This is a genomic window from Nocardia sp. NPDC051911 (genome assembly GCF_040681035.1).
GTDB lineage: Bacteria > Actinomycetota > Actinomycetes > Mycobacteriales > Mycobacteriaceae > Nocardia > Nocardia sichangensis.
In genome coordinates, this window is sequence record NZ_JBFAXY010000026.1 from 1 (window position 1) to 57671 (window position 57671).

Annotated in this window: 41 protein-coding genes and 1 pseudogene (1 of these 42 running past the window's edge); 21 read left to right on the forward strand and 21 right to left on the reverse strand. The window is 70.7% G+C overall.

Annotated features, from left to right (window positions below):
• From AB0L97_RS27420 to AB0L97_RS27440, 5 genes and pseudogenes are all read left to right on the forward strand, one after another.
• Nucleotides 1-667, forward strand: a pseudogene (locus AB0L97_RS27420) (lytic transglycosylase); the annotation flags it as partial.
• A gap of 526 nt (nucleotides 668-1193) precedes the next feature.
• Nucleotides 1194-2414 carry a hypothetical protein gene (locus AB0L97_RS27425; protein WP_364434872.1) on the forward strand — a complete coding sequence of 407 codons (1221 nt, stop codon included), beginning with the start codon at nucleotides 1194-1196 and terminating at the stop codon, nucleotides 2412-2414.
• A gap of 70 nt (nucleotides 2415-2484) precedes the next feature.
• Nucleotides 2485-3708 carry a serine hydrolase gene (locus AB0L97_RS27430; protein ID WP_364434875.1) on the forward strand — a complete coding sequence of 408 codons (1224 nt, stop codon included), beginning with the start codon at nucleotides 2485-2487 and terminating at the stop codon, nucleotides 3706-3708.
• 167 nt (nucleotides 3709-3875) lie between these two features.
• Entirely contained in the window at nucleotides 3876-5117 is a 1242-nt protein-coding gene (gene trpB / locus AB0L97_RS27435; protein ID WP_364434878.1) for a tryptophan synthase subunit beta, read from the forward strand.
• An 85-nt stretch (nucleotides 5118-5202) separates the two neighbouring features.
• On the forward strand, nucleotides 5203-6336 hold the full coding sequence (locus tag AB0L97_RS27440; protein ID WP_364435101.1) for a metallophosphoesterase: 1134 nt from the start codon (nucleotides 5203-5205) through the stop codon (nucleotides 6334-6336).
• 16 nt (nucleotides 6337-6352) lie between these two features.
• Here AB0L97_RS27440 and AB0L97_RS27445 read toward each other — a convergent pair whose 3' ends face one another.
• The gene (locus tag AB0L97_RS27445; RefSeq protein ID WP_364434881.1) at nucleotides 6353-8008 is read right to left on the reverse strand and encodes an alkaline phosphatase D family protein; all 1656 of its coding nucleotides are present in this window, start codon (nucleotides 8006-8008) and stop codon (nucleotides 6353-6355) included.
• Between the two features lie 57 nt (nucleotides 8009-8065).
• Nucleotides 8066-10678: a LuxR C-terminal-related transcriptional regulator gene (locus AB0L97_RS27450; RefSeq protein ID WP_364434884.1), complete on the reverse strand. Its 2613-nt coding sequence runs from the start codon at nucleotides 10676-10678 to the stop codon at nucleotides 8066-8068.
• A 221-nt stretch (nucleotides 10679-10899) separates the two neighbouring features.
• On the opposite strand from AB0L97_RS27450, the gene AB0L97_RS27455 reads away from it, so the two are divergent.
• Nucleotides 10900-11313 carry a hypothetical protein gene (locus AB0L97_RS27455; RefSeq protein ID WP_355080529.1) on the forward strand — a complete coding sequence of 138 codons (414 nt, stop codon included), beginning with the start codon at nucleotides 10900-10902 and terminating at the stop codon, nucleotides 11311-11313.
• 217 nt (nucleotides 11314-11530) lie between these two features.
• Nucleotides 11531-12310 carry an alpha/beta hydrolase gene (locus AB0L97_RS27460; RefSeq protein ID WP_364434887.1) on the forward strand — a complete coding sequence of 260 codons (780 nt, stop codon included), beginning with the start codon at nucleotides 11531-11533 and terminating at the stop codon, nucleotides 12308-12310.
• A 51-nt stretch (nucleotides 12311-12361) separates the two neighbouring features.
• Here the strand turns inward: AB0L97_RS27460 and AB0L97_RS27465 are convergent, their stop codons facing one another.
• Nucleotides 12362-14152 carry an FAD-dependent oxidoreductase gene (locus AB0L97_RS27465; protein WP_364434890.1) on the reverse strand — a complete coding sequence of 597 codons (1791 nt, stop codon included), beginning with the start codon at nucleotides 14150-14152 and terminating at the stop codon, nucleotides 12362-12364.
• Nucleotides 14145-15557 (reverse strand): FAD-dependent monooxygenase, encoded by a 1413-nt coding sequence (locus AB0L97_RS27470; RefSeq protein WP_364434893.1) that lies wholly within the window; start codon nucleotides 15555-15557, stop codon nucleotides 14145-14147. Before AB0L97_RS27470 ends, AB0L97_RS27465 begins: the two co-directional genes overlap by 8 nt.
• A gap of 169 nt (nucleotides 15558-15726) precedes the next feature.
• On the opposite strand from AB0L97_RS27470, the gene AB0L97_RS27475 reads away from it, so the two are divergent.
• Both AB0L97_RS27475 and AB0L97_RS27480 read left to right on the forward strand, forming a co-directional pair.
• Nucleotides 15727-16371 (forward strand): TetR/AcrR family transcriptional regulator, encoded by a 645-nt coding sequence (locus AB0L97_RS27475; protein ID WP_356965982.1) that lies wholly within the window; start codon nucleotides 15727-15729, stop codon nucleotides 16369-16371.
• A 46-nt stretch (nucleotides 16372-16417) separates the two neighbouring features.
• Nucleotides 16418-17416, forward strand: coding sequence for a Gfo/Idh/MocA family oxidoreductase (locus tag AB0L97_RS27480; protein ID WP_364434897.1), 999 nt, complete (start codon nucleotides 16418-16420; stop codon nucleotides 17414-17416).
• Here AB0L97_RS27480 and AB0L97_RS27485 read toward each other — a convergent pair.
• The 5 genes from AB0L97_RS27485 to AB0L97_RS27505 all read right to left on the reverse strand — a co-directional run bounded on the left by AB0L97_RS27485 (nucleotide 17399) and on the right by AB0L97_RS27505 (nucleotide 33356).
• Nucleotides 17399-18643 carry a glycosyltransferase gene (locus tag AB0L97_RS27485; RefSeq protein WP_364434900.1) on the reverse strand — a complete coding sequence of 415 codons (1245 nt, stop codon included), beginning with the start codon at nucleotides 18641-18643 and terminating at the stop codon, nucleotides 17399-17401. The genes AB0L97_RS27480 and AB0L97_RS27485 overlap by 18 nt on opposite strands.
• Nucleotides 18640-19731 carry an esterase gene (locus AB0L97_RS27490; RefSeq protein WP_364434903.1) on the reverse strand — a complete coding sequence of 364 codons (1092 nt, stop codon included), beginning with the start codon at nucleotides 19729-19731 and terminating at the stop codon, nucleotides 18640-18642. The genes AB0L97_RS27485 and AB0L97_RS27490 overlap by 4 nt, the downstream gene beginning before the upstream one ends.
• Nucleotides 19731-22007, reverse strand: coding sequence for a thioester reductase domain-containing protein (locus tag AB0L97_RS27495; protein ID WP_364434906.1), 2277 nt, complete (start codon nucleotides 22005-22007; stop codon nucleotides 19731-19733). Before AB0L97_RS27495 ends, AB0L97_RS27490 begins: the two co-directional genes overlap by 1 nt.
• Nucleotides 22004-31975 (reverse strand): HAD-IIIC family phosphatase, encoded by a 9972-nt coding sequence (locus AB0L97_RS27500; RefSeq protein ID WP_364434909.1) that lies wholly within the window; start codon nucleotides 31973-31975, stop codon nucleotides 22004-22006. The genes AB0L97_RS27495 and AB0L97_RS27500 overlap by 4 nt, the downstream gene beginning before the upstream one ends.
• 88 nt (nucleotides 31976-32063) lie before the next feature.
• Nucleotides 32064-33356: a glycosyltransferase gene (locus tag AB0L97_RS27505; protein ID WP_364434912.1), complete on the reverse strand. Its 1293-nt coding sequence runs from the start codon at nucleotides 33354-33356 to the stop codon at nucleotides 32064-32066.
• A gap of 407 nt (nucleotides 33357-33763) precedes the next feature.
• Between AB0L97_RS27505 and AB0L97_RS27510 the strand changes: the two genes are divergently transcribed.
• On the forward strand, nucleotides 33764-34504 hold the full coding sequence (locus tag AB0L97_RS27510) for a class I SAM-dependent methyltransferase (RefSeq protein ID WP_364434915.1): 741 nt from the start codon (nucleotides 33764-33766) through the stop codon (nucleotides 34502-34504).
• A gap of 94 nt (nucleotides 34505-34598) precedes the next feature.
• On the opposite strand, the gene AB0L97_RS27515 is transcribed toward AB0L97_RS27510, so the two are convergent.
• The 6 genes from AB0L97_RS27515 to AB0L97_RS27540 all read right to left on the reverse strand — a co-directional run bounded on the left by AB0L97_RS27515 (nucleotide 34599) and on the right by AB0L97_RS27540 (nucleotide 41306).
• Nucleotides 34599-36170 (reverse strand): copper resistance protein CopC, encoded by a 1572-nt coding sequence (locus AB0L97_RS27515; RefSeq protein ID WP_364434918.1) that lies wholly within the window; start codon nucleotides 36168-36170, stop codon nucleotides 34599-34601.
• A complete protein-coding gene (locus AB0L97_RS27520; protein WP_364434921.1) occupies nucleotides 36167-36868 on the reverse strand; it encodes a YcnI family protein in 702 nt (233 codons plus the stop codon). The genes AB0L97_RS27515 and AB0L97_RS27520 overlap by 4 nt, the downstream gene beginning before the upstream one ends.
• Nucleotides 36865-38289 (reverse strand): pyridoxal-phosphate dependent enzyme, encoded by a 1425-nt coding sequence (locus AB0L97_RS27525; protein WP_364434924.1) that lies wholly within the window; start codon nucleotides 38287-38289, stop codon nucleotides 36865-36867. Before AB0L97_RS27525 ends, AB0L97_RS27520 begins: the two co-directional genes overlap by 4 nt.
• Nucleotides 38286-39137 carry an ABC transporter ATP-binding protein gene (locus tag AB0L97_RS27530; RefSeq protein WP_355080558.1) on the reverse strand — a complete coding sequence of 284 codons (852 nt, stop codon included), beginning with the start codon at nucleotides 39135-39137 and terminating at the stop codon, nucleotides 38286-38288. Before AB0L97_RS27530 ends, AB0L97_RS27525 begins: the two co-directional genes overlap by 4 nt.
• Entirely contained in the window at nucleotides 39131-40084 is a 954-nt protein-coding gene (locus AB0L97_RS27535) for an ABC transporter permease subunit (protein WP_364434928.1), read from the reverse strand. The genes AB0L97_RS27530 and AB0L97_RS27535 overlap by 7 nt, the downstream gene beginning before the upstream one ends.
• Nucleotides 40085-40166: 82 nt before the next feature.
• Nucleotides 40167-41306, reverse strand: a complete 1140-nt coding sequence (locus AB0L97_RS27540; RefSeq protein WP_364434931.1) for an ABC transporter substrate-binding protein — start codon at nucleotides 41304-41306, stop codon at nucleotides 40167-40169.
• A 653-nt stretch (nucleotides 41307-41959) separates the two neighbouring features.
• Between AB0L97_RS27540 and AB0L97_RS27545 the strand changes: the two genes are divergently transcribed.
• The 4 genes from AB0L97_RS27545 (at nucleotide 41960) to AB0L97_RS27560 (ending at nucleotide 44297) form a co-directional block, all read left to right on the forward strand.
• Nucleotides 41960-42295, forward strand: coding sequence for an Lsr2 family protein (locus AB0L97_RS27545; RefSeq protein ID WP_355080564.1), 336 nt, complete (start codon nucleotides 41960-41962; stop codon nucleotides 42293-42295).
• 113 nt (nucleotides 42296-42408) lie between these two features.
• Nucleotides 42409-43425: an iron-containing redox enzyme family protein gene (locus AB0L97_RS27550; protein WP_364434935.1), complete on the forward strand. Its 1017-nt coding sequence runs from the start codon at nucleotides 42409-42411 to the stop codon at nucleotides 43423-43425.
• A 31-nt stretch (nucleotides 43426-43456) separates the two neighbouring features.
• Nucleotides 43457-44110 (forward strand): HemK2/MTQ2 family protein methyltransferase, encoded by a 654-nt coding sequence (locus tag AB0L97_RS27555; RefSeq protein WP_364434938.1) that lies wholly within the window; start codon nucleotides 43457-43459, stop codon nucleotides 44108-44110.
• A complete protein-coding gene (locus AB0L97_RS27560) occupies nucleotides 44088-44297 on the forward strand; it encodes a CDGSH iron-sulfur domain-containing protein (protein ID WP_355080570.1) in 210 nt (69 codons plus the stop codon). Before AB0L97_RS27555 ends, AB0L97_RS27560 begins: the two co-directional genes overlap by 23 nt.
• Before the next feature lie 7 nt (nucleotides 44298-44304).
• Here AB0L97_RS27560 and AB0L97_RS27565 read toward each other — a convergent pair whose 3' ends face one another.
• On the reverse strand, nucleotides 44305-44793 hold the full coding sequence (locus tag AB0L97_RS27565) for a CinA family protein (RefSeq protein ID WP_355080571.1): 489 nt from the start codon (nucleotides 44791-44793) through the stop codon (nucleotides 44305-44307).
• A 135-nt stretch (nucleotides 44794-44928) separates the two neighbouring features.
• On the opposite strand from AB0L97_RS27565, the gene AB0L97_RS27570 reads away from it, so the two are divergent.
• On the forward strand, nucleotides 44929-45429 hold the full coding sequence (locus tag AB0L97_RS27570) for a hemerythrin domain-containing protein (RefSeq protein WP_364434943.1): 501 nt from the start codon (nucleotides 44929-44931) through the stop codon (nucleotides 45427-45429).
• 53 nt (nucleotides 45430-45482) lie between these two features.
• Here AB0L97_RS27570 and AB0L97_RS27575 read toward each other — a convergent pair whose 3' ends face one another.
• Together AB0L97_RS27575 and AB0L97_RS27580 are read right to left on the reverse strand one after the other, a co-directional pair.
• Nucleotides 45483-46094, reverse strand: a complete 612-nt coding sequence (locus AB0L97_RS27575; RefSeq protein WP_355078052.1) for an NAD(P)H-dependent oxidoreductase — start codon at nucleotides 46092-46094, stop codon at nucleotides 45483-45485.
• A 12-nt stretch (nucleotides 46095-46106) separates the two neighbouring features.
• Nucleotides 46107-47582, reverse strand: coding sequence for an ornithine decarboxylase (locus tag AB0L97_RS27580; protein ID WP_364434947.1), 1476 nt, complete (start codon nucleotides 47580-47582; stop codon nucleotides 46107-46109).
• Nucleotides 47583-47751: 169 nt separating this feature from the next.
• Between AB0L97_RS27580 and AB0L97_RS27585 the strand changes: the two genes are divergently transcribed.
• The 4 genes from AB0L97_RS27585 to AB0L97_RS27600 all read left to right on the forward strand — a co-directional run bounded on the left by AB0L97_RS27585 (nucleotide 47752) and on the right by AB0L97_RS27600 (nucleotide 55244).
• Nucleotides 47752-48942, forward strand: a complete 1191-nt coding sequence (locus AB0L97_RS27585; protein ID WP_364434950.1) for an alcohol dehydrogenase catalytic domain-containing protein — start codon at nucleotides 47752-47754, stop codon at nucleotides 48940-48942.
• Between the two features lie 92 nt (nucleotides 48943-49034).
• On the forward strand, nucleotides 49035-53639 hold the full coding sequence (locus tag AB0L97_RS27590; RefSeq protein ID WP_364434953.1) for a cation-translocating P-type ATPase: 4605 nt from the start codon (nucleotides 49035-49037) through the stop codon (nucleotides 53637-53639).
• A gap of 166 nt (nucleotides 53640-53805) precedes the next feature.
• Nucleotides 53806-54366, forward strand: a complete 561-nt coding sequence (locus tag AB0L97_RS27595; RefSeq protein WP_355078048.1) for a hemerythrin domain-containing protein — start codon at nucleotides 53806-53808, stop codon at nucleotides 54364-54366.
• 38 nt (nucleotides 54367-54404) lie between these two features.
• Nucleotides 54405-55244 (forward strand): SDR family oxidoreductase, encoded by an 840-nt coding sequence (locus AB0L97_RS27600; protein WP_355078047.1) that lies wholly within the window; start codon nucleotides 54405-54407, stop codon nucleotides 55242-55244.
• A gap of 67 nt (nucleotides 55245-55311) precedes the next feature.
• On the opposite strand, the gene AB0L97_RS27605 is transcribed toward AB0L97_RS27600, so the two are convergent.
• Genes AB0L97_RS27605 through AB0L97_RS27615 form a run of 3 tightly spaced genes read right to left on the reverse strand, consistent with a single transcriptional unit; the run spans nucleotide 55312 to nucleotide 56098 of the window.
• On the reverse strand, nucleotides 55312-55542 hold the full coding sequence (locus AB0L97_RS27605) for a DUF6480 family protein (RefSeq protein WP_355078046.1): 231 nt from the start codon (nucleotides 55540-55542) through the stop codon (nucleotides 55312-55314).
• A gap of 9 nt (nucleotides 55543-55551) precedes the next feature.
• The gene (locus AB0L97_RS27610; RefSeq protein WP_355078045.1) at nucleotides 55552-55668 is read right to left on the reverse strand and encodes an LPXTG cell wall anchor domain-containing protein; all 117 of its coding nucleotides are present in this window, start codon (nucleotides 55666-55668) and stop codon (nucleotides 55552-55554) included.
• Nucleotides 55669-55717: 49 nt separating this feature from the next.
• Nucleotides 55718-56098, reverse strand: coding sequence for an inorganic diphosphatase (locus tag AB0L97_RS27615; RefSeq protein ID WP_364434960.1), 381 nt, complete (start codon nucleotides 56096-56098; stop codon nucleotides 55718-55720).
• 178 nt (nucleotides 56099-56276) lie between these two features.
• Between AB0L97_RS27615 and AB0L97_RS27620 the strand changes: the two genes are divergently transcribed.
• Together AB0L97_RS27620 and AB0L97_RS27625 are read left to right on the forward strand one after the other, a co-directional pair.
• On the forward strand, nucleotides 56277-57218 hold the full coding sequence (locus AB0L97_RS27620) for an alpha/beta fold hydrolase (RefSeq protein WP_364434963.1): 942 nt from the start codon (nucleotides 56277-56279) through the stop codon (nucleotides 57216-57218).
• Nucleotides 57215-57671, forward strand: the 5' portion of a protein-coding gene (locus AB0L97_RS27625) for a helix-turn-helix domain-containing protein (RefSeq protein WP_364434966.1). The gene runs 107 nt beyond the window's last position; 457 of the gene's 564 nt are visible here — the first part of the coding sequence; its start codon is at nucleotides 57215-57217; its stop codon lies off the right edge, out of view. The genes AB0L97_RS27620 and AB0L97_RS27625 overlap by 4 nt, the downstream gene beginning before the upstream one ends.

Below are 57671 nucleotides of genomic sequence, written 5' to 3' on the forward strand. Positions count from 1 at the left end.
GTATCGGTCGGGTGGTTCGCCGACGCAGGTGCGGGTGTCGCCGGATCTGGTGGCGCCGGGGTCGTTGCCGCCGGTGGGGCCGGGCACGGACATGAGCGCGGTCACCACGATGGTGCAGGCGCCGGAAGTGGCGCCGCAGACGTCGGCGCCGCCGCAGCGGCAGTACGCGCCGACGCAGGTGATGATCACGCTTCCCGGTTTGCCGCCGATCCCGTGCGGGATCTTCTGCCCGCCTCCGCCGCCGGTGAATCCCTGTGTCGCGCAACCGGTTCCTGCTCCGATGCCGCAACCGGGACAGCCCGGCACGGGGCGCATCCCTTTGGCGCCGGGGCAACGGTACGGCGCGGGCCCCGGGCAGCTCCCCGGCCCGGACGTGAACAGTGCCGAGGCCGAAGGCATTCCGCAAGCTGCCGGTGCCGAAGCTGTCGACTGCACGCAACCCGGAGCGGACACCGCCACGGGCCCCGCGCCCGACGCTCCGCGGCGGGACGGCGCACCACGCAACCCCGAACCTGCCATCACCACACCGCCCGCGCCGGAACCAGAACCCGAACCCGAACCGGTGCCCGACGCGGAGTCGACACCCACACCGCAGCCTGGGATCACCCTGCCCTTCGGCATCGTCATCCCACTGCCCGGGCCGCCCCCGCCGCCTCCGGCGGGCTGACCCCTTGCCCGACACACCGACCTGCTCGCATCCGGAGCCTGCCGCTATGCCGCCTGCGGGGTGTCACGGCGGTAGTTCTGAGGATGAACGGCGGCATCGGCCGCAGACCCATTGCGCTCGGCTTGCCCGCCGGCGGGATGCGCGAAATCCGATCCGAGTGTGGGCGCAGTCGCCGAGCGCCTGAAGGAGTTCTTCGAACATTGCGTCCGGCTGGGCCGGATCATGGTTCGCCCGGCGGCGGGAGCCTACTTCGGTAAGAGATCGCACGCACTCGAAGGCGGCCGCAAGCGCGAGAGTGCACGACGCTGCCGCAAAGGCGTATCCGGACTGCGTCGACCAACGTATTGTGGTCGGTAGCTATCGCGTGGCATCTACCAGCGGCGCCCAAGAGACCAGCGGTCTTCGCGGACGCCATTTCGTGCGGTGGGCGCTCGGCGAACGGGTGGTCCGGTGCACCGACCGGAGCCGATCGCCGGCGGCCGCGGTGACGAACCTTTACCGAGACCGGTCGAGCAGAGGTGATCTCATGAGGGCCACAGTCGGAATATCAGCGGAGCAGGCGGTGGTGCGCGGTGTGATGGTCTCGTCGACGGCGCGACGAGGCACTCGCCCGGCCGTGCTGCGCGAGATCGAACAGCCCGTCGAGCACTCCACCGCCGCCTCGGTGGCCGCCACGCTGGACGCGTTGACGTCCGCCGCGGGATCGCGCACCGAAATCGATGACGTCGCGGTCGCGTACCGCACCGTTGCCGAACGGCGGGCAATCGTCTCGCAACTTTCGTCGGCCGCGTGGCGATCGTCGTCGCTGGTGTCGACCAAGACAGCGCTGCTCGCGCTGCTCGAGGAGATGCCGGGCCTCGGCGAGTACGACACGTTGCTGGTATCGGAGGTCGTCGGATACCACACGTCGTATCTCGTGGCCGGGCCGAGTCGGGGCGAGATCCTGGTTTCCGGCACATGGTCGTCCGGTGTCGTCGACGCCGAGAGCGCGGATTCGGCGGTCGACCGGATCAGGCCCGCCCTGGAGGCGGCCGCGCTGCGGCCCGACGCCGTGGTGCTGTGCGGCGCGTCGGCGGGAGACCCGGACGTGGTCTCCGCGCTGCGGACCGGGCTCGACGCCCCGGTCATCGTGGTGCCCGACCATGCCAACGCCGCCGCTTACGGTGCGGCCTTGGTCGCCGCAGCTCCGTTCCGGCGCGCGGCGGAACCGGCAGTGGCCGATCGCAGGCATGGCGGCCGAGTCATCCTCGCCGGGGCCGCCGTCGCCGCACTGCTGGGCGGAGCCGCGATCGCGGTCGCGCAGGCGCGGGAGGACCGTCCGGCCGACGCCGCGATCGGCGGCCCCGCGGAGGCGTCCCTCACCGCCCCCCAGCCCGTCGACCCGAATCCAGCGCTCGCGACCCCGACGCCGGCGGCGGAGCGGGCGCCCGTGTCCATCGTTCCGGAGGCGGCGGTCACCCCGGAGCCGTATCCTGAGCCGCCGGCGCCGCGTCCCGCGAACGCGCAGGCTCAACTGCCTCTGCCGGTGCCCCCTGGCCCCGAACCGCCCCCGGCCGAGCAGCAACCGCCGCCGCACCCGCGCACCACGACGGAATACCCCGAACCGACGACCGCCGCCGCCCCCAACGACACCTTCCTGTTCCCGGGCGAGTCGCCACCGCCACCCTGGAACGCCGACCCGGCAGCGGTTCAGGCCTGGTGGGACAACCACGCGAAGCTGAAGGAGAGCTGGCTGAACGGCCGCTGACCCCGATCGGTGTGCCGCCGCCGTGATCGGCGGGGCGGCGGCACCCGCGGCCGGTCGATAAGCTGGCCGGGTGAGCGCACCAACGGCGGGATCGGTGGCGATCGTCGACGACCTGGAGGCCGTGACGACCCGAGGCCCTGAAGACGATCCCGCGGCGACCGGGATCGGCCGCGCCGACGTGGAGGCGCTGTGGGCGTCGGTGCAGGCGTGGTACCGCTTGGGCACCACTCCGGCGATCCAGGTCTGCCTGCGCCGCGAGGGCAGGATCGTCCTGAATCGCGCCATCGGGCACGGCTGGGGCAACGCGCCGGGCGACGGGCCGGACGCGGTCAAGATCCCGGCTACCCCGGACACGCCGTTCTGCGGCTTCTCGACCGCGAAGGGCGTTGCCGGAGCGCTGATGTTCATGCTCGTCGAGCAGGGGGCGTTCACCCTCGACGAGCCGGTGTCCGGCTACATTCCCGAGTTCGCGTCGAACGGCAAGGCCGCCATCACGATCGGTGACGTACTTTCGCACTCCGCCGGGATCCCCTTCGTCACACCGCCGTATCAAGGCGTCGATCTGGTACTCGACGAGGAACTGGCCGTGCGTGGGTTGGCCGACCTGGTCCCGAGTTGGAAGCCGGGACGGTTCCGCGTGTACCACGCGCTGACCATCGGGTTGATCCTGCGGCTGCTGGTGCAGCGCGCCACCGGCAAGCGGATGCGGGACCATCTCGCCGAGCAGGTGCTCGAGCCGTTCGATTTCCGCTGGACCAATTTCGGTGTGCGACCCGAGGACGTCGGCAAAGTCGTGCCGAGCGTGAAAACCGGTCCGGCTCCGTCGCGCACGGCGACCTTTCTGGCGAGCAAGGCCATCGGCGGACGAATGGACCGGGCGTCGCGCTCGGCGACCGACGCCTTCCTAACCGCCGAGCTGCCGTCGGGCAATCTGATCACCACCGCGTCGGAGTTGTCGCGGTTCTACGAGATCCTCACGCGCGGCGCACCGGACGGACGGCGCATCATCAGGCCGGAGACCTTGGCCGAGGCGGTGCGCCCGGCTCGCTGGATACCCGGTGTCGCCGGACGTGTCAGCGGGGCGGGGTTCGAACTCGGCGGGCGCAGGTCGAAATTCGGCCGCGACACCGGGTCGCACTTCGGGCGCAGCGGATTGACCACCCAGTACGGGTGGGCCGATCCGGCTCGTGGGCTGTCCGGGGCGATCCTCACCAGCGGCAAGGCCACCACCGACACCGAGCGTCCGTGGCAGCTGGTCGCTCAGATCTCCGCCACTGTGCCTGCCGACCGGTAGCCAAGCACCGGGAGCCCGCCCGCGCCGATCGCCTCCACCAGTGAGAAGCCTTAGCCATCCGAACGATTTAGTCTGTTAACTCGCTTGTTGCCAACCCGTCGGGTTGTGCTAGCGCTAGCGGAACAGACTGACCCGTCGGCTCTTTGGCGGTGAAAGCGTTGGTGTTGATGAGGATTGACCTTGACGTGGCGGTGAGCGCATCCCGGCACGAGAAGTTCCCCGACGAACGCGGGCGGTTCGGCGTGTTCGGCGGCAGATTCGTCCCCGAGGGCCTGATGGCCGCGCTGCTGGATCTGGAGGACGCCTATCGCCTCGCACGAGACGACCCCGGGTTCCTGGCCGAGTATCGAGAACTGTTGCGGGACCGGGTCGGTCGGCCCACGCTGCTGCATCAGGTACGGCGCTTCGGAGAGTTGCTGGGTGTGCCGGGCGCCCGCGTGTATCTCAAGCGAGAGGACATGGCCCACACGGGCGCCCACAAGATCAACAACGCCATCGGGCAGGCGTTGCTGGCCCGGCGGATGGGCAAGAAGCGGATCGTCGCCGAGACCGGCGCGGGGCAGCACGGCGTCGCGGTGGCGACGGTGTCGGCGATGCTCGGATTGACCTGTGTGGTCTACATGGGAACCGAGGACATGCGCCGTCAGGCTTCGAACGTGATGCGGATGCGGCTGCTCGGTGCCGAGGTGCGGCCGGTCGACATCGGTTCGCGCAGACTGAAGGAGGCGATCAGCGAGTCGGTCCGCGACTGGGTGTCCACCGTGGACACCACCCACTACCTGTTCGGCACCGCGGCGGGGCCCGCGCCGTACCCGCGGATCGTGCGGGATTTCCAAACGGTGATCGGCACGGAGACCAGGAACCAGATCGCGCGCGTCGAGGGCAGGCTCCCCGATTACGTCCTGGCCTGTGTCGGCGGCGGCAGCAATGCGATCGGGGTCTTCCATCCGTTCGCAGACGATCCACAGGTGCGGCTGATCGGCGTCGAAGCGGCCGGGCGGGGGGTGGACACCGGCGAGCACGCGGCGACCCTCTGCATGGGCAGTCCGGGTGAGATCGACGGCTCCTACAGCTATCTGCTGCAGGACGAGGACGGCCAGATCGCGCGGACGCACAGCATCGCGGCGGGACTGGACTATCCGGGTGTCGGTCCCGAGCTGAGTCATTTGAAGGACAGCGGACGGGTGACCTATCGGGCCGCCACCGACGCGGTGGCGCTGCGCGGCATGCAGGCACTCAGCCATACCGAAGGAATCCTCGCGGCATTGGAATCCGCCCACGCCGTGGGCTATCTGATGGAGATGGCCGACCGCGGTGAGATTCCCGCGGGCTCGCTGATCGTGCTGTGCCTGTCCGGCCGCGGGGACAAGGATCTCACCGTGGCCGCCGAGCGGCTCGGTGTGGCATGACCGCTGCTATGGTCGAAAGCGCCCATGGCGCCGGAGAGGGACCGCGCGCTACACCCGCGCACGAGGACGAGCCCTCTTGAAGTTTGTGCCCCGCCTGATCTTGTTCCTGGCGATTCCCGCTGTCTTGTTCCTGCTGCCCTGGTGGACGCTGGTTGCGGCGACCACCGACGAATCCGGCCCGCTGTTCTGGCTGGGTTCGGCACTGTTCCTGCTCGGGTTCGCGTGCCTGCCCGCGGCGATGTATCTCGGCCACGGGCCCGTGCAGTCGGACGCGGCCTCGATCGTCGGCGACACCTTGCTGGGCGTCATGTGGGTGCTGTTCAGCTGGTCGGTGCTGGGCAATCTGGCGCGCGCTGGATTGACCGTCGCGGGCGTAAACGACCCGGCTCGCTCGCGGATCGTCGCGGCGGGCGTGCTCGCGGCCGCGACGGTGCTGGTGGTGTGGGGTGTGATCGAGGCGCGCCGGGTGCCGCGGGTACGCACGGTGGATGTCGCGATTCCAGGTCTCGGCTCCGCGCTTGACGGACTGCGCGTGGTCGTCGTGACCGACACCCATTACGCCGCGCTGAACCGGCTGCGCTGGTCGGAACGCGTGGTCGAGGTGGTCAACGCGCAACGGCCCGACATCGCCTGCCACGCGGGCGACCTCGCGGACGGATCGGTGGCGAAGCGGCACGCGCAGGTCGATCCGCTCGGCAAGGTCGAGGCCGAACTCGGCCGGTTCTACATCACCGGCAATCACGAGTATTTCGGTGACGCGCAGGGCTGGATCGAGCACATGGCCGCACTCGGCTGGCAGCCGTTGCGCAATCAGCACGAGGTCGTGCGCCGCGGCGACGACCGCCTGGTGATCGCGGGCATCGACGACCCAACCGGCATCGGCTTGACCGGTCACGGCCCCGACCTGCCCGCCGCGCTCGCAGGGGCGGACCCGGACGTTCCGGTCGTCTTGCTCGCCCACCAGCCCAGGCAGGTCGCGGAGGCCGCGGCCGCGGGAGTGGCGTTGCAGATCTCCGGCCACACCCACGGCGGCCAGATCTGGCCGTTCCACTATCTGGTTCGCCTCGAGCAGCCCGTCGTGGCCGGGCTGAGCCGCCACGGCGAGCGCACTCAGCTCTACACCAGCCGGGGCACGGGATTCTGGGGTCCGCAGCTGCGGGTGTTCGCCCCGAGCGAGATCACCGTGCTGATCCTGCGTGCGGAGTCGGCGACCGGGTGAACCCCGGGGCGCCGGGTCAGCGGGGGCCGGGCTCGGCGTCGGCGCGGCTGACGGCATCGGGTGCCGACGGCGGCGCAGGGGAATCGCCGGAACTCCACGCCTCGGTGACACCCGGAATGCCGTCCTGGACGATGTAACTGGCGCGGGTACGGATCGGCGCGCCGGGATAGCGGACATAGGGCACGACACGAAAGTCGTTGCGCCACAACCGGTGATCGAGTTCCACCCGGACGTACCCACGCTGGGCGTTGAAGAACTTGACGTCCGGATTCGCCGCGAGCAGACCGCGGCCCTTGTCGCTCAGGTCCACTCCGTCGCCGTTGCTGGTGATCGAGGTACCGGTGAATTCCGCCGCCACAACCGGTGATCCGGGATCGGAGTAGTCGCGCCGCAGGTCGGCGGCCTGGTTCTCGTGCCGGTCGCCGGTGATCACCACCAAGTTTCCGGCGCCGCGCGCCGCGGCGGCGCCCAGCACCGCGTTGCGGTCGGCGACGTATCCGTCCCACGCGTCGGTGGAGACGGCGACCCGCGGACCGGGGTCGGAGTCGTTCTGGCTCATGCCCACCTGGTTACCGAGGACCTGCCAGCGAGCCGGGGAGTGGGTCAGACCATCGATCAGCCAATCGCGTTGTGCCGCACCGAGGATCGTGCGGTCAGGGGAGAAGCGCTCGGCGCAGCCGCTGACCACGGCGCCGCCGCAGGCCTGCGGGGTGCGGTACTGGCGGGTATCGAGCATGGTGATCTCCGCGAGGTCGCCGAACCGGAAACGGCGATGCAGCCGGATGCCCGCCGCGGACGGTGACTGCGCCAGGCGCAGCGGCTGGTGCTCGTACATGGCCTGGAAGGCGGCGGCGCGGCGCCCGCGGAACAGGGCGGGCACCCGCCAGATGTCGAGGCCGATGCCGGGCGCGTCACCGGCCCAGTTGTTGTCGACCTCGTGGTCGTCCATGGTGACCAGCCACGGGAACGCGGCGTGCGCGGCGCGCAGCGGTTGCTCGGATTTGTAGAGCGCGTAGCGCAGCCGGTAGCCGGGCAGGTCGACGGCTTCGTCGCGAAAGCGGGGACCCATCGTGACGCCCGCCCGCCCACGCAGCCAGGCCCGCTCGTAGATGTAGTCGCCCAGATGCACGACCAGATCCAGGTCTTCTCGGCTCATGTGCTCGTAGGCGGTGTAGTAGCCGGAACTCCAGGACTGGCAGGAGGCGAAAGCGAAGCGCAGCCGCGCCAGGGCCTGGCCGGGCGCCGGGGCGGTGCGGGTCCGTCCTACCGGCGACACGGCCGACCCCGCCCGGAACCGGTAGAAATACCAGCGATCCGGGGTCAGCCCGTGCACCTCCGGATGCACGCTGTGGCCGAGTGCGCGAGTGGCCACCGCCGATCCACGTGCCACCACGCGGCGGAAGTACTCGTCGTCGGCGACCTCGTAGTCGACCGTGACCGGGTGCAGCGGCATGCCGCCGAGGCCGTCGGGCGCCAGCGGGTCGGGGGCCAGCCGCGTCCACAGCACCACACCGTCGGGGGCGGGATCGCCGGACGCGACGCCGAGTGAGAACGGATCGCCGAGCCGGCGCGGGGCCGGAAAACGGGCACTACCCGCCGCTGCGGTGCCCGCCAGGACCGCGGCAGACCCCGCGGCGCCGAACCGGAACAGTTCCCGACGTGAGAGGGCCATACATCAGCGTAAAGCCGCGTACGGCGACGGGAAGGCGTCGCGCGAGCGGATGCGGCGTCAGAGCAGGCCGCCGCGGCGAGCGTGATGCAGCGCGTCAACGCGGGAATTGGTGCCCAGCTTGCCGTAGATGCCGCGCAGGTGGGTCTTCACGGTGTTGACCGAGACGCCGAGGTCCTCGGCGATCTGCTGGGCGGTGCGACCGGAGGGCAACTGCTTGAGCACGGTCATCTCGGTGTGGGTCAAGGCGGGGTAGGCAGGCCTGCGCCGCGCCGCGGGATGACGGCGGATCGACTCCGCGAAGCTCTCCGCCCGGCCGAGACGGCCCGCGTAGCTGTCCAGCAAGGGCATCGCGGCGGGCACGTCGAGGAACGGCCGCAGCAGCCGGTGCGGTGTCGCGGAACCCAACGCGTTCTCCAGCGCGGCGAGGGCTTTGGCCGGAGCGCGGGACTCGTGCTGTGCCGCGGAGTAGAGCAGCCACCCGGTGACCGCGCTGACCGGACGCAGCTCGCCCGCGCGGTCCAGCAGTGGTTCGAGCACCGCGCAGGTCGCCTTGCGACGATCGGCCGCGGCGTGCAGTGCCGCATCGGCCAACCGCACCTCGGGCAGTTCGCCGACGATACCGCGGGCGCGTTCGACCAGCAGTTGCGCCGTCCTGGCATCGTGCACGCGCAGCAGCGCCCACACCACCGGCAGGATCAGGCTGCCGGTCGCCGCGGGCACCGCCTTGTGCTCGAGCAGGACGAGCAGGCCGCGGCGCAGCGCGTCGACCGCGGCCGACTGCTCCTCGGCTCGCTCGAGTTCGAGCAGGCGGCCCACGACGTGCGCGCGCCATCCCGCGACCGGACCGTGGGATCCGTCGTGGTCGACCCGCTCGGTGAGCACCGACGCGATCTGCGCCGCGCCCGGCGTCTCGCCTTGCAGGTAGGCGCCGTAGGCGGCCACGGCGGTCGCCTGGACGGCGTCGGTGGTCTCCAGCAGCCCGTGTTCCTCCGCGATCGCCAGCGCGCGCGCCGCGCGGTCCCGCATCGCGGTGGCGGCGTCGACGGCGTCGGCGGCGAACGCCAGCCGGGTCAGCGCACGCAGCACCAGGCGAGGGCGCCCCGCGTGCTCGGCCAGCGCGAGCCCGGAGTGCAGCAACTGTTCTCCGCGCGTGACCGCGCCGCCCGCGACGAAGGCGGTGGCGATCTGGATCTCGGTGTAGGCGTCGAGATCGGGATCGCCGGTCGGCGCGACGTCCTCCGGAGACTCGGGCAGCACCGCCCCGGTGGTCGCCGCGACGTCGATGGTCGCGGCGAGGGTGAGCGCGTCCAGCCGCTTCGCGTCGGCGAAGGAGGCCTTGGCCGCGCGCCGCGCCGCCGCGGTGTCCAGGCACGCCACCGCGGCGGCCGCGCTGCCCGCGACGAGAGCGTCGACGACGCGCACCAGCCAGAGAAAGGGGTCGTCGAGCAACGCCGGCGCCGAACGGGCCAGATGATCGAACAGCGTCCGGCCCGTGCCGTCGAGCACCATGCGCAGCGCGCACGCCGACAAGAATTCGCACAGTTGCTCGTGGTCGGCGCCCGCGAGCTGATGCGGCAGCGCGGTCTCGGGCAGCCCCGCGGTCCGCAACCAGCGGGCCGACCGGCGATGCAGTTCCGCGCACACGCGCGGCCCGAGGCGGCGAGCTTCGGCGAGGAAATAGGCGCGCACCAGCGGATGACAGGAGAACCAGACGTCGCCGTCGCGCACGACCGAGTCGATCGGGAAGCCGATCAGGTCGAGTTCGTGCAGCGAGTGCCCCGCACCGCCGCCCACGAGTTCGTCGGCGAGCTGCTCGGTGAACGCGACGGGAATGCTGGTACAGGTGAGGAACCGGCGCAGCGTGGGCGGCAGTACCTCGACGAGTTCCCCGAGCAGGAAATCGGTGACCGCGCGCGCCGGGCGGGCGAGAACGGCGAGCGCCGCGGCGCGGTCGTCGGATCCGGCGGCCAGATGGATGGCGGCGATGCGCACGAGCGCGGCCCAGCCCCGGGTCAGGGCGCCGAGCGCATCGAGTTCGGCGCCGGTGAGTTCGCACCCGTGGTGGCGGCACAGCGCGTCGATCTCGTCCGCGGTGAAGGCGAGTTCGCCCGCGCCCCAGCGGGTCAGCCGCGCGTGCAGTTCCAGGACGTGCCAGCGGATCGGCGGAGCCGAGCGGGCGCACAGCATCGTCGTGACGGTGGGCGGCGCGTGGTGCAGGAAATATTCGATACCCGCGAGCAGGAGCGGATCGGTGAGCAGATGAGCGTCGTCGAGCACGAGGATCGTCGGCGTCGTGCGCGCGGCCAGTGTCTCGACGAGCGCCGCGGCGTACGCGGCAGGGGGGCAGGCGTCGGTCGTGGTCGCGATCTCGAACCGCTCGTGCAGCACCGTCCACAGCGACGTCGCGTCGTCGAGCTGCTCGGTGACGGTCAGCCAGGCGACATCGGATCCGCCCGCGGCGTGCCGGGCCGCCCAGTCGGCCGCCAGCACCGACTTCCCGGTCCCGGCGGGCGCGCGCAGCAGTAGTACGTGCCCGGTGCCGGACCTGCTGTCGGCGGCGGCGTACAGATCGGGCCGGGGAATCGGGGTGAACGGCAACGCCGGTATTTCGGCAGCGGACCGCGCCGCGGCGGGGATGCGGCGTAGAGCGGGGACGTGCGATGTGGTCACCGTGCCTCCCGGGCCGTGTGCTGGCAGATCACTACCGCGCCTCGGTAGCGGAACATACCCGGTGCGAAGTCCGCTCGATCAGATCGTGTGTCGTCGTTATGGAACTTTCATTTCGCGCGAACACGAAATATCGGAGTCATCCGAAACGGGTGAAGTGCTGGACGGGGCGACTGGTGGAGATTCGGAAGGCGTCCATTACTTCCCGAGAAAGGGGGCGACCGATGACGCACATGACCGAACCGGAGGCACACCCCGTTCGCCGTGGCATCGCGGCGGGCACGTCCATCGCGGCCGCGATCCTGCTGCTCACCGTCGGTGTGCTGTCGATCTTCGAGGGGATCTCCGCCGTCGCCGAGGACGAACTCATCGTCGTCGGCGCCGACTACGTCTACAAGTTCGACACTACGACGTGGGGCTGGATCCACATCGTGCTCGGCATCCTCCTGGTCATCGCGGCGCTGGGCTTGATGACCGGTGCGACTTGGGCGCGGGTGGTGGCGATCTGCCTGGCCGCGCTGTCGATCATCGCGAACTTCCTGTGGCTGCCGTACTACCCGGCGTGGTCGATCCTGGTGATCGCGCTGAACATCGTCGTGATCTGGGCGGTCGCCACCTGGCGTCCGGAAGCCGTCTGACCGGGCGAACATTGTGGCATGTCACTACACCGGCGTGCGGGAATCGTGGTCCGCCGGTGTGGGTGGGACGGGGGTGGCGGCGATACCGGCTCGGCGGGCAGCGTTGCGGAGAGCAAACTCCGGCGATCGCCCGGTGAAGTCGGGGTTTCCGCTGCCCCCATAGGTGAGGTTGTGGTATCCACCTTCGAGACCGCACTACGAATTCGAAGGGACGCCAATGCCCAGCAAGCCCCCGCTCGTTCTCCTGCACGGTGTCACGATGTCCGAACGGGTGTGGGATGACGTCACACCCTTGCTCGCCGCGCGGCACGAGGTGATCACGCCGACCGCGGTCGGGCATCGGGGCGGACCGCAGGCCCTGCGGCGTCCGGCGCGGGTCGAGCACTTGGTGGACGACATCGAACGGCGGCTGGACGGGCTCGGACTGCGCCGGGTACACCTCGCGGGTAATTCGCTGGGCGGCTGGATGGCCATCGAATTGGCCCGGCGCGGGCGAGCCGAGACCGTCTGCGCGCTCTCGCCAGCGGGCTTCTGGGAAGCCGGGGACCGAAGCCGTTCGGCCGCGACCCGCCGCATCGCCCGCGAGGTGAGCACCGGGCGGCTGCTCGCCTTCCTCGCCCCGGTGGGCCTGCGCAGCGCGGCGGTGCGGCGAACAGCGTTGCGCAACATCGCCGTCCACGGTGATCGCGCCTGCGCGGCGCAGGCCATGACGTTCCTCCGGGACCTGCTCGGCTGCACCGTCACCGCCGATCTGCTCGGCACCGACGAACAGATCGCCGCGCTGGACCCGTTGCCGTGCCCGATCACGGTGGCCTGGTCGGAGCACGATCGTGTGCTGCCCGCGCAGGTCCACTTACCGATCGCGCGGGCGCGGCTGCCCGAGGCCGCGTTCTCCGTTCTGCCGGACACCGGGCACGTTCCGATGATCGACGACCCCGAGCTGGTCGCACAGACGATCCTGACCACCACGAGCATGACCGCCGCCGAGGCATCCTAGGGCTGCCCTGATTCACGCGGCCGCGGCTCAGGCTCCATGGGAGCGGGCCGCTCACACGTCGAGCAGGTGCGGCAGTCCGGCGCGGTAGCGGTCGGCGTCGATGCGTTTCCACGGGTCGAAGACCGGCAGGGACACCAAGGGAAAGACCGGGACGCGGGGCGCGGGATCGTCGGCGGCATCGAGGATCGCGTTCGTGGCGGCGCGGCCGGATTCGTTGGCGCCCTCCATGGTGGCGAGGTCGATGTTGTTGCGCACGTGGTCGCCGCCGAAGAAGAGGTTCGGCACAGCGCAGCGGGCCTCCGGGCGATGGTCGTAGGAGCCGACGGTGTTGACCAGCAGTGGGGTTTCGTTGTGGATGCCGCTCGCGGTCCAGCTGACTCCGGGGTCCAGATGCCAGGAGCGGATGTCCTCGGGACGCAGCCAGCCCGTGCCGGTGTTGAGCCATTCGCTCAGCTGTGCCCACACCTCTTCGGCGATCTCGGCGGCGGTGCACTGTTTGGCCGTTCGGTGGAAGCGGATGCCGGGGGAGTCCCAGTCGGAGATGTCCACCGAAAGGCATTCCCGCACGGTGCCGTCGCCGTACCGGGCGGCGAAGTCGCCTACCCACATCGGCGCTTGACGCAAGGCGGTGAGCGCCCACGGCGAGCCGAGCGCGGCGATGTGGCCTTCCGGCAATTCGGTCGGGCGGGAGAGATAGTACTGGATGCCGACCATCCAATCGGTCCGGAGTTCGCGCATGCCCGCCAGATGCGGGTCGGCGTCGATGATCTCGTCGCTCAGCAGCGCGACCGCCTTGTCCACCGGCATCGCGCACAGATACCAGTCCGCGGTGACCGCGCTGGAGCGGCCGTTGGGATCGGTGACGATTGCCGAGGCGATCCGGCCGTCTCGCAGCTCCAACCGCCTCGCCCGCTGCCCCAGCGCGAATCGCACGCCCCGCGACCGCAGGTGCGTCACCCACGGATCGATCCAGGCTTCGTTGGTGGGGCGGTTGAGAATACGGTCGATACCGGCGGAGTATTGCGGGATCGCCCCGGTTCCCGCCAGGACCAGGGCCTCCCCGATGGTGCCGATCGTGCGGGCCGAACTCGACTGGGGTTTGGCCGCGACGGTGATGCGGGTGAGGGCGCTGACGAGATATTCGCGGTAGGCCGCCGACTTGCCCTCGGCGCGCAGGATCTGTTCCCACGTCACGTATTCCCATTGCCCGAACCGCCGTTCGGTGCACGAGGTGAACCAGACGGCCATCTGTTTGGCGAAGAACGCCAGTTCGGCCGGGGGCAGTTCGGGAATGAAGCCGAAGGCGCCGATCAGCGTGTTCTGTATGCGCTGTGGTGTGAGCTGGTCGATGCCCCCGAAATCGACCGGCGCGAACAGTGGCGGCCTGCCGCGGAATCCCGCGACCGTACCCTCGACGCGAACCAGGTTGCCCGCCACGCCATCGGCATTGCCGGAGAACGGAATTCGGCGCATGGTGTCCGGAAGATTCTGATAGCAGCCGGGGAAGAACCGGAAGCCGTGCTCGCCGGGCAGGTCCGCGCGGCCGTCGGCGCCGGTGCCCGGCACTCCCATACTGCGTGCCTTGCCGCCGAGGAACGCCGGTTCGTACACGGTGACCTCATAGCCGCGTTCGATCAGTTCGTGTGCCGCCGAGAGCCCGGCGACTCCGCCGCCCAGGACCGCGACCGACTTTCCGCCGGTGCGTAGTCCTGGCGTTCGGCGTACTCCCGGTGGTGCGGCGTGGGCGGGGGCGGCGGCGATGGATATTCCGGCCGCGAGCGCGCCGCGCAGCAGGTCGCGGCGGGTGAGGTCCAGGGTCGGCCGAGGGCGCGGGTCATGCATGTCGATCTCCTGAAGATGCCGCGAGACTGTCTTGCGGCGGCCGGGACGGGATGGCGTCGGCGGGCCCGGTGCTGGTGAAGGCCCGGGCTTCCCTTCGTTCGGAGACCGTGTCGCGGCATTCGCCGACCAGGTCGGCGAGGACGGGCCACGGTGCCCGCCACGAGTCGCGCAGCGCTCCCGCCGCGAACGCTGCGGCGCGTGCGGGAGTGAAGACGTCCTTCGGTTCGATGGTGCGGGAGAAGACTTCGGTGACCCGGTCGGCCAGCACGGGGTCGCCGGCGGCCTTGCGGTAGAGCTCGAACTCCAGCGGGCGCATCGCCGTGCCCCGGGCCAGGCGGTTGGTCCACTGGTAGACGCCTAGGCACTCGCGATCGCGCAGCTGTTCCCACGCCGTCAGGGCGGTGTCGAGATGCGCGGTGTCGTCGAGGGCGGGTGCGGCGAGTTCGCCGAGCAACCGGCCGTAGCGCAAGGCGTCGCGTATGCCCTGCGCGGTCACCGGGTCCTTGAAATGGCCCGCGTCACCCGGCAGCGCCCAGCCCGGCCCGGTCGAGCGCCGGAAGTAGGACGCCAGGCCGGTGGCCGCACGCACCCGCCCGACTCTGCGGCAGTCGCGCAGCCGCAGCCCAAGACCCGGTAGTCGGTCGATGGCCTCCTGATACCGGAGCTCGGCCCGACCGGCGCCCGGCTCGGGAGGCTGCGCGGGCGGTTGGACCAGGCTGAGCAGCAGACCGTCGTCGCAGGGGAACGCGGTGCCGAGGTCGGGACCGCAGCGCCATTGCGCGGCGACGTGCCGCTGGTCGGTTGCGCCGTCGTGCCAGTACGCGAAGTAGCAGTCCCGCCCGCTCGGTGCGGACAACCGGGGCCGGGCGGCGCCGACGAGCCGGGCCACCGTACTGCGGCGGCCGTCCGCCCCGACGATCAAGCGGGCGCGCACCTCGTGCACGCCACCGGCTTCGGTGTAGCGGACGCCGACGCAGCGACCGCCGGACCACACCAGGTCGGTGACCCGGACGCCCTCTCGGATCCGCGCTCCGGCCGCGACGGCGGTGGCCACCAGCGCGGCGTCCAATCCGGTGCGCCGCACGCACATCGCGTGGCCGATGCCGTCCACCGGTGTGAACGACGACCGGACCTGAAGGCCGTCACCATCGGCGAAGGCCGTGGTCAGCGGGGGCGCGCCGAGCCGAAGGACGCGCTCGAGAGCGCCCACGCGGCGCAGTTCGGCCAGGCCCGCGGGCCACAGCAGGTGTGTCGAAAGGGTGTCGGACGGAAAGCGCGCCGAGTCCAGCGCGACGACGTCCCGCCCTGCCGTGGCGAACGCGATGGCGGCCGCGGAGCCCGCGCAGCGCGCGCCGACCACCACCACGTCGGTGTACTCGATTGCCGGAGCGGAGGATCCGCGCATCCCCGAACACCTCGGTCGCATAGTCTCGGACACTGTGTCCGATCGATCGTGAGCCGTGGGTGCCCGAATGTCAATATCAGTGCCGTGTCGGCAGAATGGACGCCATGGTGGGACGCACCCGACCGGCACAGCCGAGTAAGGCGGCCGCCGCGCCGCAGAGAGGAGCCGGATGCCCTCGCTGACCCGAGTCCCCAGAAGCGCGCGGAAACCGGTCGACGACCGGCGCGCGGAATTCGAACGACGTGTCCTCGCCGCGGTGGAGGAGTTGCTCGCCGATGGCACGCCCTACACCGAGATCGCCGTCCACCGGATCGCCGCCGCGTCGCAGTCGGCACGGTCGACGTTCTACCGGTACTTCCCGGACAAGAGTCAGCTGCTGATCAGGATGGCGGAATTGGCCACGGCCGATCTGTTCGAGGCCGCCGAGCGCTGGTGGCTCGCCGAGCACAGCGGGCGGCAGGCCGGTGTGGTGGCGGCCGTGCGAACCATGATCGCGGGCTTCCGCGAGCACCGCTCCCTGCTGCTGGCGCTGAGCGAGGTGGCCGCCTATGACCGTGACGTCGGCGCGTATTGGCGCGGGCGGGTCGCGGAGTTCGTGCGAGTGGTGCGATCGCGATTGGAGACCGACCTGGCCGAGGGCCGGATCAGCCCGGCGATCGACCCGCAGGCCACCGCCATCGTGCTCACCTCGATGGTCGAGCGGGCGATCGCGGCGAGCTTCTCGTCCGGGTCGGGAGTCACCGACGACGCACTGGCGGAGGCGCTGGGCCGCGCCATCTGGTTGACCGTATACGGCGACGCACCGTCCTCCTGACGGATCACTCGGCGGCACAAGCGGTCCCATTGCTACAGTCGCGCCCATGACGCAACCCGGACCGCCCCTGCGGATCGGCATCCTGGGCGCCGCACGCATCGCGCCCGCGGCTCTCGTGCGGCCCGCCGCGGCGAGCCCGGACGTGGTGGTCGCCGCCGTGGCCGCCCGCGAGCCCGGACGCGGACGCGCGTTCGCCAGGAAGCACGGCATCGCGCGGGTCTTCGACAGCTACGCCGCACTGATCGCCGCACCCGACATCGACGCGGTCTACAACCCGCTGCCCAACGGTCTGCACGGCCGGTGGACCAAGGAGGCGCTCGCGGCGGGCAAGCATGTGCTGTGCGAGAAGCCGTTCACCGCCAACGCCGCCGAGGCGCGGGAGATCGCGGCGCTGGCCGCGACGTCGGACCGGGTGGTCATGGAGGCGTTCCACTACCGCTACCACCCGATGACCAGGCGGGCCGAGGAGATCATCGCCTCCGGCGAACTCGGCGAGCTGGTGCGGGTGGACACCGCGATGTGCTTTCCGCTGCCGCGGTTCTCGGATATCCGCTACGACTACACCCTCGCAGGCGGGGCGCTGATGGACGCGGGCTGCTACGCGGTCCACATGGCGCGGGTCTTCGGCGGCGAGAATCCGGATGTCGTCGCGGCGACGGCGAAATTACGTGGCCAGGACATCGACCGCGCGATGAGCGCCGAGCTGCGCTTTCCTTCCGGTCACACCGGACGGCTTCGTTGCTCGATGTGGTCGTCGGACGTGCTGCGCATCGGTGCGCGAGTGGTGGGCGAACGCGGTGAACTGCGGTTGCTCAATCCGGTGGCGCCGCAGCTGCCGCGCAGGCTGTCGGTGCGTTCGGAGCGCGGCAGTCGCACCGAGCAGGTCTCGCGCCGCAGCACCTACGCCTATCAGCTCGACGCCTTCGTCGCGGCGGTGCGGCACGGCGAGCCGGTACTCACCGCGGCGGACGACGCGGTGGCGACGATGACGGTCATCGACGCGATCTACGCGGCCGCGGGTTTGCCGCTACGGCAACCGGCCTGACGCGGCGATCGCCTCGTTGTAGACCGCGACCAGGCGTTCGGTGAACCGGGACTGCAGCGTCCGATCCGCGTGCCGCGCCAGCACCTCGCGCATGGAGTCGAGCCGGTCCCGCTGCTGCGCCAGCAGGCGCAACGCCTCGGCGAGCGCGTCCGTCGAGGCGTCGCGCGCACGGAATCCGCCGCCTTCGGGGACGGTTTCGGTGACATCGGGGTCGCAGTGCAGCACCGGAATCCCGGCCGCGACCGCTTCGAGCAGCACCATGCCCTGCGTGTCGCACCCGGCGGACGGGAACAGCAGCACGTCGTTGGCACGCATAGCCGTAAGGCACTCCGCCTGGCTCACTTCGCCGTGCAGCCGGACTCGCTCACGCAGGCCGGGCCGGTCGACGGCCGAGCGCAGGCGCGTTTCCAGCGCTCCCGCACCGTAGATGTCCAGGGTGCAGCCCTCGGCCAGGCGCACCGCCTCGACGGCGTCCAACGGTCGCTTCTCCGCGGAGAAGCGACCGCACCACAGCACCCGCAGCCGGTGACCCCGGTCGCGGGAACGCTCCGGGAGGGCGCGCACCAGATCGTCGTCGACTCCGTTGGACACCACGTGCAGCGGCCGATCCACCCCGTGAGCGGCCAACCGCTGCGCGAAATGCCGTGTCGGCACCACGACGTGGTCCGCGGCCTGTGCCTGCGCGACGAGCGGCCGCCAGGCGTGCCGCGCCGTTCGGCTTTCCGGCAGGCGCGGCAGCTCCTTGCGCAAGCCGACGAACCCGCCGTGCAGCACGCGCATGGTGAGGGCGGCGAGGTAGGGAAACGGCGAATTGCGCTCGATGAAGGAATCGTCGCGGCTGTGCATGGACTGGACGACGGGAAGTCCGTGCCTGCGCGCGGCGCGCAATCCGGCGATGCCCGCGCCGTAGGTGGTCTGCGCGTGCACGACGTCGAAACCGCGCTCGGCGAAGACCGTGTCGATGAGGCGCGCGTTCCTGCGGGTCGGCAGCGCCACCGGATACCCGTTCACGCTCATTCCGCCCGTGGTCGTGAGAACGACGATCCCGGAGTCCGGCGGTGTGGGCTCCGGCGGGGGAATGGTGAACACGGTGACGCGATGCCCGAGCCGCTCCAGCGCCGCGCGTTGTGCGCGCATCGACGTCTGGATGCCGCCGAGGGTGGCGGGGTGGAAATCCGCGAACATCGCGATGCGCAGCGAACGTCCGTCGCCCGGTGGCTCGCTCACGCCGTATCCCGCGTTCGGGGTGTGGAGCAGCCGTCGAGGAATTCGAGGATGTGCCCGTACACGTCGAGTGCGGAGCCGCGTCCGAGGAAGGTGTCGAGATGGCCGTAGGAAGGGATCTCGACGTAGCGGACATCCAGCCCGGGGTGCCGTGCGGTGAGCACGTCGTGGCACAGTTTGTTGGAGTCGAGCCAGACTTCGTTGCGGCTGCCCGACAACAGCAGGACCGGGCAATCGATCCGGTCGGCGTGGTCCAGCGCGTTCTCCGGTAGCACGCGGTAGCGGTCGTCGTTGTCGTTCCAGCGCTGCACGGCATGCGCCAGCTCCATCCGCCGCAACTGGGGCAGAACATGCACCGGGACCGGCCCGAACAGTTGCGCCAAGCGGTCGTGGGTGCGCGGATCGAGATGGTCGTGGACGAACAGCTCGGCACCCATGCCCCAGCCGCCGTGGACCATCCGGCAGGTGGGGTCTGTGCATTCCCCTTTCCGGGTGAGCAGCGCGTACAAAAGCGTTTTCCGCGACCACAGCCCGACTTTGCGGAAATCGGACTCGAGGTGATGGACGCGGGAGCCGAGCAGTTCGCCGCCGACGAGCACGCGCATCCGCACCGCGGCGCTCACTTTCGGAGTGAGGAACACGCCTTGGGCGACGACTCCGGCGAGGCCGGGCACCAGTCCCGCGGCCATGCTCATCGACAGCGCCAGGGCGCCGACGCAATGCGCGACCACGAACAACCGCCGGTCGCCGATGCGTCCGCGGATCTCCTCGACGGCTCCCGGCAGGTCGTAGAGCGCCACGTCGTCGAAGCTGAAACGCGGGCCTGCGGCGTTGTAGGGCAGCCGACAGCTGCCGCGCCAGTCCAGCAGCCACGGCTGGTATCCGGCGTCGACGAGAGCGTCGACGATCGTGCGGATCTCCGGCAGCAGGAACATCTCCGAGGACACGCCGTGGCCGTGGACCAACAGAACCGAGGGCCGCTCGGGATCGTCGACGACCACGCGCCGCAGGCCGAGCAGGGTCCCGTCGGCGGTGCGGAACGGGATCTCCTCCACGACCGGTGCGGCTCCGGGCCGGGTGGGGGTGAGCATCAGCGCGACTCCTTCGCGTTGCGGCGCAGATCCAGCAGTTCGGTGCCCACGCGCAGCGCCGGTTCCAGTAGGCCCTTGCCGAGCTGGGATCCGAACCAGCTCAGCCACAACAGTTTCGCGGTCCGCCGCTGGCGTTCGGACAGGCGTGGATCCACCTGGATGCCGTCGATTTGATCGTGCAGGTAGGTGTGCAGGGGGACCGCGACCTCGCCCGCGAGGCTCGCCGGTTGGTCCTCCCGGCCGAGTTCGACGGTCAACGTGCGTGCCTGCCGGATGATCGTGCGGCGCGCTTCGGCGTATTTGTAGCCCGACAGCCACCACGTCCCGCCATCGGCGTCGCGCAGCGACAGCCGGTAGTGCATCAGCGGGTGTTTCAGTCCGTGCCGCATCGGGATGCCGTCGTGCGGACGCACCGACGCCACACCGGATACCGTGAGCGGGCCGTCGTGCAGACGCGCGCACCGCAGCTCGCCCCCGACATCGACCGTGCGCCCGGCCACCAGCTGGTGGGTGCTCGCGATGGACAGCCGCAGGTTGAGCGTGCAGGAAGTGTCCGCCGCCGCGTCGACGGGCCCGATCGTGCCCACCAGGGTCTCCGCGAACCACAGATACGGTGGGTCCTCCGGCCGTGGCAGCCGTGCCAGGCCGGTGCCCGCGAGCATCTCCAGCGTTTTGTGTTGCGACCGGGCGCCGTAACGGACCGGTTGGGGCAGGTTGTGCGCGCGCAGGAAGGCGCGGGTGCGTTCGTCGGTCGCGGCCGGAACGGACGCCATCGTCTCCAGCGGATGACGCGCGGTAGGGCTGCCCAGCACCTGCGCCAGCGATTCCAGCTCCGGGACCGGCTCGGTGCGGATCCGCTCGACCACCTCGTCACACCAGGCGGCCCAGTGCCGCACCCGCATGTCCATGCCGATCGCCGCCGATTCACCCAGCATCTGCTCCAGCGTGGTCGGCGTGCCGGTGAGATGGTAGTTGTGGCCCCACGCCGTCGGCGCGCACACGATCGCCGCCGCGACCTTGCTCACCCAATCGACCGGGGCCACATGGAGATTGCGCAGCGCGGGGACGGTGCCGAACCGCGACAGCGCCGCGATGATGCCGCTGTTGAGGTCGCGCGGATTGTGCGCGCCGGTCTCGCGGTGCCCGCCGATTCCACCGGGGCGCAGCACCGTGACGACCAGTCCGTGTTCGCGGGCGCGCCGCAGGACGGCCTCGGCCGCCCATTTCGTCCGGTCGTAGCCGATCACGAGTTTGCCGATGTTCGCCACCGGATCGTCCTCGCCCATCGAGGCGATGCCGAGCTCGTTGAACACCGCGATGGAGGAGACGTGGTGCAACGGTTTCGGTCGTCCGGTTGCCGCCAGCCGGGCCAGGGTCAGCGGGCCGAGCACGTTGCCGCGGCGCAGCGACCGGTAGCCACGCAGGAAGTCGACCGCCGCGCCGACGTTGACGATCGCGTCGATCTCGTCCGCCAGCGCGGCCCACGCTTTCTCCGAGAGGCCGAGATTCGGTTCACGCAGGTCGCCCGGCAGCACTGTCACCCGCCTGCGCACCTCCGGCGACCACGGCAGCAGGAAACGCGTCAACGCCGCGGCCAGCCGGTCCACGGCGTCGGCGTCGTCGCGCGCGCGAACGAGGCAGACGACGTGGGCGTCACTGCCGCGCAACAGGTCCAGCAGCAGGTGGCTGCCGAGGAAGCCGGTGGCGCCGGTGAGCAGAACGCGGCGCGGCGCGACCCGCTCCGGCGGGTCCGTGAAGGGCAGCCGGTCGGCTCCGGCGACGTCGGCCATGAGCTGCGCGAGTTCGTCGTCCACGGTATCCGCCACCGGCGACGGCGTTTCGCGTTCGGTGGCTTCCGCTCGCGCGCCCAGCCAGCGCTGCGCCAGCCTGCGCGGCCGCGCGTCGGCGAACACGTCGTCCAACTCGAAGTGGACGTCGAGTTCCCTGGCGAGCGCCGCCACGAATCGCACCGCGGCGACGGATGTTCCGCCGCCGTCGAAGAAATCGGTGTCCGGCCCGAGAGGTTCGACGGTGAAGCGGTCGGCCACCTGGATGACCGCCGCCGTGAGCGAGTCGGTGTCCCACGCGCCGGGACGCGCGATCGCCGCCGTCGCGGTGGCCACGTCGCCGCCCGCGCGGGCCAGCAACGCGGACACGTCCAGACCGCCGCCGCGTTCGATCGCCTCGGCGAGGTCGCGCCGATCGGCTCGCTCGGCGGGCGGCGGGTACCCGCCGTTCGGACTGCGCACAGGAAACTCCTTGTCGGCCATGGTCATCGCGCCCAGGATCGGAACGTGCGCAGGCGATCCAGCGGCACGTCGACCTCGATTCGTTCGCTGTCGATGTCGCCGCCGCCGAGCGCGGCGGCCAACCGGCGGGCGGGCACGTTGCGCGCGGTGCGGTGCACGGTCATACGCACCGTCGCGCGGTCCAGCGCCGCCGCGCGGTCGGCCAGCCAGCCGAGCAGGCGTTCCTCGACGCCGCGGCCGAGGGCGCGGCAGCTGAGATGCCATCCGCGCACCCACAGCGCGGTCGCGTCGGTGTGCACCGCCAGCACGGCGATCGTCCCGTAGTCGCCGAACCGGTCGCGCGCCGCGGCGGTCCACACCTCGCCGTCCTCCCGCCAGCGGTCGACATCCTGGTCGGTGCTCGCGCCCAGCGCGAATTGGCTGGTGCGCCGGACCAGTTGGACCGCACGCGTCAAGCCGTGGTCCGACAGCGGCTCGACGGTCACCTCCAGATCCAGTTGGTCCAGGAACTGCGCGAAATCGACGTGCTCCCTGGCCAGGTCGCGTTCGCGCTCGTACCGGTAGAACTCCGCACGGCCGGCGTCCTCCGCGGTCACCGCCACCGGTGTCACCGGCCACAACCGGGTCAGGAACGCGGTCAGCTCCTCGATCGGGGGACAGGTCACCGCGAGCACTTCCGGCAGGCGGGAACGCATCTTCGCGATCTCCACCGGGTTGTCGTCCAGATAGACCACGTCCTCCAGCGCGAGGCCCAACGTTCGCGCCGCCGCCTCGAGCCGGTCGGTCTTGCTGTCCCACCCGGTGCAGACGAGGGTGAAATCGGTGGCGCGCAGCGGACTGTCCGGGCGGTCCAGCACCGCCTGGACGGAATCCTCGTCGTTGTTGCTGATCAGCACCAGCAGCGTGCCCGCGGCGCGCCATTGCCGCAACCGCCGCGCCAGCGAGCGCCGCGGCGGATCGAAAGTGACCGCCGCGGGGCCGATCTCACCCACCACGCCACTCCACAGTGTGTCGTCGCCGTCCACGGCGATGACCTTCGGCGCGGGCAACAGGGCCGTGCGGGCGACGGCGGCGAGCGTCAGCGCCACCGCCGCCTGGAACTCCTCGGTGAACGGCAGGTGTGCCAGCGCGTCGGTCTGCGCGTCGAAGCGATGCGCCACCCGGTGGTCGCGAGTCCAGTCGGTTTCGGTGAGAACCGCGACGCCGGGGATCTCCCGTAGCCGCTCGGCGGCCAGCCGGTCCCACCGCGTCAGTCGCCCATCGGGTTCGGGCGACGGGAGGACGCCGACGATGATCGGAACGCGAGCGCGTTCGGCCGCTTCCCGGACGGCGGCGGGATACCGTGCGGCGAGTTCATCGAGATCGTCGTCGGTGAGCGGTCCGAATCGCTCCAGGTCCGCCGCGCGCAACAGCACGATGCCCAGGGCGGTCGACGGTTGGGCGAAGACCCCGGACGGGTCGCGCAGCCCGGCCGGCACGTGGTGGTACGGCGCCTCGAACACGGTCGGACCGTCGATGCCGTGAGCGTGTGCCGCCGCGCGATACAGATCCGGCAGCTTGCCCAGCGCGAACGTGGCCGCGAACGCGACGCCGCGCGGCGCCTCCGGACGCGCGGGGCGCGCCGGCAGCCCGGGACGCTCCACCACCTCCTCGAGCAGCGCGAGGTAGTCGCGCCCGAGCCGGGTGCAGCTCGCGTCATCGATGATGTCGGCGTTGTAGGTGAACCAGATGCGGTCCGCTCCGGAGAGCACCGCCACCATGAGGTCGAGATCGGAGTATCCGGTGCCCACCGGAATCAGGTCGGCGCGGTGCACCGGCGCATCGGCCCGCAGATAGTTGAAGTACACCTCGACCAGCGGCGCGTTGTCCCGATACAGGCCCTCCGCGGCGAGCGTGGCGAGCACGTCGGAGAAACCCGCTCCCGGCACCAGCAGGCGCCGCAGCCGGTCGCCGGTCCTGCGCAGTAGGTCGTCGATCGACTCGCCGGGCTCGACGGCCGCCGGATACGGCACGGGCACACCGAAGTAGCCGACCGCGGTCGGCGCGTCGGCGTGGATGCGGGTGTCCACCGGCACGGCGAGCGCGAAACGATCGGTGTCCTGCCGCCGGGCGAGCAGCACTGTCAGCGTGCCGAGGAACAACGCCGCGGGCGTGATACCCAGCTCCCGAGCGCGTCGCGCCGCCCGCTCGCGCAGCCCCGCGGGCAGCTCCAGCAGCACCTCGCCCGCACGATGGGTGCGCTGGGCAGGCCTGGGCCGGGCGAGGGTGAGTTCGAGGCGGCGGCATCCGGCGAATTCCGCGCGCCACTCGGCGTCGGGCTCGGCCTGCGGCGCCTGGGCGGCGAGCAGATCGTGCATGTCCTTGTTGGACAGCGTGTCCGGGAATTGGGCGCCGGACAACTCGGCGCCGATCTCTCCGGCGACCAGCACCATCGACTGGACATCGCACATACCGTGGTGGGCTCCGAAGACGAGCTCCTGCTCGCCGGAATCGGAACTCAGCAGTTCGAACCGCCACAGCGGCCCCTCCGCCAAGTCGAACGGCTCGCGCATCAGCTCGCGGAACCGGACGCGCGTGACGGCGTGATCGAGCCGATCGACGGCCGACGAGCGCAACAGCGGCCCGCCCGGTCGGGACCGCACCTGCAACCGGGTGCCGTGCTCGTCGCTGGGCACGATCACCGTGCGCAACGCCGCGTGCCGCGCGGCGAGGCGATCGAGAATCGCGTCCAGTTCGGCGTGTTCCACCGTCCTGGGCAAGCGCATGGCCAGCCCGCCGGTCTGGGCGACGCTCGGAATGCCTTGCTGGGCCGTGCGCAGCAGCCGCATCAGATCGCGGGTGACGGGCAGCGTGACGACCTCGGGGACGTCCTGGTCGTCCGGGCGCGCGGCGGGCTCGCCCGTCTGCGTGCGCGCCGCCTCGCCGACGAGATATTCCGCCAGCGCGGCGGGACTGCGACCGGCGAAGATCTCGCTCAGCGGCACCAGGATGCCGGTGTCGTCGCGCAACCGGTTGCGCAGTTCCACCGCCATCAGCGAGTCCATGCCCAGCCCCTGGAACGACCGGTCCGCCGTAATGGCCTCCGCACCGGAGTGCCCGAGCACGTCGGCGGCCCGGCGCGCCACCACGTCGATCGCGATCGCGGTCGCCTCGCCGGGCGGCAATCCACGCAGCCGCTCGGCGAACCGGGACCGCACCGACGGGTCGGCGGCGTCGCGGTGCACGACCGTTCGGCGCGAGGGCGGACGGATCGCCCCGCGCAGCAGCAGCGGAACATACGGTGCGCGCCGCATCGCGTCGGCATCGATCCGCAGCGGCGCCAGCACCGGCTCGTTCCGTCGCAACGCCGCGTCGAAGGCGGCCAAGCCGTCACGCGCGCCGAGCGGGCGCACGCCGGAGCGTTCCATGCGCCGGATGTCGGCCGCCGCCATCACCTCGTGCATGTCCAGGCTCCACGGACCCCACGCCAGCGACTGCGCGGGCAGGCCTCGGGCGACGCGATGGGTGGCGAGGGCATCGAGGTAGGCGTTGGCGGCGGCGTAGTTCGCCTGCCCGGGATTGCCGAGAAGGCCCGCGACCGAGGAGAACAGCACGAAGCACGACAGGTCCATGCCCGAGGTCAGCTCGTGCAGGTGATACGCCGCGTCGACCTTCGGCCGCAGCACCGCTTCGAGACGTTCGGGCGTCAGCGAGCCCAGCGTGCCGTCGTCGAGCACCATCGCGGCATGCACGACGCCGCTGAGTGTGCGTCCGCGCAGCATTTCGGCCAGCGCGGCACGGTCGGCCACATCGCAGCGGGCGAAGACCACGTCAGCGCCGAGGCCGGTGAGCTCGGCGCGCAGGTCCTCCGCGCCGGGGCCGTCGGCGCCGCGGCGGCTGGCGAGCAACAGCTTCGTGACCCCGTGCGCCCGCACCAGATGCCGCGCCAGCAGCGAGCCGAGCCGCCCCGGCGCTCCGGTGACGAGTACGAAACCGTCGCCGAAATCGGGGGCGGCACCACCGGACACCGGAGGACGCGCCAGACGCGGCGCGAACAGGACGCCGTCACGCACCAGCGCCTGTGCCGCGCCGGAGGCGAGCACCGTCGCGACGTCGACCTCGGCGTCAGCACTGTCGACCAGCACGATGCGGTCGGGGTTCTCCGACTGCGCTGTGCGGGCCAGGCCCCAGACCGCCGCTCCCGCGGTGTTTTCGATGTCCTCGCCGGGCAGCGCCATCGCCCCGCGGGTGCGTACCACGATGGTCGCCGCCGCGAGTCGCGGATCGTCCAGTGCCGCCTGCAGGCCTGCGAGCGCGCGCCGCACCGCCGTGTGCACCGTATCGATCGAATCGCCTCGAGCGGCTTCGATGATCACCGCGTCCGGCGCGGGCTCGTGCGGACCGAGCCGCGACCAGGCGACGGCGGTGACCGGCCGCGGCGTCATCGGCGTCGGAAGCGCCGCCCACTCCGGCCGGAACAAGGTGCGGTGCGCGGTGGACAACGCGCTGTCGAGCAGCTGCGCCTCGGGTGCGGGCCGAAGGAGCAGCGACCGTATCGACACGACCGGTTGTCCGGTGTGATCGTCGGCCATGACCCGCACCCCGCCGGAGTCGTCGAGCGAGATCCGGACCCGCAACGCCGTCGCGCCGGAGGCATGCAAGCGCACGCCGGTCCAGGCGAACGGCAGCAGCGCCGAACCACTCTCGTCCGCGCCCAGCAGCAGCGCCGCGTGCAGCGCGGAGTCGAGCAACGCGGGATGGATCTCGAAGCGTGCGGCATCGCCGTGGGCGTGCTCCGGGAGCGCCACGTCGGCGAAGACGTCCCCGCCGCGCCGCCACGCCGCGCGCACCGACCGGAACAGCGGCCCGTAGCGATGCCCGCGATCGGACAGTCGCGCGTACATGTCCTCGACGTCGACGGCCGTCGCCCCGGCCGGAGGCCACCGGTCGGCATCGAGGCCGCCGGAATCGGTCTCGTCCGTCGCCGCCAGAATCCCGCGGGCGTGCAATGTCCACGAGGTGTTGAGATCGCGTTCGAGTCGCGAGTGGATCGAGACGGGTCGGCAACCGTCGGCGTCGGCGTCGGCGACCACCACCTGGATCTGCACCGCGGCCTCCTCGGTGAGCACCACCGGGGCGTGCAGCACGAGTTCGCGCACGTTTCCGGTGTCCACCTCGTCACCGGCGCGGATGGCGAGTTCGACCAGAGCGGTGCCGGGCAGGACGACCGCGGCGGGCGCGGCATGCTCGGCCAGCCACGGATGGGTCCGCAGGGAGATCCGGCCGGTCAGCGTCACACCGCCGGAATCCGGTTGCGGCACAACAGCGCCCACGAAAGGATGGCTCGCGGACCGCAAACCCAGCGCCGCGGCGTCCTCGGACACCGATTCGGTCCAGAACCGCCGCCGGTCGAAAGCATAGGTCGGCAGGTCGACGCGGCCGTGCGCGGGCGTGAGGCGGGTCCAGTCGAGGTCGTGGCCGGCCACCCACAGCGCGGCCAGGGCGCGGGCCAGACTGCGCGGACCGTCCTGGTCACGCACCAGCGAGCCGACCGCGACGACCTCGTGACCGGTGTCCTCCGCGACGGCTCGCACCGCCGTGGTCAGCAGTGGATGCACGCCGAGTTCGACGAAATACCGGTATCCGTCGCCGATCATCCGCTCGATCGTGCTCGCGAACCGGACCGGTTCCCGCGCATTGCGGTACCAGTAGTCGCTGTCGGCGGGGTCGGTCATCCGCCCGCCCAGCACCGTCGAGTACCAGGGAACGACCGGCGCGGCGGCGGCCGCCCCGGCGAGTTCGTCGAGCAGTTGCCGCCGGATGGGCTCCAGCAGAGCGGAATGCCCGGCCAGCGCGGGTCCCGCGGCCAGCATCCGCACGTCGACCTGTTCGTCCTCCAGTTCGCGCACGAGCGCCTCGACCGCCTCGCGCGCTCCCGCCACGACCGTGGAGCGGGGGATGTTGATCGCCGCGATCGATACCGCTGTGTCCGACGCCAGCCGTTCTTCGAGTCGCTGTGCGGGCAGGCCGATCATCGCCATCGCGCCCTGCTCGGTGATGCCGGCCATCAGGCGGCTGCGTGTCACGACGACGTGGGCGGCTTCGTCGAGGCTCAGCGCACCGGAGACGTAGGCCGCGGCGATCTCGCCCTGGCTGTGGCCGATCACGGCATCCGGTATGACGCCCGCGTCCCGCCAGGTGGCCGCCAGCGCCGCCATCGTGGCGAACAGCAGCGGTTGCACGAGGGTGAAGTCGCCCAGTTGCGCCGCGGTGAGACCGAACAGCGCGGTCGCCAGCGACCATCCGGTGCGGTGCCGGAACGCTTCATCGCAGCGCGCGAACTCGGCGCGGAACACTTCGGAGCGAGCCAGCATGTCACGTGCCATCCCGGCCCACTGCACGCCCTGCCCGGGGAAGACGAATGCCGTCTTGCCCGCGGTGAGCGCCGCGTCCGCGCCCACGACCACATCGGGCGCCGCTCGGTGCTCGACCAGATCGCCGAGTGCGGAGAGCATTTCGCCCCGCTCGCCCGCCACGACGACGGCCCGCCATTCGAACGGCGTGCGGTGCAGAGCCAGCGAGCGGGACACGGGTGCGGGATCGATTGTGGGATCTTCGGTGAGGTGATCGAGCAGGCGTCGGGCTTGACCGTGCAGCGAGACCCGGTTGCGTGCCGAGATCGGCAGCAGCGCGATCCCGCGACCGCCCGGCTCGTCGTCGAACGGGCCGGACTCGTCGTCTACGGCGGGCGCTTCTTCGAGAATGAGGTGGGCGTTGGTGCCGCTGAGCCCGAACGCGCTCACTCCGGCGCGGCGGGGCCGATCGCCTCTCGGCCACGGCGCCGAATCGGTCCGCACGGCCAAACCGCTGCCGTCCCAATCGATCTGCGGCGTCGGCGGCCCGTCATGGGCCATCCCCGGTATCCTCTCGTGTTGCAGCCCGAGTACCAGCTTGACGACGCCGCCGATGCCGGCCGCCGCTTGGGTATGGCCCACATTGGATTTCAGCGAACCCACGCCGAGCGGGCGTTCGGGCTCCCGGTCGGGACCGAAGACGCGCGCCAAGGCGCGTGCTTCGATCGGATCGCCGAGGGCGGTGCCGGTGCCGTGCGCCTCCACGTAGTCCAGGTCCGCGGGCCTCAGCCCGGCGGCGCGCAACGCCGCCTTGATGACCTGCTCCTGCGCGAATCCGTTGGGCGCGCTGATACCTTGGCTGCGCCCGTCCTGGTTGACCGCGGAGCCGCGGACCACGGCCAGCACCCGGTCGCCGTCGCGCCGGGCGTCGTCGAGCCGCTTCAGCAGCACCAGACCGGCGCCCTCGGCCCACACCGTGCCGTCCGCGCCCGCCGAGAACGGCGCGCACCGTCCCGACGGCGACAGCACACCGAGTTTGCACAGCTCCACGTGCGCGGTCGGTCCCATCAGCAGCGTCGCGCCGCCGGCCAGGGCCAGATCGCATTCGCCCGCGCGCAGCGCCTGCGCGGCCAGATGCATGGCGACGATCGATGAGGAACAGGCCGTGTCGAGGGTGACGGCGGGTCCGTGGAAACCCAGCGTGTACGCGACCCGCCCGGAGGCCACACTCGGGGAGAGCCCGGTGCCGACCTGCCCGTTCAACTGGCTCGGAGCGGGGTCGGCGAGATAACCGGTGCTGTACACCCCGAAGTACACCCCGGTCGTGCTGCCCTGCAGCTGTCTGGGGTCGCGGCCGGACCGTTCGATCGCCTCCCAGCTCAGCTCCAGCATGAGCCGCTGCTGCGGGTCCATCACCGCCGCCTCGCGCGGGCCGATGCCGAAGAACGCGGCGTCGAACTGGTCGACCTGGGTGAGGTAGCCGCCGCGGAAGGTGTAGGCCTTGCCTTCCGCCGCCGGATCCGGGTCGTAGAGCCCGTCGACGCTCCAGCGTCCTGGCGGCACCTCCGACAGACCGTCGCGTCCGTCGTCCAGCAGGCGCCACAGCGCTTCCGGATCGTCGGCGCCGCCGGGAAACCGGCAGGCCATCGCGATGATCGCGATGGCGTCGTCGCTGCGCTCCTGCTGCGGAACGGGCGCGTCCTCGGTTGCGGTATCGTGCAGCGCCGCCACGACTTGCGCGATGGTCGGGTGCTCGAAGAACAGGTTGGTGTCCAGACTCCGCCCGACCCGGTCGGAGAGCTCCACGACGAGTTCCACCAGATCCGCTGAGCCGAGACCGAATTCGACCAGCGGCCGATGCACGTCGATGCGCGCCGGATCGAGGTAGGCCAGCCGGGCGATGATCTCCACCAGCCAGCTCCGCATCTCCTCGGCGCCGAGCGCCTCGCCTCGCGGTGCGCCGACCTCGTCGAGTTCTCCGCGGACAGGCGACACCGGCGCGAACTCGTCGTCGAGATACGCCGCGCGGCAGGCTTGTCGCTGAACTTTGCCGCTGCTGGTCTTGAGGAGGGCGCCGGGCCGGATCAGGACCACCGATCGCAGCGTCAGCGCGTGTTCCGCGCCGATCGCCGCGCGGATCGCTGCTTCGGCGTCGGCGAGCTCGGCGGGATCCTCGGTGCGCACTTCGGCGACCACCACGGGCAGCTCTCCGTCGATGCCCCCGTCCACCGAGAACGCCGCGACGCACCCAGGGCGGACGGCCTCGTGCGCGGACTCGACCGTCGACTCCAAGTCCTGCGGGTAGTGGTTCTTGCCGTCGATGATCAGCACATCTTTGCGCCGGCCCGTGACGAACAGCTCACCGCCGGAGAAGAATCCGAGATCGCCGGTGCGCAGGAAAGCGCGATCGTCATCGTCCAACCCGGCATGGAAGGTCTCGGCGGTAGCCGTCTCGTTGCCCAGATACCCCGCGGCGACACTGGTTCCGGTCACCCAGATCTCGCCCTCGACGCCGTCGGCGCACGCGGTGTGCCGGTCGGGATCCACGATGACGATCGACAGCCCTTCGGCCGGGCGCCCCACACCGACCAGCTCGGACCGACCGGGCGGCAGGATCACCGTCGGCGGCGCGCCGAGCCGCGCGGCGCTGACGATGAGCGTGGCCTCGGCCAAGCCGTAGACCGGCTGGAACGACTCCGCCCGGAATCCCGTACTCGCGAAGGTGTCGGCGAACCGGCGCACCGTGGCCGGACGCACCGTCTCCGCACCGTTGAACGCCACTCTCCAGCAGCTCAAGTCGAGGCGGTCGATCTGTTCGGAAGTCATGCGGCGCAGGCACAGCTCGTAGCCGAAATTGGGGCCGCCGCTGGTGTGCGCGCCGAACGCGGAGACCGCTTGTGGCCAGCGCTCGGGGCGCTGCAGAAAATCCTTGGGCGACAACAGCACCGCGTTCGCGCCGACGAACATCGTCTGCAACACGGGGGCGATGAGCCCCATATCGTGATACATCGGCAGCCAGCTGACGAACAGCGCGTCGGTGAGCGAAGCCAGCAGATCCGGCGTATGGCCCAGTGCCGTGGCGATGGCGCGTTCGTTGTGCAGCAGGTTCGCGTGGGTGACCACGACGCCGCGCGGCGCGCTCGTCGAACCCGAGGTGTACTGCAGGAAGGCGACCGAGTCCGGCCCGACGGCGGGCCTGCGCCACGAGGCCGCCGCGTCGTCGGGGATCTCGTCGGTCGCCAGCCAGGACGGCTCGCCCAGTTCGGGCAGGTGCTCGATCGGCGCGGTGGCGTCGGCGCGGACCTGGGCGGTGGTGAGCACCGCGTCCACGCCGGCATCGGCGACAAGGTGCCGCAACCGCCGCAGGGAGCGGGAGTCCAACTGCGGCAGCGGGGCGGGCACGGCGACGACGTTCGCGGCCAGACAGCCGAAAAAGCTTGTGATGAAATCCAATCCGGACGGGTACAGCAGCAGAGCCCGGCGGATGCCGCGATCCTGCAACGCGGCGGCGATCGCCCGCGCCCGGGCAGACACCCCGGCATAGGTGATGTCGTCGATGGGGCCGTCGGCGTCGCCGGTGCGCAAGAAGCGGTACGCGGTCGCGGCGGGCACGGTCTCGCCGCGGGTGAGCAGGATATCGAGGAACGAACGGTAATCGGTCATGCGGTACAACCTTCGGAACTCGACGGTCACGGTTGTCGTGCGCTCGCCGGTCGCCGCCGCGATCGGTCCGCGGCGGCCGACCGGCAGCTCATGGTCGGGGGGTCGCGGCGGCGAGTTTCTCGACGGCGTCGACCGCCGCGGGCACGCCGTTCTCCTTCGCGGCCGTGTGGCCGACCTCTGCCGCTCGCTGCCGCACCTGGGGCGTCAAGACCTGCGCCAACGCGCGATGCAGACGATCGGTGGTGATCGTGCGATACGGGAAGGTCGCTCCGATGCCGAGCGCGGCGATGCGCCAGCCGTAGAAGAATTGATCGCTGTGCACCGGGATCACCACGGCCGGGATCCCCGCTCGCACCACGTCATGGGTGTTGCCGCTGCCGCCGTGGTGCACCACCGCGGCGCACCGCGGCAGGACGCGGTCGTAGTCGAACGAATCGATGATCAGCAGGCTGCGGTCGGCGCTGAACCCTTTCGGGAATCCCTCGCCTTTCACCGTGACGAGTGCCCGTGCGCCCAAGCGCGCGCAGACCGTCGCGATCATCTCGCGGCATTCCACCGGATCCAGCACGGGCATTCCGGTCATGCAGAAATAGATGGGCGGTGACCCTTCGCCCAGCCACGCGTCGAGCTCCGGATCGATGACCGCTTCGCCCCAGGCGTCACGCAGCGGCTGCGGCAGAACGGAAGCGCCCACGATCGTCGCGCGGTCCGGCCAATCGTGCGGCTTGGGCAACAGCATCGGGCTCACCATGTGGACCAGCGGTATCCGCTCCGCACGCAGGCGCCGGAAAGGATTGCGCGGCCTGCCGGGCAGGCCCATGTGACGGCGCAATTGCCGGTCGACCTTGCGATACAGGAACGTATAGGACCATTCGAACAGGCTGTAGCTCGCCCGTGACAGCGTGCGCGACGAGGTCATGTTCTTCGCCATGAACGACGACGGGAACTCATCGGTGCGTTCGAGCGGATAGGGCAGGCAGCCCAGTACCGGCGTCCCGGTCTTCTCGCGGAACTCCATCGCCCACGGCAGCGTCGACGCGCAGGCGACGACGACGTCCGCGGACGTGCAGGCGCGCAGGAGTACCTCGTGCATCGCGACACCGCGCTCACCTTCGATGATCCGCACCGTGTCGAGCATGATGCGCACGAACGGCAGCGTCTTGCCGGAGGCCAGCGCCCGCTTGGCCGCGGTCGTCTCGAGCAGTTCCGCGGCGTCGAAGGGGATCACATGGGGTTCGAAGCCCGCGTTGCGCACGATCTGCGCTTGATTGCGGGTGGCGGTGATGTCCACCTCGTGACCGCGGGCGCGAAATTCCTGCGCCAACGCGAGATATGGTTGATGATCGCCCCGGGTACCTGCGGGCAACAAGGCCACACGCATACTATCGACTTCCGCTCGTGCACTGGGCTCGTCCGGCCGAATCCCACGAATCGGCCGACATCTGGTTCGTTGTCGGGGTCCGCCTCCCGCGGACGTCCGCTCGCTCGACAGAGTTCGGAACGGTACTCGGCCCCCCGCCGTTCTCAACGGGCCGATTGCCTGTCTGCAGAATCGAGAGTTGGTCCTTTCGTTCGAACGATGAGCCGACGGACCGCGCCGAACCCGGCGTGGTCGGTTCCGCGAAACCGGCGCAGGCCAGTATCCCGGCTCGACCGGGCGTCGTCCAGACTAGGCGCGGACCGGGGTGCGTTCTTCTCAGTGCTGGGAGGTAGCGGCCCGGGAACCCACGGCCGAGCCGACCGGAAAACAAGGGGCGTCAAGCGGGTCCGGCGCGCTACGGTGCCCGGATGCGCGATACCGACGATTACTTCGGCGAGCAGGTCGCGGCCAGCTATGACGAGTCCTCGGCCGCGATGTTCGAGCCGGGCGTCGTCGACCCGGCGGTGACCTTTTTGGCAGAGTCGGCCGAAGATGGCCCGGCCTTGGAATTCGGCATCGGAACGGGGCGGATCGCCTTGCCGCTCGCCGCGCGCGGAGTTCCCGTGCACGGCATCGATACGTCACCCGCGATGCTCGCCCGGTTGCGTGCCAAGGCCGGCGGCGACGAGATCGCCGTGACCGTCGGAGATTTCGCGTCTACGAAGCTGACGTCACGATTCTCGCTGGTCTACCTGGTGTTCAACACGATCATGAACGTGACCACCCAGGCGGGTCAGGTCGCCTGCTTCCGCAACGCGGCGGCCCACCTCCGACCCGGCGGCCGCTTTGTCGTCGAAGTCATGATGCCCGGACTGCGCGGGCTGGCGCCCGGCCGCAACACGGTGCTGTCTCGGACCGGATCGTCGAAATGGGCCTACGACGAGTACGACATCGCCACGCAGACAATGAGTTCGAACTACATCGAGGTCGTCGAGGGACGCGGCAGTTACCGATCGATTCCGTTCCGCTACGTGTGGCCCGCGGAATTGGACCTGATGGCCGAGATCGCCGGCCTGCGGCTGGATGCGCGGTGGGACGGGTGGACACGCGAACCGTTCACCAGCGAGAGCCGCGGACACGTCTCCGTCTGGCAGAAGCCCGGCGGCTGAGCCCGGCGCTGCGGGTTGCGTCGTCGTCCGAGGCGACGTGTCCTCGCCGTTCGTGAGTCGAACGCGCGGAACGCGCTGGGGCGTACCGATCCCGTCACCACACGCGATAAGGCACGGTGGCGGTATAGCCGGTGGTGCGGTCCAGGAGGACGGTCAACCGCAACTGCCAATAGCCGGGGAGGACAACGCGCACCGGTTGGGAAACGAAATAGTGCGGGCCCAGTTCGACGGGCTCGATCCGTCGGAAGGGAACGTCGATGGGGCCCGAGGCATCGCCGGTACGGGTCAGTCGGCCGGTGACGGCGGAGGCGTCGATCGGGGTTCCGCTCGCGTCGCGCAGGTGGATGGTCAGCTCTTGTTCGCCCGCACCGGCGCCGTCGACGGTGACCTCGGCTCGTGCCCGGCCGAGGTCGGCGGTCACCGTGATCCGCGGGTCGTAGGCGTCCCTGGCCGGTGTCGTGCCCGCGAGGACGCCGGTCACCACCAGAACGGCCGCCAGAAGGACGAATTCGAGGCGCAGCGCCGATTGCGGAACGCGGCCGCGAACGATTCGTCGCGCGGCGAGCACCACACCGGCCGCGGCGAGCGCCAGCGCCGATTTGAGCAGCAGGAGCCGACCCCACGACGTCGTCCACAGCGCCGCGAGCGGGTCGACCGAGCGGAGGCTCTGATAGACGCCGGTCAGCGCGAGCGCGGTGACGGCGGCGATCGCGACGCGGCCGAAGCGCGGGAGCAGGGCGGATCGGTCGGGCCGCCGCCGGACCGCGACGGCCAGCACGACGGCACCCACCCACAACGCCATCGCCAGCACATGGACCGCGGTGGAGAACAACGCGGCGGGTCGGTCTCCCCCTGCCAGGGCGTGGCCCGACGCCGCCGTCGCCACGACGATCACCGCTCCCGCGACGGCGATCACTTTCGGTCGCGACCGACCGGCCGCGAGCGCGGCACCGGCGACAGCGCGCACCACGGCCGCCACACCCGGCGAGGATGTGAGAGCCTGCGCCCACACCTGTGGATCGGCCCAGCCGTCGGGGCCGGTGAGGCGAGCCGGTGTCATGGCGAGCGCGAGCAGCGAGACGGCGACGACGGTGGCCGACCCGATCCCGGTCAGTTGCGCGACCAGCGCCGTCCTGGTCCCCGCACGCCAGACCAGCAACGTCACCCCGGGGACGCCGACCGCGAGCACCACCCCGAGATATCCGACGGCGGTGAGCATCCTGGCTACGCCGTCGGCGGTGACCGCGATCGGATCACGAGGTGGATCGCCGAGGGTCAGGTCAGGCGGCACCCGGATACCGAACACACTGGAACCGCTGACCGTGTGACCGTCCGCGGACAGCACCACCCAGCTCAGCAGATACGTCCCAGTGGGCAGCTCGGGCCGCACTCCGACCACGACGGCACGGCCGCCGTCGGCGGCCGACACCGCCTCGGTGTCGACCCGGCGGCCGTCCTTGTCGGAGACAGTGACACCGGCGCCCGCCGCCGTCACCGGTTCGTCGAAACGCACCGTCACCCGCGTCGGAGCGTCCGGGATGGTCGCACCGTACGCGGGGTCGGTGGCGACGAGCACGGCATGCGCCGACGCGACCGCCGACGGAGCCAGTAATACGGCCGCGACCGCGGACAGCCCGGCCAGCAGTACGCGTGCCAGGACGGTCACCGGCTGCGCGCGCCGCGCACGAACGGCGCCGCCGCCAGAGCCAGCGCGCCGAGCGCCGCCACCAGCGCGATCCAATCGACCCATCCACCGGAATCCGAATTCTGCCCCGCTACAGGCGATTGCGCGGACGCCGCCGCGGTAGCGCCGGGCGCCTGGTGCCCGCTGTGGCCGGATTCGGCGCTCAGACGCACCACAGGAGCCGGTTTGTCGGGCGGTGTCCCGTCGGTGCTGCGTTCGATCCAGGAGACCACGGTGCCGTCGCTGTAGGTCTGGATCGCGGGCAGCGCGAGTTCCCGGACATCCGGCAGCGGACCGAGCAGCAGCCGGAATTCCCCGAATTCCCCCGGCCGCACGGCGGACCCGGGTTGCGCGGTGAACGTCACCGACGACACAGCCGAGGTCACCGTCGCGCCGTGCCCGTTGTCGATCGGCGCGGGTAGCGTGGTGCGGCGCGTCGACACATCCCATCCGGGTGTCGTGGCGGTGCGTACGACGGCGAGCGGATGGTCCAGAGGCAGGCCGACTTCCAGCCGCACGGTGCCCGCCGTCTCGGATTCCGTGGGAACCCGCAGCGTGACCACGCTGTACCCGCCGGGGGCCGCGTCCGGTGCGCCGGCCGTGACGTGCGCGGCCGCGATTCCCGGTCCGGCGCACAGCCCGGCCAGCACCATCGCGGCCGTGGCGGCGAGACGTCTCACTGCGAACCTCCCTGTCGTTCTCCGAGTTCCCGCGCCGCGGCCGTGATGCGCGCGGCGTCGACGAGCGTGATGGCCCGCCCTTCGTGCGCCACCACGACCGGCCCGGAATGGCCGGAGATCCGGGCGGCGGCGCGGGTCAGCGGTTCCGTGGTGCCCGCCACCGGCAGCGGCGGTGCCAGATGAGCGATGACGGGGTCGTCGTCCGGCGCACCGGCCAGCGTCGTCGCGACCGCCGCGCCGAGGATTTCCGGTACCACGACCGGTCCGGCCTCGTCGCGCAGCAACAGCACCGGAAGTGCGGGTGCCGCGCCGAGCAGCGTTCGAGCGTGGGCGACGGTCGCATCCGACGGGATGGTGCGCGGACTTCCGGCGACCTCGCCCACCACATCGGCCACCGTCGGTCCGGTCACTCGGTCGCGCAGCGCGAAGCCGAAACGGCCGAGCCACTGGTCGTCGAAATATTTGGTGAGATAGGAGCGACCGGAGTCCGGGGCGATGACGACCACCACGTCGTCCGACCGCAGTGTCCGCGCGACCCGCAGGGCGGCGGCGATCGCGGTTCCCGACGATCCGCCCAGCAACAGCCCCTCCTCGCGGGCGAGGCGATGCAGCACCTCCAGCGCCTCCGGGTCACCGATCCGCTCGATGTGATCCACGACGGCGGGGTGATACGAGGTGGGCCACTGGTCGTCCTCGGTGTCGGGATGCCGGTAGTGTCCGACGGATTCGACGTACCAGGCACGACCGTCGCCGCCGCCGTAGACGGAGGTCTCCGGGTCGGCGCCGATCACGCGGACCGCGCCCCCGGACACCTCTTTGAGGTACTCGCCCGCGCCGGTGACGGTGCCGCCGGTACCAACGCCCGCGACGTAGTGGGTGATTCGCCCGCCGGTCTGGGCCCAGATCTCCGGACCCGTCGTCCGGTGATGCGCCGCCGGATTCGCGGGATTGTCGTACTGCCCGGCGAACCACGCGCCCGGGATCTCGGCGGCCAGCCGGGTCGCGACCGTGCGCACGTGCTCCGGATGATCGGCCGGCCGCCCGCCCGGGGTCACCCGCACCTGTGCGCCGTAGGCGCGCAGCAGCGCGAGCTTCTCCTGGCTGGTCTTGTCCGGCACCACCACGATCGTGCGGTAGCCGCGTGTCGCGGCGATGGCGGTCAACGCGATGCCGGTGTTGCCGGAGGTCGCCTCCACGACCGTGCCGCCGGGCCGCAGCTCACCGGAGGCCTCGGCGGCGTCGATCATCGACCGCGCGGCGCGATCTTTCACGCTGCCCAGCGGATTGAGGTACTCGAGTTTGACGTATACCGTCGCGGTGATCCCCTCGGTGACCCGGTTCAGCCGGACCAGCGGGGTATTGCCGATCGCGTCGGTGACGGAGTCGAAGACCCCGCTCGTGCGCGGGTGGGTTGCGGTCATGCGACGGCCCTGCCTGTCTCGCCGAGCAGCCGCAGGATCTCGCCCCGCAGCCGCAGATATTCCGGATCATCATGCGTGCGGGGCCGGGCCAGTGCGATCGGCACGTCCCGCACCACCTTCCCGGGCCGGGCGGAGAAGACCACGACCCGGTCCGCCAGCCGCAACGCCTCGTCGACGTCGTGGGTGACCAGCACGGCGGTGAACCCGTCCTCCTGCCACAGCCGGACGATCTCGGTCTGCAGCGTGGCGCGGGTGAGCGCGTCGAGCTTGCCGAGCGGCTCGTCGAGCAGAAACAGCCGCGGCCGGTTCACCAGCGCCCGCGCCAACGCCACCCGCTGCGCCATCCCGCCGGACAACTGCGCCGGATACGTGTCCCGGAAACCGTCGAGACCGACCAGTGCGAGGGCTTCGGCCACCCGGGTCCGGTCCTCGGCCAGGGTGCCGCGAGCCTGCGGTCCGAGCGCGACATTCTGCTCCACGGTCCGCCACGGGAACAATGTCGGATCCTGGAACATCAACGCCCGGTGCGGATCCGGGCCCTCGATCGGCGCACCGTCGGCGCGCAGCACGCCCCGCGACGGCCGCTCGAGTCCCGCGAGCAATCGCAACAAAGTCGACTTGCCGCACCCCGACGGCCCGAGCAACGCGACGAACTGCCCCGCTTCGATCCGCAGGGACACGTCGGTGAGCACCCGCAGCCGGCCCAGTTGCTGGGCGCGGGTCGGTTCGGGTGCGGGCCGCCCGAGCAGGCGCTCGACGACGTTGCGCGGGCGTGCGCCCGCCACCGCGAATTGATGTGAGACCGCATCGATCTCGACCGCGCTGCCGCGTGCCGCGCCGCTCACCATCGCACCAGATCCTTCTCCCAGGCCAGCACGCGGTTGCGGACACGGAACAGCAGCAGCATGAGCGTGCGGCACACCACCACCATGATCACGATCGCCGCGTACATCCGCGGATAAGCCGCCCACCCCTTGGTCCACTGGATGTACCAGCCCAGACCGTTCTTCACGCCGAGCAACTCCGCGACGGCCAGCGCGGCCAGCGAAGCGCCCAGACCCATGAACAGTCCGGTGAAGATGCTCGGCAGAGCGCCGGGCACCGCGACCCGCCAGACGAGGAAATGCTTGGACGCCCCGAGGGTCTGCGCGACATCGAAGTAGCCACGCGCGACCCCCGCGATGCCCGCGCGGGTGAGCACCGCCACCGGGAACCACACACCGAACGCGACCATGAAGATGCTGCCGCTGTAAGTGGTGGGGAACAGCACCAGCACCACCGGCAGCAGCGTGCCCGCCGGCACCGGGCCGACGGTCTGCAGCACCGGATTACCCCAGTAGGCAGCGAGTTTCGACCAGCCGAGAGCGATGCCGGTGCTCAGGCCCGCGACCGCGCCGATGACGAACCCGACCGCCAGCAGCAGCAGCGAATGCCACGTGCTCGACGCGAGCAGTCCCGCGTCGCTGTAGAACACCAGCAGCATCTGCTGCGGCGACGCGAAATGCGGTGGTTGCAGCCACCCGGTCTTGGCGGTGGCGAATTCCCAGAACAGCACCCAGACGCCGAGCACCGCGATCCACGGTGTCCAGTACCGCAGCCGCAGGGTGGCCGCGCGGTCGCGGTAGGCGTAGGCCGCCCACACCGTGAGCGCCGCCGTCCAGGCGGTGAACAGCACTCCGGCCGCCAGCGGCGCCGCGACGTCCAGTTCGTCCGGGACCGCGAGCGTCACCACCGCGGTCAGAGCCCACACCGCCCAGGCGAGCGCGAAGCCGAGCGTCGGCGGATAACGTGTCACCGCGGTTCCCGGCGGCCGCGTCGCAGGAGAGGCCGAATCGGCCCGGACGGGGGCGGTGTCGGCCGTTGTCGTCATCGCGGCGTCACCAGTTCAGCCCGAGATCCGCGTAGACCTTGCCGGCCAGCGCGTTCGGATCGGTCTTGCGGTCCAGGTAGCCGGTCTTGGCGAATTTGGCGATGCCGGAAGTGATCTCGCTCTCGAGTCGCGCCGCCGACGGGTTGTACCCGTAGGTCTTCAGGATCGCTTCGATGGTCGGCTGATCCGCCGCCACGTACTTGTTGTCGACTTCGATGGCCGCGGTCTGCGGGATGTTCGCGCCCGCCCATCGGCTGCCCTCGGCCCACGCGGTCACCAGCGCCCGCGCCACGTCCGGGTCCTCGCGCAGCAGCCGCCCGTTGATGGCGGTCGCGCAGCAGTAGAGCTGCCGGTTGGTGCCCTGGGAGTTGTTGGTCAGTTCGCGAGCCTTGCCCTTCAGTGTGGGCAGCAGCCCGTTGGGGTCGCTGGCCGCGATCGCGGCGATGTCCCCGCGCACCAGCGCGTCGGTCAGCTGGTCGGCGGCGAAGACCCGCCAGTCGATGTCCTCGCTCGGGTTGATGCCCGCGTCGAGCAGGTCCAACGAGAAGAACGACATCGCCGAATCGCCGATCGCGCCGACGCCGATCGGCTTGCCCCGCAGCTCGGCGACGGACTTGATCGGGCCTTCGGGTGGCACCACGATGCGCAGGCAGCCCTCGTGCAGCCCGGCGGCGAGTTTGGCGTCGATGCCCTGTTCGATCGGTTTGAGCCAGGAGAAGAAGATGCCCGGCGCCGCGTCGAGTTTGCCCGCGCCCACCGCGTCCTTGATCTCGTCGCCGCCGGTTTTGACGATCTGCACGTTCAATCCGTGCTTCTCGAAGATCTTCTCGTGATGCGCCACGTACAGCGGCGCCTCGCAGACGCCGCCGCCGTAGCCGATCTTCAGGGCGCGGTTCACCCCTCCGGCGCCGGGAGTGCGGCGTGTGGTGAGCCACGCGGCCAGGCCGCCGCCCGCGACCACCGCCGCGGCGATGCCCGCGCCCGCGAACAGCTTGCGCCGCGACAGTGCGGGAGTGTCCGGTTCCGCCGGTGCTGCCAGATCCTCGTCCTCCGGATCTACCTGGGCGGGCGGGTCCGCGGGCGCGGTGAGCGCGTCGTCCGGCTCGCAGCCCTGCTCCGGGGCGTGCTGATCGTCGTTGTCTGCCATGTGCTCGATGCCTTTCCCTGCTGGCCGACGGTTCACCGCGCCCGAGATTCCGGCGGGCAGGGCGCACCGATCAGCCGAAGCGCCGGAGGCTCTCAGGTTGGCAGCAACACCTTCGCGGAGACATATTTCGCGTCAGCGCGATCGAATTCGGCTGCCTTGTCGTCGCAGCGGCGGCGCGGGAAGCACAGGCGGTGGTGTTCGCAATTCGGGTGGGATGCCGTCGATCTCGCGCGTTGTCCCGCTTCGGAGGTCCGGTTCACCGACGCGACCGACCAGTGTCGTCTTGCCCGGCACCGTCGCCGACGGCGGGATCGCGTGGATTGTTCGGCTGGCCGGAGCCGCTTCGGCCGATGGCGTTGCCGCTCGAAAAAGGAAATGCAGCGTGCGAATGTCGATTGCGCACATCGGTCACCGATAGCCCGCCACCGCGTCTTTCTCCGGTCGCGCTCGTCCTGGCAGGCCGGTTTGCCACTGTGCCGGGTGCGCGGGCAATATGTGGAGGCTCGACGGTTGCCGCAATAGCTGTTCGCCGCGAACCGTCCTGCGCCGCGAGGGGGACCCCGGTGTTCCGGGGGTGGAACCGATCTGTTATTTACTGGCTACGATTGTTTTTTCGACTGCACGCGCTCGGTAACCGTGAAGGGATTATCTGTATGGCACGCAAGGTCGTCGTGACACTGGTCGATGACTACGACGGCAAGTCTCAGGCCGAGGAAACCGTGTCTTTCGCCGTGGACGGCGTGGCCTACGAGATGGACTTGTCGACGGAGAATGCCGGTCAGTTACGCGGATTCTTCGAACAATGGGTTCCGTATGCCCGCAAGGTCGGCCGTGCGCGGCGCGGCCGCGGCGGTGTCATGCGGTCGGCGAACGACCGGGAACAAGCCACGGTGATCCGGGAGTGGGCGCGCAAGAACGGCATCGACGTCTCGGCGCGTGGACGTATCTCCGCCGAGGTGGTCGAGGCGTACAAGAAGGCGAACGGGTAGCTCCGGGACAGTTCGTCTCGGTTCGTGGCCGTCCTCGCGTCTGCGGGGACGGCCACGGCATTCTTACCGCGCCGCGCCGCGATAACAGCGCTCGACGGGGGTAAACGATCGGTATGACGGTCACGATAGGCGCTCCGAAGCAGGACCTGCCCCGCCCGCGCGGCGAGCTGTCGGAGGCGGTGGTGAAACTGCTGGGCAGCCGATCAGGTGGTTCGGTGCCGGTGCCGGGCTCGGTGGACCCGTACGGCGAAGACCTGCATCTGGCGCTGCACACCTGCTACGAACTGCACTATCACGGTTTCGCGGCCGTCGACGCGGGATGGGAATGGGACCCGGGTCTGCTTGGGCTGCGCGCCGCGCTGGAACAGCGATTCCTGCGCGCGCTGCGCGAGGACGTGCCCGGTGGCGACGATCTCGACGCGGAGCTGGAACGGTTGCTGGTGACGCCCGCCGACCCGGAGGGGCTGAGCCGTTTCCTGCGCGACGAGAGCGAATGGTGGCAGATGCGCGAATACTTCGTGCACCGTTCGATCTATCACCACAAAGAGGCCGACCCCTACGCCTGGGTGATTCCCCGGCTGCGCGGCCAAGCCAAGGCGTCGCTGGTGGCGGTCGAGTTCGACGAGTTCGGAGGCGGGCGCGGCGAGCGCGTGCACGCGCAGCTGTATGCCGATCTGCTGGCAGGCGCCGGGCTCAACCCGGACTATCTGCACTATCTGGATGTGGTGCCCGCGCCGATGCTCGCGCTGATGAACATGATGTCGCTGTTCGGGCTGCACCGGTCGTGGCGGGGCGCGCTGGTGGGGCATTTCGCCACGGTGGAGATCACCTCGCCGCCGGGCGCGCGGCGCCTGGTGGAGGCGCTGGAACGTTTGGCCGCCGACCCCGCGTGTCTGCTGTTCTACCGCGAGCACGTCGAAGCCGACGCGGTGCACGAGCAGGTCATGCGCACCGGCGTGATCGGCGATCTGCTCCGGCGGGAGCCCGAGCTGACCGAGTCGGTGGTATTCGGTATCCAGGTGACGAACCTGCTCGAGGACCGATTCGCCGATCATGTGCTCGACGCCTGGCGCGCGGGCCGCAGCTCGTTGCGGGAAACCGGCAGCGGGACGGTCAGCGGGGGTGATTGAGTACCGCTGGGCGGGCTATCCGGCGAATGTGATGTTGATTCGACCCCCCGGTGTCTATCCGCCGCAGCTGGACACCTGGCTGCTCGTCCGCGCTCTGTCCGAGGCGGGTGTTCCGAGCGGCGGGCACGCGGTGGACGTGTGTACCGGCACCGGCGCCTTGGCCGTCGCCGCCGCGTACGCGGGAGCCTCGAAGGTGACGGCGGTGGACGTGTCCAGGGCCGCGGTGGTGTCCGCCTGGCTGAACTGCCGGATGCGCGGTATCGAGGCCGAGGTGCTGCGCGGCGATTTCACCGCGGTCCTCGGGGGGCGCAGTTTCGACCTGGTGCTGGCCAACCCGCCGTATGTCCCGGCCCCCGTGGGGGCCCACACGCGCGGCATCGCTCGCGCGTGGAACGCGGGTTCCGGGGGCAGGGCGGTCCTCGACCAGTTGTGCGTGGCGCTGCCCGCCCTGCTGAAACCGCGTGGTGTCGCGTTGATCGTGCATTCGGCGCTGTCGGATCCGGATACGACGCTGGCCCAGCTACGCGAGCGAGAATTGAAGGCCGCTGTCGTGGCCAGGGCGACCGTGCCGTTCGGGCCGGTGCTGCGCCGCCGCGCGCACTGGCTGGAATCGGCCGGGCTGATCGGACCCGGCCAGCGTATGGAAGATCTGGTGGTGATCCGTGCCGACCGAATCCGGCAATGAGCAGTGGCGGCGAGTGACGCTCACCGCCGACGGCCCCGCGTTGATCGAGGGCCCGGTCGAGTTCGTCACCGCGGACGGCCGGACGGTGCGCTCCGACCGGTTCCTGGTGGCCTTGTGCCTGTGTAAGCGCTCGAAGAACTACCCGTTCTGCGACACCAGCCACCGTAAGCATCGCCGTTCGTCGTGACCGCGGGTCACTTCGGCGAACGGTCCGAGCGCAGGTCGCGCACGGTGTCGAGCAGCGCCTCGGCCGCGCAGGCGGTGGTCTGCTCGAGCACGTCCTCCGGTTCCCCGTCGAACTGATGGTGCCATGCGCGCACGTCGTGCTCGGTGGCGATCGCGAACCACACCGAGCCCGGCGGCTGTCCGTCCTGCGGGTCGGGACCGCCCGCGCCCGTGACGGCAACGGCGACAACGGCATTGAGCAGGCTCCGGACACCGGTGGCCATCGCTTCGGCCGCGGGACGTGACACGACCGGCACATCGGGCACCCCGAGAACCGTTCGCTTGACCTCCGAGCTGTAGGCGACGAGGCCGCCGCGAAACCAGGTGGAAGAGTCGGGCGCGGCGCCGAACGTGGCGCACAGCCTGCCCGCGGTGAGCGATTCGGCGACCGCGACGGTGGTTTCCGAGCGCTGCGCCAATTCGGCCAGCTCGTGTGCGTAGTCATCGGCGTGGGGCATCTTCGTCCTTCCTGTGCTGTCCGCGGCTCACCATACGACCCGCCGAGGGTCCGGCCGCGCGGCGGCCGTCGCGGTTTCGGGGGCGCGGCGCCGGGAATGTCGGCAGAGAACCGGCCCCGACGCAAGGAGAAAACGATGACCACCGACGCGATCGTGCTGCTTCGTGACGACCACAAGGCGATCCGAAAACTCTTCCGGGAGTTCGAGAAAGCAGGCGACGACGCCATCCGGACCAAGGCGAACGTGGTGAACAAGATCATTGCGGCGCTCACCGTGCACACCTATCTCGAGAACGAGTGCATGTACCCCGAGGTGCGCAAGCTCGTCCCCGAGCTCGAGGACGACATCCTGGAGTCCTACGAGGAGCACCACGTCGCCGACGTGCTGGTCAGCGAGCTGGCGACGATGAAGCCCGACGACGAGCACTTCACCGCCAAGACCACCGTGCTGATCGAGAACGTCGACCACCATATCGATGAGGAGGAGAACGAGTGGTTCCCGAAGGTGCGGGAACGCCTGGGACGTAAGCAGCTCCAGGAGATCGGGGCGCGGCTGCAAGAGCTCAGGAAGAAGGCGCCGACCTCGCCCGCGCAGCCGTCGGCTTTGAAGAAGGCCGTCGACGCCGTGCTGGCCTGATCCGGTCGGTCGCGCCGACACCCGTGGAGGTGTCGGCGCGACGGGCGTGGAAATCATTCAGCGGGAGGGTACTGCTGGGCGCCGAGCACCCGGGCCAGGTGCGCGGCGTTCCTGGCCAGCGCCGCGGTCGCCGAAGCCACCGCCTTCGGCACCGAGTCGAGGTCCTGATAGTCGGTGCCGCCCATGGCCTGATCGTTCCAGTACGTGCACCCCTGTGCCGGGATGGTGAATCCGATGTCGTTGAGCCCTTGATACAGGTCGGCGACGATCTTGTGCGCGCCGTCCTCGTTGCCGACGACCGCGACCGTGGCCACTTTGCCGACCATGGCGGGACGACCCGCGTCGTCGGTTTCGGACAGTTCGGCATCCAATCGCTCCAGCATCCGCTGCGCCACCGACGACATGTGCCCGACCCAGGTGGGGGTGGCCACCAGCAGGATGTCGGCCGCCGCGATCCGTTCGCGGATGGACGGCCACTGGTCGCCGGGGCCTTCGTCGGCGGTCACTCCGGGTAGCACGTCGTAGTCCACCAGCCGCAGCACCGTGCCCTGCACGTCGTGTTCGGCCAGCTCGTCGAGGACCTGCCGGGCGATGACATCACTGCTGGATTCGGCGGGGGACTTCTTCAGCGTGCACACCAGGGCGAGCGCGGTCGGTCCGGCCATGAAAGAAACCTCCTACGTTTCGGTTCGATCGCGGGCGACGACGCGGATCGTGCGCAGCCGGGAGTCGGCCGCGTCGGGGACGTTCATGCCCGCGTCGAGCCCGGTGCGCAGGTAGTCGACGACGGCGGCGTCGATGCGCTCGCCGGGTATGACCACCGGAATGCCCGGCGGATAGGGCGTGATCTGTTCGCCGGCGATCCGGCCGACGGCGTCGCGCGCGTCCACGGTCTCCACCGGGCCGAAGAACGCGTCGCGCGGCAGCATCACCGAGTCCAGTTGCAGGTCCTCGGGCGAGGGCAGCCGGATGCGTGGCGGCCGCGGATCGCTCAGTTGGTCGCGCCACGCGGCGATGCCGTCGACCAGGACATCGATGGTGTCCTTGTCGTCGGCGAGCGACAGCGTGGCGAGCAACCGGCGGTGATCGGTCAATCCCATGTCGATGCGGCGGTGCTCGCGCAGCCAGTCAGCGGCCTGATAACCGCTGGCCCCGGTACCGGACACGTCCATGAGGACCTGCAACCGGTCGAGGTCGTGGGAGGCTTCGACACCGAGCAGTTCGTCTTCCAGCACCTTGATGCCGGGGATCTCGGCGAGCCGGCGCCTGGCCTGTTCGGCTACGCGCAGCGCGGAACCGAGCAGTTCCTGCCCCCGCTCGACCATCTGCCTGCGCCAGCCGTCGAGCGCGGCGTAGACCAGCACGTTCGGGCTGGTGGTCATCAGCAGGTCCGCGCATTCGCTGAGCCTGATCGTGTCGACCAGATCGCCTTGGACGTGGAAGACCGAGCCCTGCTCGAAACCGGCGCCCATCTTGTGCACGCTGACCACACACAGGTCCGCCCCTGCGTCCATCGCCCAGGTCGGCAGGTCGTCGTGGAACGGCAGATGCGCCCCCCACGCCTCGTCGACGATGAGCGGCTTGCCGCGCTGGTGACAGACCTCGGCGATGCCGGCGATGTCCGCGCAGGTGCCGTAGGGACTCGGGCTCACGATCAACGCGCCCGCGGCGTCGGGGTGTTCCTCCCACGCCTCGGCAACCTGCCGCGGCGAGGGCGGGTGGGCGAAATGCTGCTCGGCGTCCCAGCGCGGGGTGATCCAGTGCGGCTGGACACCGGAGAAGATCAGCCCGGCGACCACGGATTTGTGGCTGTCGCGCGCCACCAGCAGGCCGCCGTCGTGACCGCCCGCCACCGTCATCATGGCCGCCTTCACCGATAGCGAACTGCCGCAGGTGGAGAAGAACGCCGATTCCGCGCGCACCGCGTCGGCCATGAGCGCTTCGGCGCGCGACAGATAGCCACCGCGCGAGAGCCGGTCGTCGAGCCCGGCGACGGCCAGGACATCGGAGCCGAAGGCGTCGCGGCCGATCACATCCAGGACGCGTTCGTCGGTTCCGCGTCCTTGCCGATGCCCAGGAGGCGTGAAGCCGTACCGGCCCAGCCGGTGATAGTCGGCGAGGGCTTCCAGCAGGGGAGCTCGTGAATGGTCCACGGCTACCGCCTACCCCGAATCCGCGGCGGCACACATCCGGCGTACCCGCCGCGCACCGAGCCCGTGGCCTGCGGTGTTGCCCCACGGCAAACCCCGGCGCGGTCGTTTCGGGCACAGGTGTCCGGGTAGGACGGGGACAAGTACCGACCCCGACCGAGGAGCCGCGCGGATGAAGGCAGTGACCTGGCAAGGGCGACACAAAATCGCCGTGGAGACGGTGCCCGATCCTCGGATCGAGGCCCCGACGGACGCGATCATCGAGGTCAGTTCCACCGGCATCTGTGGATCCGACCTACACCTGTACGAGGTGCTCGGCGCCTACATGAGCAACGGCGACGTCCTCGGCCACGAACCCATGGGACGTGTGGTGGAGACCGGTTCGGCCGTCACCGGGCTGGAACGCGGTGACCGCGTGGTCATCCCGTTCCAGATCAGCTGCGGCGCCTGTTACATGTGCCGCACCGGGCTGCCCACCCAGTGCGAGACGACGCAGGTCCGCCGATACGGCTGCGGCGCCGCCCTGTTCGGCTATTCGAAGCTCTACGGGCAGGTGCCCGGCGGCCAAGCCGAGTATCTGCGGGTGCCGCACGCGGACGCCACCCACATCACCGTGCCCGACGGACCGGCCGACGACCGCTTCCTGTACCTGTCGGACGTGCTGCCCACCGCGTGGCAGGCCGTGGAATACGCCGGGGTGCCCGACGGCGGATCGGTGACCGTGCTGGGTCTGGGCCCGATCGGGGACATGGCCTGCCGGGTGGCCGCGCATCGCGGCTATCGCGTCATCGGTGTCGACCGGGTACCCGAGCGGCTGGCGCGGGTGGCCGAGCGCGGCATGGAAGTGATCGACCTCGACGCCGTCGACGAGCCGCTCGGCGACATCATCCGCGGCTGGACCGACGGCCGGGGCACCGACTCGGTGATCGACGCGGTGGGGATGGAAGCCCACGGGTCGCCGATCGCGTCGATGGCCCAGCGCTCGGCGGCGTTCCTGCCCGATTTCGTGGCCCAGAAGGTGATGGACACCGCGGGCGTCGACCGGCTCGCGGCACTGCACTCCGCCATCGACATCGTCCGTCGCGGCGGCACGATCTCGGTGATCGGCGTCTACGGCGGCATGCTCGACCCACTGCCGATGCGGGTGTTGTTCGACAAGCAGATCCAGCTGCGGATGGGCCAGGCGAACGTCAAACGGTGGGTCGACGACATCATGCCGCTGCTGCGCGACGGCGACCCGCTGGGCGTGGACACCTTCGCCACCCACCGCCTCCCACTGACCGATGCGGCGCAGGCCTACGCCACCTTCCAACAGAAGACCGACGGCGCGGTGAAGATCGTGCTCGACCCGACCGCGAACTGACCGGCGGAGCGGGTCCGCACCGGACCCGGCCGCGGTGCCCGCACCGCGGCCGCGGACGGTTTGCTCTGCGCATGCCTGGGTAGCTGCCGTGTATGAGCTTCTTACTACGCGGAGTCGTCTCACCGTGGTGGCTCGAGGCGCCGACCTCCGTTGCGGCGGAGATGGCCCGCGCGAGCGTGGAGAAGGCCGTCGATGTGGGAATGAAGGCGGCGCAGGCGCCGGTGCAGGCGGTGGCAGCGGGCGCACGGGCAGGCGTGTCGCTGCTGAATCTGGGCAGTAACGAGGAGTTGCGCGGCGAGTTGGCCGCGCTGATCGACCCGCACGCGCTGCGCTCCCGGCGCCGGGTGGCGCTCAACGAGGACCGGGTCACCGTGGAGGTGCGCGGCCTGGACTCCGGCAGGAGCGGAGACATCACCGAGGCGCTGCACCGGACGCTGGACCGCCGCCGCGATGTGCGTTGGTGGCGAGTGAACGCGGTGACCGGCCGCGTCGTGGCCGCTCTCGAGCACGGTGCGGCCGACCTGCCCGCCCTGGTGTCGGCCATCGAATCCGTCGAGACCGATACCGCGGTCGGCGATCTGGACTGGAGTCGCGGCTGCGAGCACCCGGGGGACCGGGAACCGCTGCTGGCGGCCGGGATCCAGGTCGCGGGCGACGTGTGCGCGATCGGGTTGTCCGCCATGAGCGCCGTGCTGCCGTTGCGCGGACCCGCCCGTGTGTTGCGCGCCGCCGCCGCCTTCGTCGACACCCAGCCCCGCCTCCGCAAACGGCTCGAGGATCAGCTCGGCCGTCCACGGACCGATCTGGTGCTGACCACGGCGAACGCGATCGGCAACGCCCTGGGCAACAGTGCGGCGGCGGGCACGGCGAATCTGGTGATCGACGCGGTGCACCGCGGTTTCACGCTGACCGAATCGCTCACCCGCTACGTGCAATGGCAGGACTGGGAGGCCGAGATCGACCGCCGCCCAGCGGAAGTGTGCGACCCGCTGACCCCGCCCGACCGTGTGGTCGACATGCCGCAGGGCCCGATCGAACGGGTTGCCGACGAAACGGCCGCGGGTGCGCTGGCGGGCGCGGTCACCTCCGTCCTCGGCGGACGTGGCCTGTTCGGCGCGGCCGACGCACTGGAACTCGGAGCCCCCAAGGCGGCGCGGGCCAGCCGCGAGGCCTACGGCGCGCTGGTCTCCACGATGCTGGGCCGCGCGGGTGTGCTGACGCTGCACCCGCGGGTGTGGCGGCGGCTGGACCGACTGTCGGCGCTGGTCATCGATGGAGAATCGCTGCTGACCACACGGCGTCTGGTCCTCGAGGCCGAAGCGAGCGACCCGAGATGGTCGGTCGCCGAGGTATGGAGCGCGAGCCAGCGGCTGCTGTGGGAGCACGAGACCGGCGAAAGCCGCGACGACGCGCAGCCCGACCACACCGGCCGCTACCTGTCGGCCGGCGGCCACCGCAGACTGGTGCACCCCGCGACCGGAAAACCCGACGACGGTGTGACGCGCCGCCCAGTGTGGCGCGAACTCCACGACAACGGAACACCGGTCGGGCGGGTCCTGGTCGGCCGGGAACTCGACCGGCGGGCATACGCGCTGCTGGGCCGGGCGCGCAGCGCGGGCCTGCGCGTGACGCTCGCCGCGAGCGCCGACGCCGCCGAGTTGCGGTCCATGGCCGACGAATTCGTCTCCCCGTCCACATCGATGAGCGGGCTGGTGCGCGCTCTGCAGCAGGACGGTCACGTCGTCGCCGTGTTGAGTCCCCGCGCGCACAAGGCGCTGGCCCACGCCGACGTCGCGATCGGTCTGGCCGTGCGGGAGGACAACGCGCTGCAGATGCCGTGGACCGCCGACGCGGTCTGCCGCGACCTCGCACAGGCCGACCGCGTCCTCGCCGCCGTCGCTCCGGCCCGTCAGGTGAGCGAACGCGGCCGATCACTGGCCCTGTCCGGCGCGGCGCTGGGCGGTCTGCTGCTCGCGGTCGCCCCGGACAGCGCGGGCCGCTCGTCGCCCATGACCGCCGCCCACTACACCGGTCTGCTCACCGGCGCCTACACCGGATGGCGTTCGGCGCGCACCGCCCCACCGGCCACGCTCGCACCGTTGCTGCCCTGGCACGCCCTCGAACCCCAAGAGGTGCTGAGCCGGTTGCCGCGGCCGCTCGCGGTGCCCGAGCGCGCCCGGCCCGGCGCGGTCGCCCGCATCCCCGGCGTGAGCGTCATCGCGGCGGCGGCGTCGTTCGCCGGTCAGTTGCGCCGGGAACTCGCCGATCCGCTCACCCCGATCCTCGGCGTCGGCGCGGTCGCCACCGCGGTGCTCGGCGCGCCGTCGGACGCGGTGCTGCTGTCGTCGGTGCTCGGCGTCAACGCGCTGGTCTCCGCCTGGCAGCGCCAGCGCGCGGAGAACGCGCTGTTCCGCCTGTTCGAAGGCGAGCAGCTCAGCGCCCGCGTGATCGACCGCGCCGACCTCGACACCGCCGAACCGCGCGAGCACCTGGTGCCCGCCGACCTCCTCGAACTCGGCGACGTGATCGTGCTGCGAGCCGGGGAAGTGGTCCCCGCCGATGCCCGGCTGCTGCGCGCGGACGATCTGGAAATGGACGAATCCGGCCTCACCGGCGAATCGATCACCGTCGAGAAACAGGTCGCGGCGACCCCGGGCCGGGCGCTGGCCGAGCGCGCCTGCATGGTCTTCGAAGGCAGCACCGTGGTCAACGGCACCGGGCGAGCGATCGTCGTGGCCGTCGGTCACGACACCCAGGCCGGCCGCGCCGCCGCCGGTGCCATCCCGCCGGAAAAGGCCGGTGTGCAGGCGCAATTGCGCCGCCTGACCGACCGGGCCCTGCCGTTGACGCTCAGCGGCGGCGGCATCGTGACCGGACTGGGCATGCTGCGCGGCAGGCCGCTGCGCACCGCGATCGCCGACGGCGTGGCGGTCGCGGTCGCCGCGGTCCCCGAAGGACTGCCGCTGGTGGCCACGGTCGCTCAGCTCGCCGCCGCCCGCAGGCTGTCGCGACACGGCGTGCTGGTGCGCGCCAGCCGCACCGTCGAGGCACTGGGCCGGGTGGACACCCTGTGCTTCGACAAGACCGGCACCCTCACCGAGGGGCGGCTGCGCCTGACCACACTCGCCGATCTCGACGAGCAGTGGCCCGCCGATGCCGACTGCGAGCACGCGCACCGCCTGCTGCGGGCCGCGACCCGCGCCTGCCCCGATCCCGCCGAGGGCCCGATCGTGCACGCCACCGACCGCGCGGTGGTCGAGGCCGCGGCCGAGGCGCTCGGCGACGACCCCCGCCGCTGGGACGCGATCGAGGAGATCCCGTTCGAATCCAACCGCGGCTACGCCGCCACCCTCGGCCACACCTCCCGCAAACTGCGGCTGATCGTGAAGGGCGCCCCCGAGGTGGTGCTCTCGCGCTGCACCGGCGTGCGGATCGACGAGACCGACCATCCCTTCGACGGCCGCCTGCGTGAACGCGCCGAACAGGTGGTTCGCGATCTGGCCGAGCAGGGCTTGCGGGTGCTGGTGGTGGCCCGGCGCGACCTGCCGACCGAACCCGACGACGTCGAGGCGGCGGTCGCCGAACTGAGTCTGCTCGGCTTCATCGGCCTCGCCGACGCCCCGCGCCCGCAGACGGTGCCGCTGGTCACCGCGTTGCAGCGCAACGGAATCAGCGTCCGCATGATCACCGGCGACCACCCGGTGACCGCGGCGGCGGTGGCCCGCCAGCTCGGCATCGAGGCGGGGGAGGTGGTGACCGGCGCGGATCTCGACCGTCTGGACGAGACGGCGCGTGCGGAACTGATCGAACAGAGCACGGTGTTCGCTCGCGTCAGCCCGGAACACAAGGTGCGCATCGTGGCGGCGCTGCGCCGCGCGGGACACGTGGTCGGGATGACCGGCGACGGCAGCAACGACGCCGCCGCGATCCGCACCGCCGACGTCGGAATCGGTTTGGCCGCACAGGGTTCGGTCGCCGCCCGCAACGCCGCCGACATGGTGCTCACCCATCCCGACCCCCTGGTGCTGCTGCACGCCCTCGTCGAAGGCCGCGGCATGTGGCAGCGGGTCACCGACGCCGTTGGCGTGCTGGTCGGCGGCAACGCAGGCGAGGTCGCCTTCACGCTGTACGGCACCGCCGTCAGCGGCCAGGCGCCGCTGGGCACCCGGCAGTTCCTGCTGGTGAACATGCTCACCGACATGTTCCCCGCCATGGCGCTGGCGCTGTCGCGGGAACGGGACGCGGTCGATCCCGACGACACCGACGACCCGCAGGCCCAAGCGCAGCGCGCGGCGGAGCGGCTGGCCGAACTGCCGCCCGCGCGCCTGGGCCCCGACCTGCTGCACACGCTCGGCGTGCGCGGCGTGGCCACGGCCACCAGCGCCTCGGTCGCCTGGACCCTCGGCCGGATGACCGGCACGCAGCGCCGCGCCGCCACCATCGGCCTGGTCGCGCTCATCGGCACACAGCTGGGTCAGACGCTGGTCTCCGGTTACCGCAGCCCGTTGGTGTGGCTCACCACGGCCGCCAGCGGTGCGGTGCTCGGCGCGGTGGTGATGACACCGGGACTGTGCGGCTACTTCGGTTGCCGCCCGCTGGATCCGGTCGGCTGGGGGATCGCGACCACCTGCGCGACGACCGCCACCGTCGCCGCGGTGCTGGTTCCGCGGCTGCTGCCCCCACCGGAATCGGAGTAGCAGCGGCGCGCTGATTGGCGTCCGTCCGCCCGGGTACCCGCCGGGCGACGGGCCTCGCCACGGGCACATGATCCCCGGTCCGCGCGGCGACCCGGCGGCCGGTCGCCCAGGGCACGAAAACCTGAGCCCACGAACGCATTCCACGACAACAGAAACGAGTGTTGCGATGACCGACCAGGATGTCGTCGACCTGCTCACCGCCCAGCACGAGGAGATCCGCACGCTGCTGGCGCGACTGAAGTCGGGTAACGACGGGAAACAGGACTTGTTCACCGAGTTGGTGCGGTTGCTGGCCGTGCACGAGAGCGCCGAGGAGGAGGTCGTGCATCCGGTCGCCGGACGGGCCCGGTTCGGCGCCGACGCCGACATCGTGCAACCGCGGCTGGAGGAGGAGAACGCGGCCAAACGCGCGCTGGCCGACCTCTACGACCTCGGGGTGGACCATCCCGAATTCGATGCCCGGCTCGCCGAATTCGCCGACGCGGTGGACGAGCACGCCGCGCACGAGGAGGCCGAGGAATTCGCTCTGCTGCGCGCCCAGTTCTCCAGCAGCCAGCTCCAGCGGATGGCCGGATCGCTGCGGGCCGCCGAGGCCGTGGCGCCCACCCGGCCGCACCCGCACGCGGGGGAGTCCGCGCTCGCGAACCTGGCGGCGGGCCCGCCGCTGGCGCTGTTCGACCGGGCCCGCGACGCGGTGCGCGACTGGCGCCGCCAGCACGACAGCTGAACCACCCACAGCCCCGAAACGCCAGAAGGAGGACCGACATGGGGTTTCCCGAGCAGCAGCAGAAAGTCCCCGGTATCCAGGCCAAGATGACTCCGGTGCCGGATTGCGGTGAGGACAGCTACCGCGGTTCCGGCAAACTGACCGGCAAGGCCGCAGTCGTCACCGGCGCCGACAGCGGCATCGGGCGGGCGGTGGCGATCGCCTACGCGCGTGAAGGCGCGGACGTATTGATCTCCTACCTCGACGAGGACGAGGACGCGAAGGAAGTCGCCGATCTGGTGACGCAGGCCGGACGCAAAGCCGTGCTCGTGCCCGGCGACCTGTCCGAAGCCGCCCACTGCCGCGCCGTCATCGACCGGGCAGTGCGGGAATTCGGCAAGATCGACGTCCTGGTGAGCAACGCGGCGTTCCAGATGACGCACGAGACCCTGGAAGAGATCAGCGACGAGGAGTTCGAGCACACCGTCAAGCTGAACATCAACGCCTACTTCTACCTGGTGAAGGCGGCGCTGCCGCACATGCCGCCGGGGTCGTCGATCATCGGCAGCTCTTCGGTGAATTCCGACATGCCCTCGCCCACCCTGGCTCCGTACGCGGCGACCAAAGCCGCCATCGCGAACTTCTCCGCCAGCCTCGCGCAGTTACTGGGTGAGCGCGGGATCCGGGTCAACAGCGTTGCGCCGGGACCGATCTGGACTCCGTTGATCCCGTCCACCATGCCGGTGGAGAAGGTCACCCACTTCGGGGACGACACCCCGCTGGGCCGCGCCGGTCAACCGGCCGAACTGGCGCCCACCTATGTCATGCTGGCCTCCGACGACGGCAGCTATGTCTCGGGCGCTCGGATCGCCGTCACCGGCGGCAGGCCGATCCTGTGACCCTCGGCGCGCGATAGCCCCACGGTCGGCCGATCTCCCGGATCGGCCGACCGCCGGTGGCGGCGGGTCACAGCATCGTCACCACGAGCCCGACCGCGACGGCGACGAACAGCAGGATCACCAGCGCCCCGATGAGCATCGCCAGCACGCCGGTGACCGGGAAGTGGTGTCGGGTGCTCGGCTCCGGCGCGGACAGACCGGACGTCTGCGGGGTGTCCGGTGGTGTGGCGCCGGGCGACACCCCGCCGCCGGGTTCCAGGTCGGGAGTTTTCGCGGGGTCGGGGTCCATCGCGTTCATAGCCGCTCCCTACTCGCCGTCGTTTCCGGGTGCCTCGGGTGCGTCGGGCCGTTTGCCGGACCTCTTGCGATACAGGATCACCGCGCCGACCAGCACCGCGAGTCCGAGAATCACCAACAGTTCCATGGCAGGGGCCTACCCGGTATCGGCGTGCCCAATCGAGAGGGGCTGCCGGTCACCTGCCGATGATCACGTAGTGACCGGCGGTCTCCTGGAACTCGACGGCGTCGGCGATCACCGCGTCGTCGAGCGCGGGGCTGCCGTCCGCGACGACGAGCAGCTTGTCGTCATCGTCGTAGAACCGGTGGATGATCCCCACACAGCGTCCGCGGGCGAAGACCAGAGGTTCGGACGGTCCGAGGAAATACCCGTCGAGTTCTTGTCCGTCGGGGGCGCGGGTGAGCGGAACGTATCCGTAGTTGACGAGATAGCGGAATCCGCATCGCGGATGGTGGCTGCCGTACGGGCGGTCGATGACCAGATCCACTGTGCGGCCGAGGAATAGACGCGCCAACCGCAGCGATTCGGAGTCCTCGAGTTTCACCGGATCGGTCACCCGCCCCAGGCTACGGCAGATCGATCATGCCGTGGCGCGCGAGCCACGACGGAGCATCACACCGGGCGGCGGCAGGCCGGTCGATCGGGCGCTCCGCTTCGCCCTTCCCGCCCGGCCGCGACACCTGTACGCTATGACCGACCGGTCGGTCATAGCGTGTTCAGTGAAGGAGTAGCAGGTGCGAACCTTGCTTCGATTTGCCGCATCGACGGCCACCGCCGCGGTGTGCCTCCTGGGAGCCGCGCCCGTCGCCGGGGCGCAGGAGCCCGCGAGCGTTCCCTACAGCTATCTGGCGGGGTTGGCCGCGCAGCTGGCGGCGCCGGGGGCGCCCCCGCCGGGAGCCAACGATTGGACCTGTCACCCGGGTGCCGCACATCCGAATCCCGTGGTGTTGCTGCACGGCCTGGGCAACGAGACGGTGAGCTGGCAGACCCTGTCGCCGTTGCTGGCGGCCGCCGGTTACTGCGTGTACACCACCACCTACGGCACCGGTGCGTTCGGTCCGGCGCTGGGCGCGGTGGCGCCGGTCCCCGAGAGCGCCCGCCAGATCGGAGCGTTCATCGACCGCGTCCTCGCCGCCACCGGCGCGGCGAAGGTCGATGTCGTGGGGCATTCGATGGGCGGTGCGGTGCCGTTCTACTACTTCCACCACCTCGGCGGCGCCGGAAAGGTCGCACGCCACATCGGGCTGGGCGCTCCTTATCACGGGTCGACGCTCAGCGGCGCCGACACCGCGGCGAAGCCCCTGCGGGATCTGCCGGGCACCGCGGACGCCATCGCCGACTGCGGCCCCTGCCAGATGTCGCCGGACTCGCCGTTTCTGCGGGAGTTGAAAGCGGACGCCCGGCTGGTGCCCGATGTGCAGTTCGTCAGCATCGTCAGCCGCTACGACGAGATCGCCACGCCCTACACCACCGGCATGCTCGACGGGCCGAACGCCCGCAACATCGTGCTGCAGGACCTGTGCGCCACCGACTACTCCGAACACTACGGGCTCACCTCCGATCCGGTCGCGGTGCGCGAAGTGCTCGACGCGCTGGATCCCGAGCACGCCCGGTCGGTGGAATGCCCGGTGGTCGCGCCGATCGTCGGACCGCTCACCTCGGTGGCCGGGTCGTGAGGTCGGCCGAGCCCGGCCGCAAGGCACTGCTGCACGCGGGCCGCACCCTGCTGGGGGAGGCGGATCTGGCCAAACTGTCGGTGAACGCGATCGTCGCGCAGGCGAACATGGCCAAAGGCAGCTTCTATCAGCACTGGTCCAGCCGCGGAGACTACATCCGAGCGCTGCACCACGCTTTCCACGAGGACTTGTTCGCCCAGGTGCTGGACACCGTCTCCGGCACGCCGCCGGGTATCGAGCGGCTGACCGCGGGTATGCACGCCTACCTCGACGGCTGCCTGGCCCAGCCGGCGACGAAGGCGCTGCTGATCCAGGCGCGCTCCGAAGCGGGCCTCGGTGAGCAGGTCGCGGCGCGCAATCGGCAAGCCGCGCTGGTCATCACGGACGATCTCGCCGCCGCCGGGTGGGCGGACCCGGAACCGGTCGCGACGCTGATCGTGGCCGCGATCGCCG

Coding starts and splice junctions, on each gene's coding strand:
- AB0L97_RS27610 (WP_355078045.1), bottom strand. CDS start 55,668: ATGGAACTGTTGGTGATTCTCGGACTCGCGGTGCTGGTCGGCGCGGTG.
- AB0L97_RS27455 (WP_355080529.1), top strand. CDS start 10,900: ATGACGCACATGACCGAACCGGAGGCACACCCCGTTCGCCGTGGCATC.
- AB0L97_RS27555 (WP_364434938.1), top strand. CDS start 43,457: ATGTTGATTCGACCCCCCGGTGTCTATCCGCCGCAGCTGGACACCTGG.
- AB0L97_RS27490 (WP_364434903.1), bottom strand. CDS start 19,731: ATGCTCACCCCCACCCGGCCCGGAGCCGCACCGGTCGTGGAGGAGATC.
- AB0L97_RS27585 (WP_364434950.1), top strand. CDS start 47,752: ATGAAGGCAGTGACCTGGCAAGGGCGACACAAAATCGCCGTGGAGACG.
- AB0L97_RS27540 (WP_364434931.1), bottom strand. CDS start 41,306: ATGGCAGACAACGACGATCAGCACGCCCCGGAGCAGGGCTGCGAGCCG.
- AB0L97_RS27545 (WP_355080564.1), top strand. CDS start 41,960: ATGGCACGCAAGGTCGTCGTGACACTGGTCGATGACTACGACGGCAAG.
- AB0L97_RS27510 (WP_364434915.1), top strand. CDS start 33,764: ATGCGCGATACCGACGATTACTTCGGCGAGCAGGTCGCGGCCAGCTAT.
- AB0L97_RS27590 (WP_364434953.1), top strand. CDS start 49,035: ATGAGCTTCTTACTACGCGGAGTCGTCTCACCGTGGTGGCTCGAGGCG.
- AB0L97_RS27480 (WP_364434897.1), top strand. CDS start 16,418: ATGACGCAACCCGGACCGCCCCTGCGGATCGGCATCCTGGGCGCCGCA.
- AB0L97_RS27570 (WP_364434943.1), top strand. CDS start 44,929: ATGACCACCGACGCGATCGTGCTGCTTCGTGACGACCACAAGGCGATC.
- AB0L97_RS27495 (WP_364434906.1), bottom strand. CDS start 22,007: ATGACCATGGCCGACAAGGAGTTTCCTGTGCGCAGTCCGAACGGCGGG.
- AB0L97_RS27530 (WP_355080558.1), bottom strand. CDS start 39,137: ATGGTGAGCGGCGCGGCACGCGGCAGCGCGGTCGAGATCGATGCGGTC.
- AB0L97_RS27565 (WP_355080571.1), bottom strand. CDS start 44,793: ATGCCCCACGCCGATGACTACGCACACGAGCTGGCCGAATTGGCGCAG.
- AB0L97_RS27600 (WP_355078047.1), top strand. CDS start 54,405: ATGGGGTTTCCCGAGCAGCAGCAGAAAGTCCCCGGTATCCAGGCCAAG.
- AB0L97_RS27500 (WP_364434909.1), bottom strand. CDS start 31,975: ATGACCGATTACCGTTCGTTCCTCGATATCCTGCTCACCCGCGGCGAG.
- AB0L97_RS27445 (WP_364434881.1), bottom strand. CDS start 8,008: ATGGCCCTCTCACGTCGGGAACTGTTCCGGTTCGGCGCCGCGGGGTCT.
- AB0L97_RS27550 (WP_364434935.1), top strand. CDS start 42,409: ATGACGGTCACGATAGGCGCTCCGAAGCAGGACCTGCCCCGCCCGCGC.
- AB0L97_RS27575 (WP_355078052.1), bottom strand. CDS start 46,094: ATGGCCGGACCGACCGCGCTCGCCCTGGTGTGCACGCTGAAGAAGTCC.
- AB0L97_RS27605 (WP_355078046.1), bottom strand. CDS start 55,542: ATGAACGCGATGGACCCCGACCCCGCGAAAACTCCCGACCTGGAACCC.
- AB0L97_RS27505 (WP_364434912.1), bottom strand. CDS start 33,356: ATGCGTGTGGCCTTGTTGCCCGCAGGTACCCGGGGCGATCATCAACCA.
- AB0L97_RS27525 (WP_364434924.1), bottom strand. CDS start 38,289: ATGACCGCAACCCACCCGCGCACGAGCGGGGTCTTCGACTCCGTCACC.
- AB0L97_RS27470 (WP_364434893.1), bottom strand. CDS start 15,557: ATGCGCGGATCCTCCGCTCCGGCAATCGAGTACACCGACGTGGTGGTG.
- trpB (WP_364434878.1), top strand. CDS start 3,876: ATGAGGATTGACCTTGACGTGGCGGTGAGCGCATCCCGGCACGAGAAG.
- AB0L97_RS27465 (WP_364434890.1), bottom strand. CDS start 14,152: ATGCATGACCCGCGCCCTCGGCCGACCCTGGACCTCACCCGCCGCGAC.
- AB0L97_RS27475 (WP_356965982.1), top strand. CDS start 15,727: ATGCCCTCGCTGACCCGAGTCCCCAGAAGCGCGCGGAAACCGGTCGAC.
- AB0L97_RS27460 (WP_364434887.1), top strand. CDS start 11,531: ATGCCCAGCAAGCCCCCGCTCGTTCTCCTGCACGGTGTCACGATGTCC.
- AB0L97_RS27425 (WP_364434872.1), top strand. CDS start 1,194: ATGAGGGCCACAGTCGGAATATCAGCGGAGCAGGCGGTGGTGCGCGGT.
- AB0L97_RS27595 (WP_355078048.1), top strand. CDS start 53,806: ATGACCGACCAGGATGTCGTCGACCTGCTCACCGCCCAGCACGAGGAG.